The sequence below is a fragment of the Streptomyces sp. NPDC005533 genome (genome assembly GCF_042871845.1).
Taxonomy (GTDB): Bacteria; Actinomycetota; Actinomycetes; order Streptomycetales; family Streptomycetaceae; genus Streptomyces.
This window is the reverse complement of sequence record NZ_JBIAJH010000027.1, coordinates 1-57671: the sequence shown is the minus strand read 5'-3', so window position 1 is coordinate 57671 and position 57671 is coordinate 1. Positions and strand designations below refer to the sequence as shown.

The 57671-nt window shown below is 73.0% G+C and carries 42 protein-coding genes, 1 pseudogene and 1 riboswitch (1 of these 44 running past the window's edge); of the genes and pseudogenes, 15 read left to right on the top strand and 28 right to left on the bottom strand.

Going from position 1 to position 57671, the window contains the following annotated elements; genetic code table 11:
* The 15 genes in view from ACFYP3_RS25330 to pabB are tightly spaced (at most 57 nt apart) and all read right to left on the bottom strand, a layout consistent with a single transcriptional unit that may run on beyond the window.
* Positions 1-3023, bottom strand: the 5' portion of a protein-coding gene (locus ACFYP3_RS25330; protein WP_388836687.1) for an amino acid adenylation domain-containing protein. Its footprint begins 2077 nt before the window's first position; only the first 3023 of its 5100 coding nucleotides appear in the window; the start codon lies at positions 3021-3023; the stop codon falls past the left edge of the window.
* A 57-nt stretch (positions 3024-3080) separates the two neighbouring features.
* Positions 3081-4298 (bottom strand): 3-deoxy-7-phosphoheptulonate synthase, encoded by a 1218-nt coding sequence (locus ACFYP3_RS25325; protein WP_388836684.1) that lies wholly within the window; start codon positions 4296-4298, stop codon positions 3081-3083.
* A gap of 55 nt (positions 4299-4353) precedes the next feature.
* Positions 4354-5622: an MFS transporter gene (locus ACFYP3_RS25320; protein ID WP_388836680.1), complete on the bottom strand. Its 1269-nt coding sequence runs from the start codon at positions 5620-5622 to the stop codon at positions 4354-4356.
* Positions 5619-6980, bottom strand: a complete 1362-nt coding sequence (locus tag ACFYP3_RS25315; protein WP_388836677.1) for a hypothetical protein — start codon at positions 6978-6980, stop codon at positions 5619-5621. Before ACFYP3_RS25315 ends, ACFYP3_RS25320 begins: the two co-directional genes overlap by 4 nt.
* Positions 6980-7885, bottom strand: a complete 906-nt coding sequence (locus ACFYP3_RS25310) for an aminotransferase class IV (RefSeq protein WP_388836674.1) — start codon at positions 7883-7885, stop codon at positions 6980-6982. The genes ACFYP3_RS25315 and ACFYP3_RS25310 overlap by 1 nt, the downstream gene beginning before the upstream one ends.
* 3 nt (positions 7886-7888) lie before the next feature.
* Positions 7889-8956, bottom strand: coding sequence for an isocitrate/isopropylmalate dehydrogenase family protein (locus ACFYP3_RS25305; RefSeq protein ID WP_388836671.1), 1068 nt, complete (start codon positions 8954-8956; stop codon positions 7889-7891).
* A complete protein-coding gene (locus ACFYP3_RS25300) occupies positions 8953-10980 on the bottom strand; it encodes an aconitase family protein (RefSeq protein WP_388836668.1) in 2028 nt (675 codons plus the stop codon). Before ACFYP3_RS25300 ends, ACFYP3_RS25305 begins: the two co-directional genes overlap by 4 nt.
* The gene (locus ACFYP3_RS25295) at positions 10977-12224 is read right to left on the bottom strand and encodes a GNAT family N-acetyltransferase (RefSeq protein WP_388836666.1); all 1248 of its coding nucleotides are present in this window, start codon (positions 12222-12224) and stop codon (positions 10977-10979) included. The genes ACFYP3_RS25300 and ACFYP3_RS25295 overlap by 4 nt, the downstream gene beginning before the upstream one ends.
* Positions 12214-13020, bottom strand: a complete 807-nt coding sequence (locus ACFYP3_RS25290) for a class I SAM-dependent methyltransferase (RefSeq protein WP_388836663.1) — start codon at positions 13018-13020, stop codon at positions 12214-12216. The genes ACFYP3_RS25295 and ACFYP3_RS25290 overlap by 11 nt, the downstream gene beginning before the upstream one ends.
* Entirely contained in the window at positions 13017-14177 is a 1161-nt protein-coding gene (locus tag ACFYP3_RS25285) for a LeuA family protein (protein ID WP_388836660.1), read from the bottom strand. Before ACFYP3_RS25285 ends, ACFYP3_RS25290 begins: the two co-directional genes overlap by 4 nt.
* A complete protein-coding gene (locus ACFYP3_RS25280) occupies positions 14174-14761 on the bottom strand; it encodes a hypothetical protein (RefSeq protein ID WP_388836657.1) in 588 nt (195 codons plus the stop codon). Before ACFYP3_RS25280 ends, ACFYP3_RS25285 begins: the two co-directional genes overlap by 4 nt.
* A complete protein-coding gene (locus ACFYP3_RS25275) occupies positions 14758-15081 on the bottom strand; it encodes a chorismate mutase (RefSeq protein ID WP_388836655.1) in 324 nt (107 codons plus the stop codon). The genes ACFYP3_RS25280 and ACFYP3_RS25275 overlap by 4 nt, the downstream gene beginning before the upstream one ends.
* The gene (locus tag ACFYP3_RS25270) at positions 15078-16016 is read right to left on the bottom strand and encodes a hypothetical protein (RefSeq protein WP_388836652.1); all 939 of its coding nucleotides are present in this window, start codon (positions 16014-16016) and stop codon (positions 15078-15080) included. Before ACFYP3_RS25270 ends, ACFYP3_RS25275 begins: the two co-directional genes overlap by 4 nt.
* Positions 16013-16489: a GNAT family N-acetyltransferase gene (locus tag ACFYP3_RS25265; protein ID WP_388836649.1), complete on the bottom strand. Its 477-nt coding sequence runs from the start codon at positions 16487-16489 to the stop codon at positions 16013-16015. The genes ACFYP3_RS25270 and ACFYP3_RS25265 overlap by 4 nt, the downstream gene beginning before the upstream one ends.
* Positions 16486-18540 carry an aminodeoxychorismate synthase component I gene (gene pabB / locus ACFYP3_RS25260; RefSeq protein WP_388836646.1) on the bottom strand — a complete coding sequence of 685 codons (2055 nt, stop codon included), beginning with the start codon at positions 18538-18540 and terminating at the stop codon, positions 16486-16488. The genes ACFYP3_RS25265 and pabB overlap by 4 nt, the downstream gene beginning before the upstream one ends.
* Positions 18541-19446: 906 nt before the next feature.
* On the opposite strand from pabB, the gene ACFYP3_RS25255 reads away from it, so the two are divergent.
* The 6 genes from ACFYP3_RS25255 (at position 19447) to ACFYP3_RS25230 (ending at position 26193) form a co-directional block, all read left to right on the top strand.
* Entirely contained in the window at positions 19447-20673 is a 1227-nt protein-coding gene (locus ACFYP3_RS25255; RefSeq protein ID WP_388836643.1) for an MFS transporter, read from the top strand.
* Positions 20674-20775: 102 nt separating this feature from the next.
* Positions 20776-21018, top strand: a complete 243-nt coding sequence (acpP, locus tag ACFYP3_RS25250) for an acyl carrier protein (RefSeq protein WP_388836640.1) — start codon at positions 20776-20778, stop codon at positions 21016-21018.
* Positions 21018-22223, top strand: coding sequence for a beta-ketoacyl-[acyl-carrier-protein] synthase family protein (locus tag ACFYP3_RS25245; protein WP_388836770.1), 1206 nt, complete (start codon positions 21018-21020; stop codon positions 22221-22223). Before acpP ends, ACFYP3_RS25245 begins: the two co-directional genes overlap by 1 nt.
* 16 nt (positions 22224-22239) lie before the next feature.
* Positions 22240-23403, top strand: a complete 1164-nt coding sequence (locus ACFYP3_RS25240) for an 8-amino-7-oxononanoate synthase (RefSeq protein WP_388836637.1) — start codon at positions 22240-22242, stop codon at positions 23401-23403.
* A 49-nt stretch (positions 23404-23452) separates the two neighbouring features.
* Positions 23453-24994, top strand: a complete 1542-nt coding sequence (locus ACFYP3_RS25235; protein WP_388836633.1) for an AMP-binding protein — start codon at positions 23453-23455, stop codon at positions 24992-24994.
* On the top strand, positions 24991-26193 hold the full coding sequence (locus ACFYP3_RS25230; RefSeq protein WP_388836630.1) for a thiolase family protein: 1203 nt from the start codon (positions 24991-24993) through the stop codon (positions 26191-26193). Before ACFYP3_RS25235 ends, ACFYP3_RS25230 begins: the two co-directional genes overlap by 4 nt.
* Before the next feature lie 34 nt (positions 26194-26227).
* Here the strand turns inward: ACFYP3_RS25230 and ACFYP3_RS25225 are convergent, their stop codons facing one another.
* The 4 genes from ACFYP3_RS25225 to ACFYP3_RS25210 all read right to left on the bottom strand — a co-directional run bounded on the left by ACFYP3_RS25225 (position 26228) and on the right by ACFYP3_RS25210 (position 32892).
* On the bottom strand, positions 26228-27475 hold the full coding sequence (locus ACFYP3_RS25225) for a cytochrome P450 (RefSeq protein ID WP_388836627.1): 1248 nt from the start codon (positions 27473-27475) through the stop codon (positions 26228-26230).
* Positions 27476-27681: 206 nt separating this feature from the next.
* Positions 27682-28230, bottom strand: a complete 549-nt coding sequence (locus tag ACFYP3_RS25220; protein ID WP_030711706.1) for a streptavidin — start codon at positions 28228-28230, stop codon at positions 27682-27684.
* A gap of 303 nt (positions 28231-28533) precedes the next feature.
* Positions 28534-32382: a helix-turn-helix domain-containing protein gene (locus tag ACFYP3_RS25215; protein ID WP_388836622.1), complete on the bottom strand. Its 3849-nt coding sequence runs from the start codon at positions 32380-32382 to the stop codon at positions 28534-28536.
* Between the two features lie 147 nt (positions 32383-32529).
* Positions 32530-32892: a hypothetical protein gene (locus ACFYP3_RS25210; RefSeq protein WP_388836619.1), complete on the bottom strand. Its 363-nt coding sequence runs from the start codon at positions 32890-32892 to the stop codon at positions 32530-32532.
* Positions 32893-33216: 324 nt separating this feature from the next.
* On the opposite strand from ACFYP3_RS25210, the gene ACFYP3_RS25205 reads away from it, so the two are divergent.
* Together ACFYP3_RS25205 and ACFYP3_RS25200 are read left to right on the top strand one after the other, a co-directional pair.
* On the top strand, positions 33217-34419 hold the full coding sequence (locus ACFYP3_RS25205; protein WP_388836617.1) for a nitrous oxide reductase family maturation protein NosD: 1203 nt from the start codon (positions 33217-33219) through the stop codon (positions 34417-34419).
* Positions 34420-34453: 34 nt separating this feature from the next.
* A complete protein-coding gene (locus ACFYP3_RS25200; protein WP_388836614.1) occupies positions 34454-35518 on the top strand; it encodes a methyltransferase in 1065 nt (354 codons plus the stop codon).
* A 117-nt stretch (positions 35519-35635) separates the two neighbouring features.
* On the opposite strand, the gene ACFYP3_RS25195 is transcribed toward ACFYP3_RS25200, so the two are convergent.
* Both ACFYP3_RS25195 and ACFYP3_RS25190 read right to left on the bottom strand, forming a co-directional pair.
* Entirely contained in the window at positions 35636-35893 is a 258-nt protein-coding gene (locus ACFYP3_RS25195; RefSeq protein ID WP_388836611.1) for an acyl carrier protein, read from the bottom strand.
* 13 nt (positions 35894-35906) lie between these two features.
* Positions 35907-37097, bottom strand: coding sequence for a SchA/CurD-like domain-containing protein (locus ACFYP3_RS25190; protein WP_388836608.1), 1191 nt, complete (start codon positions 37095-37097; stop codon positions 35907-35909).
* Between the two features lie 102 nt (positions 37098-37199).
* Here ACFYP3_RS25190 and ACFYP3_RS25185 point away from each other — a divergent pair, with 102 nt between their 5' ends.
* On the top strand, positions 37200-38915 hold the full coding sequence (locus ACFYP3_RS25185; RefSeq protein ID WP_388836605.1) for an FAD-dependent oxidoreductase: 1716 nt from the start codon (positions 37200-37202) through the stop codon (positions 38913-38915).
* 91 nt (positions 38916-39006) lie between these two features.
* On the opposite strand, the gene ACFYP3_RS25180 is transcribed toward ACFYP3_RS25185, so the two are convergent.
* Positions 39007-39540 (bottom strand): hypothetical protein, encoded by a 534-nt coding sequence (locus ACFYP3_RS25180; RefSeq protein ID WP_388836602.1) that lies wholly within the window; start codon positions 39538-39540, stop codon positions 39007-39009.
* A 266-nt stretch (positions 39541-39806) separates the two neighbouring features.
* A riboswitch (cobalamin riboswitch) is annotated at positions 39807-39961 on the top strand.
* 192 nt (positions 39962-40153) lie between these two features.
* Here ACFYP3_RS25180 and metE point away from each other — a divergent pair.
* Positions 40154-42478 carry a 5-methyltetrahydropteroyltriglutamate--homocysteine S-methyltransferase gene (gene metE, locus ACFYP3_RS25175; RefSeq protein ID WP_388836599.1) on the top strand — a complete coding sequence of 775 codons (2325 nt, stop codon included), beginning with the start codon at positions 40154-40156 and terminating at the stop codon, positions 42476-42478.
* A gap of 18 nt (positions 42479-42496) precedes the next feature.
* Here metE and ACFYP3_RS25170 read toward each other — a convergent pair whose 3' ends face one another.
* Positions 42497-43177: a TetR/AcrR family transcriptional regulator gene (locus ACFYP3_RS25170; RefSeq protein ID WP_388836596.1), complete on the bottom strand. Its 681-nt coding sequence runs from the start codon at positions 43175-43177 to the stop codon at positions 42497-42499.
* A gap of 129 nt (positions 43178-43306) precedes the next feature.
* On the bottom strand, positions 43307-45373 hold the full coding sequence (locus ACFYP3_RS25165; RefSeq protein ID WP_388836594.1) for a discoidin domain-containing protein: 2067 nt from the start codon (positions 45371-45373) through the stop codon (positions 43307-43309).
* Positions 45374-45545: 172 nt separating this feature from the next.
* On the opposite strand from ACFYP3_RS25165, the gene ACFYP3_RS25160 reads away from it, so the two are divergent.
* A complete protein-coding gene (locus ACFYP3_RS25160; RefSeq protein WP_388836591.1) occupies positions 45546-50375 on the top strand; it encodes a hypothetical protein in 4830 nt (1609 codons plus the stop codon).
* Between the two features lie 496 nt (positions 50376-50871).
* On the opposite strand, the gene ACFYP3_RS25155 is transcribed toward ACFYP3_RS25160, so the two are convergent.
* Positions 50872-51084 carry a hypothetical protein gene (locus ACFYP3_RS25155; protein WP_388836589.1) on the bottom strand — a complete coding sequence of 71 codons (213 nt, stop codon included), beginning with the start codon at positions 51082-51084 and terminating at the stop codon, positions 50872-50874.
* A 165-nt stretch (positions 51085-51249) separates the two neighbouring features.
* Here ACFYP3_RS25155 and ACFYP3_RS25150 point away from each other — a divergent pair, with 165 nt between their 5' ends.
* Entirely contained in the window at positions 51250-51507 is a 258-nt protein-coding gene (locus ACFYP3_RS25150; RefSeq protein ID WP_388836586.1) for a hypothetical protein, read from the top strand.
* 6 nt (positions 51508-51513) lie between these two features.
* On the opposite strand, the gene ACFYP3_RS25145 is transcribed toward ACFYP3_RS25150, so the two are convergent.
* The 3 genes from ACFYP3_RS25145 to ACFYP3_RS25135 form a co-directional block, all read right to left on the bottom strand.
* A complete protein-coding gene (locus ACFYP3_RS25145; RefSeq protein ID WP_388836584.1) occupies positions 51514-52710 on the bottom strand; it encodes a serine hydrolase domain-containing protein in 1197 nt (398 codons plus the stop codon).
* A gap of 139 nt (positions 52711-52849) precedes the next feature.
* A complete protein-coding gene (locus tag ACFYP3_RS25140; RefSeq protein ID WP_388836581.1) occupies positions 52850-54478 on the bottom strand; it encodes an AMP-binding protein in 1629 nt (542 codons plus the stop codon).
* Positions 54479-54729: 251 nt separating this feature from the next.
* Positions 54730-55701 (bottom strand): ScbA/BarX family gamma-butyrolactone biosynthesis protein, encoded by a 972-nt coding sequence (locus tag ACFYP3_RS25135; protein WP_388836578.1) that lies wholly within the window; start codon positions 55699-55701, stop codon positions 54730-54732.
* A 102-nt stretch (positions 55702-55803) separates the two neighbouring features.
* On the opposite strand from ACFYP3_RS25135, the gene ACFYP3_RS25130 reads away from it, so the two are divergent.
* The 3 genes and pseudogenes from ACFYP3_RS25130 to manB all read left to right on the top strand — a co-directional run.
* Positions 55804-56475, top strand: a complete 672-nt coding sequence (locus tag ACFYP3_RS25130; RefSeq protein WP_388836575.1) for a ScbR family autoregulator-binding transcription factor — start codon at positions 55804-55806, stop codon at positions 56473-56475.
* Positions 56472-57419 carry an NAD-dependent epimerase/dehydratase family protein gene (locus tag ACFYP3_RS25125; protein ID WP_388836572.1) on the top strand — a complete coding sequence of 316 codons (948 nt, stop codon included), beginning with the start codon at positions 56472-56474 and terminating at the stop codon, positions 57417-57419. Before ACFYP3_RS25130 ends, ACFYP3_RS25125 begins: the two co-directional genes overlap by 4 nt.
* A 106-nt stretch (positions 57420-57525) precedes the next feature.
* Positions 57526-57671, top strand: a pseudogene (gene manB / locus ACFYP3_RS25120) (phosphomannomutase/phosphoglucomutase); the annotation flags it as partial.

Below are 57671 nucleotides of genomic sequence, written 5' to 3'. Positions count from 1 at the left end.
TCGCGGTGCAGGTACAGGCCGAGGTCGAACAGCGAACCGGTGGTGTCCGGTTCCACCCGGACGGCCGGCACCCCGTCGAAGGCGGGGGCGGGAGCGGCGTGCGTGAGGTCGTTGAACCAGATCTGGTAGAGCGGGTTGCGGCTCAGGTTGCGGGGGAGCCCCAGGGCCCGGACGATCTCCTCGAAGTCGGCGCCGGCGTGCCCGTGGGCGTCGATCATCGTGTCGGAGACCTGGCGGACCAGTGCGGAGAAGCTCTCCGCGGCGGCCACGCCGACCCGGACCGGCAGGGTGTCGATGAGGAACCCGATGACGTCCTCGCTGGCGCCTCCGTCGCGGGAGGACCACGGGACGCCGACGACGATCTCCTCCTGCCCGCTCCACGAGGTGAGCACGGTGGAGAAGGCGGCGAGCACCACGGCGACGGGCGTGACCCCGAGCCGCCGTGCCACCCCGTCCAGGGCCAGCGCGTCCGCACCGCTCAGGGCGGAGTCGACGGCGCCGCCCTCGAAGGTGGTGACGGCGGGACGGCGCGCCTGGAAGGGCAGCCCGTGCGTCCGCGGGGCGTCGCGCAGCCGGTCCACCCAGTACGCGAGGTGCGCCTCGCGCTCCGCCGGGTCCTCCCGGCCGGCCCGGTCGACCAGCAGGTCACCGAAGTGCGGCGGCTCGTCCGCGAGCGGGAACCCGCCGTAGGCGGCGGCCAGTTCGGCGAGGAAGACGTCCACCGACCGCTGGTCGGCGATCGCGTGGTGCAGGACGGCCACCAGGAGCCCGTCGCCGTCGCCGCCCCGCGCGTACAGGACCCGCAGCAGCGGTGCGCGGTCGACGGGCAGCGGCCGGGCAGCGGCCTCGGCCGCCAGCGCGCGGCAGCGCTCCCCGGTCAGTGCCCCGTCCACCACGAGGGTCTCCAGCGGCGGTTCCACGTGCTCGGCGACCGCCTGGTAGGGGCCCGATCCGTCGCTGACGAGGGAGGTGCGCAGCGCCTCGTGGCGCCGGACCACCAGGGCGAGGGCCTCGCGCAGCCGGGCCGCGTCCAGACCCCCTGGCACGCGGACGGCGGAGACGACGTTGTAGGCGCTGAGCCGCGGGTAGAGCTGCTCCATCAGCCACAGCCTGCGCTGCCCGCCGGAGACGGGCGCGCGGGCGGGGTCGGGCCGCCTGGGCAGGGAGTCGCCGGCGGGTCCGGCCGCGGTGGCCGTGCGGTGGCGCAGCCCGGCCAGGGTGATCCGCTCGCGCAGCAGTTCCGCGAGGGTGATCCGCAGCCCGTACGAGCGCAGCAGCTCGCCGCGCAGCCGTACGGCGGCGAGACTGTGACCGCCCAGCGAGAGGAAGTCGGCGTCCTCGTCCACGGCGTCGAGTCCGAGCACCTGCGCCCACAGCCGCGTCAGCGGGTCGCCGTCCACGGCCGGCCCGTCGGCGCGCGGCGCGAGGAGCTCGGCGGCCCGCTGCCGCAGCAGCACCCGGTCCTGCTTGCCGCTGCGGGTCAGCGGCATCGCGTCCAGGGCCACGAAGTGCGTGGGGACGTACGCGGAGGGCAGCCGGGCCGCGACATGGGCGCGGCACTCCTCCTGCCACTCCGCTTCCCTGCGGTCCGCTCCGCCGCGCTCCGCGCCGTCGCCGTGCGGGCGGACGAACGCGACGAGCCGGGGCGCCCGTTCACCGGCGACGACCACGGCGCACTCGTCGACCCCGGGGTGCTCGCGCAGGACGCTCTCGACCTCGCCGGGCTCCACGCGCACGCCCCGGATCTTGACCTGCTCGTCGATCCGGCCGTGGTAGCGGATCTGGCCGTCCACCACCCGTACGAGGTCGCCGGTCCGGTAGACGCGGTCCAGGCCGCTGCCCTCGGGGGCGGGGACGAACACCCGCTCCGTCAGATCGGGCCGGCCGAGGTAGCCGAGCGCCAACGGTGCTCCGCCGATGCACAGTTCGCCGGTCTCGCCCTCCGCGACGGGCCGCCCGCGCCGGTCCAGGACGAGCAGTTCGCAGTTGTCGACGGCCTGACCGATGGGCACGTCGTCGATCGGCGACGGGTCCTCGGGGGCGTCCCAGTACGTGACCTCGATCGAGGCCTCCGTGGGCCCGTAGAGGTTGTGCAGCCGGGCGGGCAGCGTCTTGACGAAGGTCCGCGCCAGCGTGGCCGGCAGGGCCTCGCCGCTGCAGAACACGTGCCGCAGGCCGGTGCAGTCGGAGGCGCCGGGCCAGCGCAGGAACTCGTCCAGCATCGAGGGCACGAAATGGCAGACGGTGACCTGGTGCTCGATCACCGTCTTCATGATCGCGGCCGGATCGGCGTGCTCACCGGGGGCGAGCAGGACCAGCCGCGCGCCCACGGTCAGCGGCCAGTAGATCTCCCAGCCGGACACGTCGAAGGTGTACGGGGTCTTCTGCAGGACGCGGTCCTCGGGCCTCAGCCCGTAGTGGCGCTGCCCCCACAGCAGCCGGTTGGTGACGCCCCCGCTGGGCACCACGACGCCCTTGGGCGTGCCGGTGGAACCCGACGTGAAGATGATGTTGACCGGCTGGTCCGCGGCGACCGGCCGCAGCGGGCCGGGCACGTACGCCCCGTCGGGATCGGCGGACAGCGGCTCCACGTCCAGCAGCGCGGGACCGTCCGGTCCCCGCCAGTCGGCCAGCGCCTCGGTGGTGCCCACCACCAGTTCGGGCCGGGCGGTGTCCAGGATCAGCGCGAGCCGCTCGGCCGACTCGTCGGTGGCCAGCGGCAGGTAGGGCAGCCCGGCCTTGAGCACGCCGAGCAGCGCGGCCACCATGTGCGGTCCGCGCCGCGCCAGCACCGCGACGGGCCGGTCCTCGGGCAGGCCGCGGCGCAGGAGTTCGGTGGCGAGGCGGTCGGAGACCTCCTCCAGTCGGCGGTAGGTCCAGGTCTCCCCGGCGCCCTCGCAGGCCACTGCGTCGGGTGTGCGCTCGCTCGCGGCCCGGATCAGGCCCGGGACGCCGTACGGCGCGGGATGGTCGACGGACGGGCCGCGCAGGGCGCGGACCGTCTGGTCGGAATGCGGTTTCATGACGGATGTTCCCCCGTTGCAGAAAAGTGGAAGGCCGGCTGATGGCGATGGCGGCGTTCAGACACCCCAGGCGGACACCGCGGTGAGGGCCTGGTCCAGGTTCAGCCGGGGGTCGCACAGCGGCTCGGGGCGGCCGGCGAGCCCGGTGACGCCGTCGGCCCCGGCCACGCACTCCACCACCTCGTCGGGCGTCGCCTCCAGGTGGAGGCCGCCGGCCGTCCCGTCGGCGGACTCCACGGCGTGCCGGAAGCCCACGATCTCGCGGACGATCTCCTCGACGAGGCGGGTCTTGCGGCCGCTCGCGGTGGTGACGGTGTTGCCGTGCATCGGATCGCACATCCAGACCACCGGATGCCCTGCCCGGCGTACGCACTCCACGAGGGCGGGCAGGTTCCGCCCGACCGTGCCGGCGCCCTGCCGGGCGATCAGGGTGAGCCGGCCCGGCCGGCGGTCGGGATCGAGCAGCCCGCACAGCTCCACCAGCTCCGCGGGGCTCATCGTCGGCCCGACCTTGCACGCCACCGGGTTGTCCACCGTCGAGAGCAGCCGCACGTGGGCCCCGCGCAGGGAGCGGGTGCGCTCGCCGATCCACGGCCAGTGCGTCGACGAGAGGAACGTGCGCCCCGCGCCGTCCCCGCGCACCAGCGGGAGCTCGTAGTCGAGGACGAGGGCCTCGTGGCTGGTCCAGGTGGTCGCGAAGGTCCACCCGGTGTCCGGCCGCACGGCCGCGTGCACGGAGAGGGCGGCCCGGTAGCAGCGGGTGAGCCCGCGCGGGTCGTGTGCGCGGGCCGCCGGCTCCGGCTCCGGCCGGTTGACCATGTGCCCCCGGAAGACCGGAAGTTCACGGCCGCGGTGCCGCTCCGTGGGCCGGGAGCGCGGCTTGGCGTACTGCCCGGCCATCCGGCCGACCCGTACGGTCGGCCTGCCGGTGATCTCCGAGAAGGCCGAGGCGAGGACGTCGAGCATGCGGACCTTGCCGCGCACGGCTTCGGGCGTGCAGTCCGCCGGGTCCTCCGCGCAGTCCCCCGCCTGCAGGATGCCTACGTTGCCGCGCGCGGCCTCGGCGACGAGCTGGTCGAACCGGTCGATGTCGTGGGGGCCGACGAGCCCCGGCGCCGCCCGCAGTCGGTCTACGGCGGAACCGAGGGCCTCGTGGGCCGCCCAGTCGGGTTGCTGTGACGCCGGCAGGGCACGGATGTGGTCCAGCGCTTCGGGCGGGTACGGTTCCCCTCCGTACCAGCCCGGTTTGTCGATGAGAGATATGCCGTGCGGCATGGTGGTCCCCCTAGGTGTGGTGCTTTTCGTGCCGATGCTGCTGTGGTGGTCTGCTTCACGCGGCCACTTCCCCGGGCGACGGGTGCGGCTCGGCCGGTTTGACGGTCAGGCGGCGCACGCTGGAGCTGCACAGGGCGAAACCGGTGGCGGCGACGACCAGTACGGCACCGGCCACCAGCGTGGTGTCGAGGCCCACGTGGAGGGCGATCGGGCCCGCGGCCACCTCCCCGAGCGGGATGGCGACGAACGAGCCGAGCGCGTCGTAGGAGTAGACCCGGGCGAGCCGCTCCGCAGGGATGTTCTCCTGCAGGGACACGTCCCAGGCGACGGCCAGTTGTTCCAGGGCCACACCGTTGACGAACATCGCGGTCAGCAGCAGGGCGATGTGCGAGGTCGTCCCGAGCGCCAGCAGCGGCACCGCCTCGAACGCCCCGACGGCCGCGCCGATCCGCAGGGCGTGCCGGGGCCGGGTACGGGCCGCGATGAAGCCGCCCGCGAAGGCGCCCGCCGTCTGCGCGGCCAGCAGCAGCCCCCAGGTCGTCCGGCCGAAGGACTGGTCGGCGATCGTGGGACCGAGCACCTGCAGCCCGCCCGCGACGACCGCGTTGATGACCAGGAACTGGAGCACCACCACCCACACCCAGGTGCGGGCGGTGAACTCCGACCATCCCTCGCGCAGTTCGGCGAGCGGACGGGACGGCCCCGCGGCCGGCGACGCGGTCTTCGCGGCCCGGATCCCGGCGAAGCACAGCCCCGCCAACAGGAACACGGCCGCGTTGACGGCGATGCCCCAGCCGGGACCCGCGAAGCCGACGACGAGCCCGCCGGTGGAGGCACCCAGGACCATCCCCGCGTTCACGGCCATCCGCACGACCGCGTTCGCCGGCCGGATCATCTCGTGCGGGACGGTCTGCGGTACGAGGGCGGCCGCCGCCGGCAGCGACACCGCGGCCACCATGCCGTTGATCACACTGATGACGACGAGCACCGGGATCGAGGCGAAGCCGAACAGCACGCTCGCCGCGATCACCGCCTGCGCCAGTCCGGCGGCCACGCTCGACCCCTGGAGCACCAGCCTGCGCGGCAGCCGGTCGGCGATCACACCGCCGAACAGCAGCAGCGCCACGTTGGCCACCGACCGCGCCCCGACGACGATCCCCAGGTCGATCAGCGAACCGGTCAGGTCGAGCACCGCGAACGAGAGCACGATCGGCGCCATGGCGTTGGCGAAGTAGGTCGCCATCCGGCCCCCCGCCAGGCCGCGGAAGTCCCGCTGCCGGAGGGGGTCCAGCAGGGTGGGGGCGCGGCCGCCGTCGACGCTCACCGCCCGACCGTCGGACTCTCCACGATCAGCACGCTGTTGGAGGCAGCGCCCTGGTGCGTGTTGATGAGTTCCCCGCGCCGGGGAGTGGCGTGCCGGACGTAGACGCCCGACAGCTCGCGGCCGTACATCATCGGCCCCAGTACGCAGGGCACGGCGGCGCTGCGGATCTCCCCGGTCGTGTCGTGCGCGAACTCGAAGGTGACGAGGTCGGCGTCCACCACCCGCTGGAGGATGTGGTCCCCCTGCGCGGCGGCCGCCAGGAGCAGCTCCCGCCACTCCTCCTCGGTCACCGAGCGGCCCAGGGTCACCCCGGCGCCGCCGTAGCCGTCGCCCGGCTTGAGCACCAGGGAGGTCCGGTCCTCGTCGACGGCGTCCGCCCGGGCCATGGTGGTGTGCGGAACGTGCCGGCGCACGAACTCCCGGTCCGCCGGGTCCAGCAGGGGCAGGTCCTCCCAGATCCAGGCCAGCACCCGCTTGTCGCTGACCGGGCTGGTCGCCTCCGGGGTGTACATGCCGACGGTGCCCGCCCGCAGCGCCCGCTCCAGCGCGTCGAGCCCGGCGCCCGCCTGCTCGACGGGCAGGAACAGCCGGAACACACCGTCGGCGATCCGCTCGCCGGCCCGCAGCCGCTGCCGGTCGTCGAGGGTCAGCTCGTCCAGCGGGTACCCGACGACGTCGACGCCGTGCGCCTTGCCCCGTTCCGCCATGGGGGCGAGGAAGCCGATGAAGTCGTCCAGGTCGGCGAGGGCGTCGAGGCCGTCCTCGCGGAAGACGGGCACGAGCAGGCAGCTGCCGTCGGTCAGGCCGAGGAAGGAGACCAGCTCGGCGAAGAACGCGTCGACCGCCGACGGCGGGGTGCGCAGCGGGCCCGCCGGGCCGTCCGGTCCGGCCGGGAGCAGGTCGGCGTAGACCTGGTGGAACTGGCGGGCGATGAGGTCGGCCTCGATGGCTCCGCCGATCGCCCCGTCGATGTTGAGCTCGACGACCTTGGGCACGCCGCGCTCGACCATCACGTCGGCGCGCAGGGAGGTCAGCAGCCGTTCGGTGAGCGGCTGTGCCGGATCGAGGAGCGGGAACTGCTCCCGGGGCATCGAGAGGGCGTCCAGCAGCTCGCCGGCCGTCCCCACCCGGCGCCGGCACGCGTCGAGCACCAGGCCCGCGGCGCGGTCGGCGACGGCGCCGACCAGCGCGTGGGCCTCGGGGCCCAGCATCAGGGGCCGGGTCGGGCACCAGGAGTCCGCGACGCGCGGCACTCCGGCGTTCGCCCGCCGCCAGTGGTCCCGGCCGAGCGCGTCGATCCGCCCGCGCAGCCCCTCGGGCAGGGTGTCGTACAGGTCCACCACGAGTGCGTCGGCCATCAGAGGGACACCCACTTCGCGTACCGGGGGAGCAGCCCCAGCTCGGCCTGCCGGTAGGTGTGCACGATCTCGGCGACCACGGCGTTCCCCGGGTCGAAGTCGGTCCCGTCCAGGCACCGGACCGGACGCACGCCGCCGGCGGTGCTCGCCACGCACAGGGCCTCGCAGGAGGCGAGGTCCGCGGCGGTGAGCGGGCTGCGGTCCACCTCGTACCCGAGGTCGTGGGCGATCTCGATGACGGAGGCCACGGTGATCCCGTCGAGCGCGGCCGGCGAGTCGGGCACCAGGAGGGTGCGTCCGCGCACCCCGAAGACGTTCTGCACGGTGCACTCGGCGACGAAGCCGGTGTCGTCGAGCAGCAGGGCGTCGTCGTAGCCGCGTCGCCGGGCGTCCATCCAGGCGATCCGGGAGTTGAGGTAGCCGGCGGAGACCTTCGCCTTCGTCGGGAAGGCGTGCGGGCTGAGCCGGGCGACGGACGACAGGGTCAGCCGGGGCTGCTGCCCGCGGATGACCTCGTCGAAGGAGGAGACGTCGAAGGCCAGGACGGCCACCTGGGCCTGCGCCCCGGGTGCGGCGAGGCCCAGCACCCCGTCGCCGAGGAACGCGACGGGACGCAGGTAGGCCCGGCGCAGGCCGTTGGCGGTCAGCGTCTCGTGGCAGGCGGCGGCCAGTTCGGCGGGCGACTGGGCGAGCGTGGTTCCCACCAGGCGGCACGACTCGGCGAACCGGGTCATGTGCTCCTCCAGCCGGAAGACGTGGTGGCCGTCGTCCCCGGAAGGGAAGGCGGAGACGCCCTCGAAGACGCAGAGTCCGTAGTGGAGGCTGTGGTTGGCGAGGGTCAGCGCGGTGTCCCCGGCGGGCACCACGCTGCCCTGCCACCACATGAGCTTCGCTGGTTCGTTCATTTCTCAGTCCTTGTCGTGCCGGGCGATCGCCCGGCCAATCAGGTCGCCCACCTCGGCGGTGCCCGCGGTGCCGCCCAGGTCGGGTGTCAGCAGGTCGCCGCACAGCACCTCGTCGACGGCGCGTTCCACGGCGGTGTGCGCCGCGGTCAGGCCCATCCGGTCCAGCATCAGCGAGTAACTCAGTACGGAAGCCAGCGGGTTGGCGCGTCCCGTGCCCACGAGGTCGGGCGCGCTGCCGTGCACTGCCTCGAACACGCCGAGGAACTCCGTGTCCTCGGGGTCGTAGCTCGCCGAGGGCGCCACCCCGAGCCCGCCGGCGAGCATGGCGGCCTCGTCGCTGAGGATGTCCCCGAAGAGGTTGCCGGCCACCACCACGTCGAAGCGGGCCGGGTCGCGGATCAGTTCCATGGCGGCGGCGTCCACGTACAGGTGGTCGCACTCCACGTCCGGGTAGGACGCGGCGATGGCCCGGAACCGGCTCTGCCACAGCGGGCCGGCGCTCGGCATCGCGTTGCTCTTGTCCACCAGGGTGAGCCTGCGGCGGCGGGAGCGGGCGAGCTCGAAGGCGGCCGTGACCGCCCGGTCCACGGCCCAGCGGGTGTGGACGCCGACCTCCATCGCGACGTGACCGGGGCGGCCGCCCCGGACCGTGCCGCCGACGCCGACGTACACGTCCTCGGTGTTCTCCCGCACGATGACGAGGTCCACGTCCTCGACCGAGCGGACGTGCTTGAGGGGGCAGTGCGCGAGCGCGCGCAGGCGCACCGGCCGCAGGTTGACGCTCAGTTCGAGCTGCTGGCGCAGCCCGCCGATGATGCGGATCGCGTGCCGGTTGTCGGGGATCCGGGCGTCGCCGAGCGCGCCGAGCAGCACCGCCCGGTAGGCGCCGCGGAGGGCCTGCATGTCGATGTCGACGTCCCCGTGCTCCAGGAACCAGTCGGCGCTGTAGGGCAGCACCTCGGTCTTCAGGCCGGTGCCGAAGACGTCCTCGACCACCGCGTGCACCTTCAGCACCTCGGCCATGACCTCGGGGCCGATGCCGTCTCCCGGGATGACCGCGAGGGTACTCACGAGGCCGACGCCTCCGCCCGGACCTGAGCGCCCGCGTAGGCGACGAGGCCGCCCGCGGTGAGCAGCTCCCGCTCGAAGGCGGAGGGCGGGGTGATCGGCGCGGAGGTGCCCCTGGTGACGTTGACCAGTTCGCCGCGCTCGTCGTCGACGACCAGCCGGTCGCCCTCCCGGATCTCGTAGGCGAACTCCCCGACCTCCACCAGCCGCAGGCCGATGTTGAGGGCGTTGCGGAAGAAGATCCGCGCGAAGCTGTGCGCGACGACGAAGGGCGCGCCGGACGCCTTGATGCCCATCGGGGCGTTCTCGCGGGAGGAGCCGCAGCCGAAGTTCATGCCGCCGACGATCACCGACCCGCTCAGGTCGTGCCCGGACGCCGCGTAGTGGTCCAGGAACGGCTGGTTGCCCGCGTGGGCCATGATGTGCTTCTTGTACTCGGCCGGATCGGGGATCTGGCAGAAGACGCCCGGCAGGATCACATCGGTGTTGACGTGGTCGCCGAAGACCCAGGCGAGGCTTCCGCCGCCCCCGGCGCCCCGCGCGTCCGGCGCCGTCGCGGGGAGCTCGTCCGCACCGCCCGTGAGCGGGGCCCGCCCCTCGCGCGCCGAGTGGAGCGCGAACAGCTCGTCGATGCCGCGCCGCAGCGCGTCCTCGTCGGCGTAGTAGTCGCTGCGGTCGCCGATGGGGGCGAGTACGCCCGTCAGCGCGGCCCGGGCGGCGATGGCGGGGCTGGCCAGGACGACGCTGGCGTCGACGTCCCCGCACCGGCCGCGGAAGTTCCGGTTGGAGGTGAAGATCGCGACCTCCCCCTTGCCGAGCACACCGGACTTGATGCCGATGCACGGGCCGCAGCTGGAGGACTCCACGTAGCAGCCCGCCTCGATCAGCACGTCGATCAGGCCCTCCTTCATCGCCGCCCGGTAGGCCTTCTGGGAGGCCGGGATGACGATGGTGCGCACCCCCTCGTGGACCCGCTTGCCCCGCAGGACGTCCGCGACGACCCGCAGGTCCTCCAGGTGCCCGTTGGTGCAGGAACCGATGAAGACCTGGTCGACCGGTATCTCGCCGTTCCCGTTGGCCCTGCGGGCCAGCGGCGCCACGCCCGTCATCAGGTCCTCGCGGCCCTCGTACGCCTCCCAGTTGCGCAGGACGTGCTGGAGCTGGTGCGTGCCGACTGCGTTGTCCGGGGAGAACGGCAGCGCGACGGTCGGCTCGATCAGGCCCAGGTCGACCTCGATCACGTCGACGTACTCGGCGTCGTCCTCGTCGATGGCGAAGCTCGGGTATTCCACTTCGTCGCCGAGGTAGTCGGCGAGCACCGCGTCCGTGGGGAACAGGCCGTACTTGGCGCCCATCTCCACCGCCATGTTGCTCAGCGACAGGCGGTCGGTGATCGCCAGGGAGGCGAGGCCGGGCCCGCCGAACTCCAGGCTGCGGTAGACCGCGCCGTGCACGCCGATCAGCCCGCACAGGTACAGCGCGACGTCCTTGCCCTGCACGTGCGGACGCAGGCTCCCGTGGAAGCGGACCAGCGTCGCCTCGGGCACCCGCATCCAGACGCTGCCCCGCACCAGGGCCATGGCCAGGTCGGTGGAGCCGATGCCGGTGGCGAGCGAGCCGATCGCGCCGGCGGTGCAGCTGTGCGAGTCGGCGCCGACCGCGACGTCGCCGGGGCGGATCAGCCCCTGCTCGATGAGGATCTTGTGCTGGATGCCGCCGTCGTAGCCCACGTCGAACACCTTGATGCCGTGCGCGCGGGCGAAGCGCCGCAGCTCGACGAGGATCGACGCCATCGAGGCGGTGTGCGTGGGGACGACGTGGTCGAAGACGAAAGCCGTCTTCTCCCGCTGCGCGGCGAGGCCGGCGGCTATGTAGTCGTCGTCGAAGCCGGAGTCCCGGAGGATGTCCAGGGCCCACTTGACGGTCATCTCACTGCCCCAGCACAGGTCGAACGGCAGGTCCACGACCTCGCCGGTGCTGACGGGACGGCCGAGTTTGTGCTCGAAGAGCTGTCGTACGAGAGTCATCGCAGAACGCGTCCATCCTGGTGGCCGAGAAGCTGTTTCTTGAGGCAGTCGAAGACGGTGACGTACGGCTCGATCCGCCGGTGCGCCGCGGGCGCGGAGAACCGGATCCAGCCGCGCACCGGGGCCGGGCGGCAGCCGCGCAACCGCTTCGCGTCCGCCGAACCCATGCCGTAGGCGATGCGCCGGGCGCCGCCCGCGACGGCCCGTTCGACGAGGTGGTAGAAGACGAGGTTGAAGTAGGAGTAGGAGGCGCCGACGGCGGTGGCGTCGAAGCCGAGGAACTTCGGGTGCAGGACGCCCCCGCCCTCCAGACACAGCAGGAAGCCCGCGATGTCGGGCCCCTCCGCCTCCCGGCCGCGCACCACGTACAGCGCGGGACCCAGCCGCCCGGCGCCGAGGAGCGTGGTGAACAGCCGCTCCATCGCGGCGCGGTCGACGGGCAGCCCGTACTTCTTCTGCTGTTCCTCCGACAGTTCGGCGCAGCGGGCGATCACCGCCGGGTCCGGCTCCGTGATCTGCTCGACCCGCATCCCGGCCTCCGCGAACTTGCGGATCTCGGACCGGACGACGGTACGGCGCTTGCGGTCCAGGGTGCCCAGGTACTCCTCCAGGCAGGTGTGCGACCCGGTGTCGAGGTCGAACTCCAGGTCGGAGAGGAAGCCCAGGTAGCCGTGGTCGGCCAGGGCGCGGTGCAGTTCCCCGTCCCCGCCGGACTCCCACAGGAAGGACTGCGAGGGCACCCCCGCCGCCGCGCAGAACTCGTCGACGCCCACGAGGAGTTCACCGATGGCACACCGGCGGTCGACGCCCGGCAGGGTGAGGACGTCACTGGCGTACCCGTACGGACTGGTCATCACCAGTGCCGGATAGCCGGCCGCCCGCGTGTGACCGGCCTCCGTGCGCACGACGGCGGCGAGCAGCGCCGCGGCCTCGGCGGACTCCTCCGGCGAGCGGTCCCGCGCCAGGGCCCGGCGCAGGTGGTCCATCTCGTAGTCGCCGAAGAGCGCCCCCGTCGGATCGTGGTAGGGGAACGCGTCCGGGTCCCGGACCAGCAGCCCCTGTACGCCGGCGACCGTGCGCGCCCCGTCCCGCAGCAGGAAGAGGACCAGCTCGAAGCCGAAGCACTCCTCGACCGCGCGCAGCCAGTCGTGGGAGAGGTACACCTGCGCGTCGGGGACGAGCGCGTCCCACTCCTCGCGGTCCACGCCGGATGCCGACCGTACGACGACGACCTCAGTGCCCACGGACGTCCACGCCCTTCGTGGCGACCGCGACGAGGCGCTCGGCCCGGTGGTCGTAGGGTCCGCCGGCGTAGTCCCCGTGGAAGCGGACGTCGGTGAAGCCGGCGGCGGCGAGCATCGCCCGCAGGTCGGTGGCGCCGTAGAGGTGGAGCGTCATCGAGTGCCGGGCCGCGTGCGAGCCGTCGACGGAGTACCAGTCGCTGCGCAGGCGGCTCCAGTCGTCGAGGACGGTGTCGCGCTGGAAGAGCAGCTTTCCGTCCTGCTCGGAGCAGGAGACCCGCTCGTCGCGCCGCGCGAGGATCTCCTTGCCGACGACGTCGACGAGCAGGGTCCCGCCCGGCGCCAGGCTGGTGTGCGCGTTGCGCAGCACCTGGACGTTGTCCTCGTGCCGGTCCAGGTAGCCGAAGGAGGTGAACATGTTGACGACGGCGTCGAAGGCCTCCGGCTCGGCGAAGCGGAGCATGTCCGCCTCGACGAACCGGGCCTTGACCCCCGCGTCCTGGCAGCGCGTCCGGGCCCGGCCGAGCAGGGGTGCGCTGAGGTCCACGCCGGTGACCGCGTGGCCGGCCCGCGCGAGCGGCACCGTGAACAGGCCCGGTCCGCAGCACAGGTCGAGGACGCGGGCACCGGAGGGGAAACGGAACAGCGGGGACCGCTCCACGATCCGTTCGGCTTCGGCGGCGCGCTCGGCGGAGAACAGGTGCGGAGAGAAGTCGTCCCAGAAGGTCTGGTCCGCGAACCAGCCGGAGGTGTCGGTCGCGTCGGCGGCGGCGCTGCCGGTGTCGTGCTCCGCGCTCATGCCCCGACGGCCGTTCGCGCGCGGTGGATCTCGATCACCTGGGCCTCGGTGACACTGGACTTCGTCAGCACGGACGCCGCCTTGACGTCGAGGAGCACCGCGCCGAGGACCTCGTCGTCGTAGGCGAGCCCGTGGGCGTCGAGGACGTGGGCGATGATGCCCTTGCCCGAGTGCTTGCCCATGACGATCCGCCGGGTGTGGCCGACCAGTTCGGGCCGCAGCGGCTCGTAGGCGGTGGAGTCCCGCATCACCGAGGACACGTGCAGGCCGGACTCGTGCGAGAAGGCGTTGCCGCCGACGATCGGCTTCATGGGGCTGACCTCGATGCCGGACAGGTCGGCGATCAGGTTCGACATGGGCTTGAGCCGGGACAGGTCCACGTTGGTCTCGAACCCGTACAGCTGGGTCAGGGCCACGGCCACCTCCTCCAGGGAGGCGTTGCCCGCCCGCTCGCCCAGACCGTTGATCGTGCACTGGACCTCGTCCGCCCCGCCGAGGATGCCCGCGACCGTGTTGGCCGTCGCGAGGCCGAAGTCGTTGTGGCAGTGGAGCGAGAGCGTCACGCCGATCTGCGACCGCAGCCGCGAGATGAGCGTGCGGAAGGCGTCGGGGGTGGTGGAGCCGACGGTGTCCGCGACGCCGACCAGGTCCGCGCCGCTCTCCTGGGCGAGGACGAGTACCTCCTCCAGATAGTCGTAGGAGGTCCTGGTGGCGTCCTCGGAGCCGCAGCCGACGTACATGCCGAGGCCCTTGGCGTACTTGATGCCGTCGGCCATCTCGGCCTTCAGCCGCTCGCGCACCGTGCTGTCCGTGCCGCCGAACTTCACCCGCATGTGCACGTCCGAGGTGGGCACGAAGGTGTAGATGGCGTTCGCCCCGCAGGCCTTGGCCAGGTCGATCTCGGTCCGGTTGGGCCGGCAGAAGGCCACCACCCGCGCGCGCAGCCCCAGGGCGGAGATACCGCGCACGGCGTCCTGGTCGGCCTGCGAGGAGGCCGGGAAGCCGGCGTCGATGACGTCGACGCCCATCTCGTCGAGGAGGCGGGCGATCTTCACCTTCTCCTCGACCTGGAAGGCCACCCCGCAGGTCTGCTCGCCGTCGCGGAGCGTGGTGTCACAGACGAGGATCTTCCTCGCCGCGGATGCGGTCCCGGTCATGCGTCCTCTCCCAACAGGTACTCGCGGCACTTGGTGCCGATGACTTCACCGGAGAACCGGGGCCGGCGCCCGTAGACGACCCAGGTGGTGGTCACCGCGCCGATGTAGCGGTCCAGGCGCAGCGTCCCCTTCGACTTCTCCAGGTACTCCAGGTGGGTGAGCCCCGAGTCGTACGCCCCCGCCAGCAGTTGGGCGCCCACCACGGGCTTGGACGCCACCGGGACGACCTCCTCCCACTGCGACACGTCGACGTAGCCGGCGGTCGCCGGGACCAGCCCGAGGGACCTGGGCCGCTCCACGTCGGTCCGGCTCAGCAGCACCAGTTCCTTGGTGGGGTACACGAAGGTGTCCACCACGTGGACCTCGCTGAAGTACCGCTCGGTGAGCAGGTGCACCTCGGGGTGCGCGCTGCACTGCACGAGGTAGTCGGACTCGCCGCGGCGCACCCGCTCCAGGCCCTCGTGCAGGTCGATGGTGAGGTCGATCTCGGCGTCGTCCTCGATGCCCTGGAACCCGAAGTAGTGCCGCAGGGCGTTCTCGTGGCAGCTTCCCTCGGGGCCGAGGGTGGTGAACGTCAGGGTCATCGCCGTGCCTCCACAGTCGTCGCGTCCGCCGGAGCGTCGATGATCTCGTCCTCCAGGCGGCACGCCTCGTCGATGAGCAGGGTCGCCAGGGACCGCATGAACTCGGGGGAGAGGTCGAGCCGTTCGCCGCGGGCCGCGTACGCCTCGCGCACCGCGGTGACCCGTTGCGGCTGCATCATCGGGATGCCGTGGGCCCGCTTGACCTCGGCCACTTCGCAGCAGATCGCCAGGCGCGCCGCCACGAGCTCCGCCAGCTGCTGGTCCAGTGCCTCCAACCGTTCCCGGAAGGGCCGCAGGACGTCTTCGGGGGTCGCCTTCATCGCGAGGCCTCCTGGGCGAGGGCGCGGGCGGCGCCGTGCAGGGACGGGAGGCCGTATCCGCCCTCCTGGACGAAGACGGTGGGCAGCCGCTGCTCGGCCAGCAGCGCGGCGACGGGCCCGAACACCTCCGGCGGGAGCGTCCAGGAGCCGTGCGGGTCGCCCGCGAGGACGTCGTAGCCGACCGAGACCACCAGGGCCTGCGCGTCCTCCCGCAGCAGGTGCGACAGGGCGCCCTCCACCAGCGCCAGGAACCCCTCCGTGCCGGGGTCGGACTCCACGCCGAAGAGCCCCGGTCCCGGCTTGAAGGAGTACGGGAAGTCCTTGGCGTTGCTGGAGTGCACCGAGGCGAACGGCAGTGTGGGATCGTCCTGGACGCAGGCGAGCGTGCCGTTGCCCAGGTGGTAGTCGACGTCGAGGATGCCGACGCGGGCCACGCCCTCCTCGCGCAGGGTCCGGGCGGCGACGACGGCGTTGTTGAGGAAGCAGTAGCCGCCGTACCAGCCGGGGCCCGCGTGGTGGCCCGGGGGCCGCACCAGGGCGTAGCTGTTCTCCCCGAGGCGGGCCGTCAGCTCGGCCGCCCGGACCGCGGCGGCCGCGGCGCCGAGGGCGGCCGGCCAGACCCCGCGGGTGACCGGGGTCTCCTGCTCCAGGCCGGGGGCCGCGAAGGCGCTGTCGAGCACCGCGTCCCGGCCCTCGGGCACCCCGTCGCGCAGGTGCTCCAGCAGGGCCGCCCCGTGCACCGCGGCGACCACCCGCTCCGCGCGGGCCGTCCCGTCCGCGCCGAGCGGGGCCGCCACCGCGCCGCCGTCGAGCAGACCGGCCAGGATCCGGTGGATCCGCTCGGGGATCTCCTTGCTGGCCACCTGGGCGCCGCCCGGCTCGACCGTGAACGGCAGCGCCTCGGACTCTTCCGGTACCACCACGTGCAACGTCATGACAGGTCCTTGATCACGCGCGGGCCGATGACGCGGAAACCGGAGCGCTCGTAGAACGCCAGGGTCCGCGGGTAGGAGGGGAACTGCTCGGCGGGCAGGCACACTTCGACCCGCCGGACGCCGTCCGCGGCGCACCGCGCGTCCAGCGCCTCCAGCAGCAGCGCCGCGACCCCGCGGGAGCGCAGCTCCGGTGCCACCCACAGCTCCTGGACGTGGCGGTACGGGGCGGCGAGCCGCAGCGCGGTCTGGGTGGTGTACCCGAGCACGCCGACCACGCGCCGCTCCCCGTCCCGCGCGACCAGCACGCCGGAGCCGTCCTTGCCGGCGATGGCCTCGTCCACGGCCGCGCCGAGGCCCGGGATCGTGTGGGAGGGGTCCCCGCGCAGCTCCCGCAGGAGGGCGGTGACCGCGTCGGCCACCGCCTGCGCCTCCGCGGGCTCGGCCGGACCCGTCTCGAACTCCACCGTGCTCATCCCTGATACCTCGCAGCCGTTCCCGATGTGATCTCGCGCAGCTCCTCGACGCCGAGGACCCGCAGCAGCGCACGGGCCTTCAGCCGCGTCTCCTGGAACTCCTCCTCGCCGTCGGAGAGGACGATGAGGGCCCCGCCCACGCCGATGCGCACGCGGTTGCCCTCCCAGACGATGGTGCGGATGACGATGGACTGGTCCGCCGCCCCGTCGAATCCGAAGTACCCGAGGCTGCCGGAGTACACCCCGCGCTCTTCCGGCTCCAGCGCGTCGAGGAGTTCCACGGTCCGCTTCTTCGGCGCGCCGGTCATCGACCCGCCGGGGAAGAGCGCCTCCACGCAGTCGACCGCGCCGCGGTCGGCGCGCAGCCGGCCCCGCACCGTGGTGACGAGCTGGTGCACGGTGGCGTACGACTCCGCGGCCATCAGCTTGGGCACGTGCACCGTGCCGGTGTCGCAGACCTGGCCGAGGTCGTTGCGGAGCAGGTCCGCGATCATCAGGTTCTCGCTGCGGATCTTGCGGTCCGTCTCCAGCGCCCTGCGGGCCGCCTCGTCGGCCACCGGGTCGGCGTGCCGGGGAGCGGTCCCCTTGATCGGCTTGGCCTCCACCTCGCCGTTGCCGGCCACCGTGACGAACCGCTCCGGCGAGGAGCTCAGGATCGAGCGCTCGCCGAGGCGGACGTACGCGGCGTAGGGCGCCGGGTTGGTCGCCCGCAGCCGGAGGTAGGTCTCCAGTGGGTCGGCCTCGCTGGTGCCGCTGATCTGGTACGTGTAGCAGGCCTCGTACGATTCTCCGTCGCGCAGCCACTGTTGGACGGTGTCGAAGTGCTCCAGGTACGTCTCCCGGTCGACGCCGGGTTCCAGTACGGCCGGGGCGGCCTCCCGCCGGGGCCGGGGCACCAGGGCGCGCCGTGCCAGCGTGCGCACCTCCTCGCACCAGGCGTCGTGCTCCTCGGCGGAGAGCCCCACCGTGATCAGGTAGCGCCGGTCGCTCTCGTGGTCGTAGGCGGCGTAGCGGTCGACGCGCAGGAGTTCCGCGTCCGGCCGCTCGCCGCTGCCCGCCCGGCCGATGCCGACGCTTCCCTTGATCCCGTAGCCGAGGTAGCCGAGGTAGCCGCCGGCGAACGGCACGGGCGAGGCGCCGGCCGGCACGGGGGTGGCCGCGAGACCGGACCTCAGGTGCTCGAAGACGGTGCCCTGGAGGCGCTCCACGCTCTCGTGGGTCTCGCGTTCGACGACGTTCGCCGCGGCGTACGCCCGGATCACCTCCAGGCCGTCGCCGGCGCACGAGCCGAGGTAGCTGTAGCGGCCCATCCCGTAGGCCGTGCGCGAGCTGTCGAGCCAGAAGGCGTACGGGCTGTCGGCGAAGGCGCGCAGGAACAGGTCCTCGGCGCTCAGGTCGACGTCCAGTTCGCTCCAGCGGAGCGTGGGCGTGATGCCCAGGAAGTTGGCGATGATCTCCTCGCCGTACTCGCTGTCCACCGACTCGGGGTGGAACTGCACGCCGTGCAGCGGGCGTTCGCGGTGCTGGAGGCCCATCAACAGGCCGCCCTCGGACCAGGCCGTGGCGACGAGGTCCGCCGGCAGCGGTTCGGTGACGGTGAGGGAGTGGTAGCGCACCGCGCGGAAGCCCTGCGGGATGCCGGCGAAGACACCGGTCCCGGTGTGGGTGATCGCGCTCGTCTGGCCGTGCACGACCTCTGGTGCGTGCCGGACCTCGCCGCCGAAGGCGAGGGCCAGGCCCTGGTGGCCGAGACACACGCCGAGGACGGGCACGGTGGCCTGTTCGAGCAGGGCCCGGCAGAGCCCGAAGTCCTCGTCCCTGGCCGCGGTGCCCGGACCGGGGGAGATCACGACGTGGGTGAAGCCCCGGCGCAGGAGGTCGTCCGCCGTCGCCTCGTCGTTGCGCACGACGACGGGAGGTACGCCTGCCACCTTCCAGATCAGCTGGAAGAGGTTCCACGTGTAGGAGTCGTAGTTGTCTACGAGAAGGATCCGCAGGTCTATCACGATGTGGTCGAGCTCCTTGACGGCCGGAACGGGCCTTTTGGGCACGCTGGTCCGGCTGACCGACTTTTCTGTGCGTGGTGATTCATGGGTGAATCGATCGCTCTGAATTGAGCGCACGTCGGCATGTTCAAGAGGAAGGTGCGCATGGCGAAGCCAATGAAAGTGACATGTGAAGCCCCCGTAATGTCTGTCACTGTTCGGATCTTCTCGGATGCGCAGAATGGTCGTGCGGTCGATGCGGCGGTCCGAGAAGGCCGTTCCACCGTTCGATGCTAGTCATGCCGGGCCGAATATGCACCCTCGTGTGATTCAACCCACTGCGACCTGCGGTAACGCCCGGAGTCGTGACTCGAGTCAGCTGCCCGCACGTCAGGTGTCGTGACAACAGGCCGTGCTGAGGAACCATCAGTCGGCCGCGGGCGGCCGCCAGGTCGCTCGCTGCGATCCTGGCCAGGGCCTCGTCACCGGTGGCGGGCGGGGTCGGGGAGTGGACCACATCAGCGTAGGAGCGCGCCACGCGGGGGCCTGGTGGAGGGCGACGGGCTGCCCGGGATCCGTCCGGGGGAACGGCCGGAGTCAGGGGATCCGAGCCCTCTTTGACGGTTCGTCCACGGACGGGGCAGTTCGTCGGAATCGCGCGTTGACAAACGGCCCGAAGGCGAGCGCCGAACCGCTGCATTTAAGCCACATCTACTTATGGGGGTCGCGGTGTGACTGGAAAGCAACCGTTGTTGCTGGTCAAGCCCCCGGCAGGCCGATGCTTTTCGGCCACGCGGGGGCGTGATCGCCCTCACGCCAAAGCCGTTTTTGCGGCGACATGCTTGCTGGTACGTTGATCGGAACAACCCCGTTCGTACAGCCGGTTCACGAGAGCGGCTCGACTTGAAAGGGGGGCTCGGAAATTCACGATCCTGACATGCGTGATCGCGCGCAGGGTCCCCGGGAGGCGTCATGCCCCACAAGGTGATTCTGGCGCTTCTCGCGATCGGCTCCTTTGCCGTCGGCACCGACGGATTCGTCATCAGCGGGATTCTTCCGCGTATCGCCGGTGAACTGGACGTGTCCGAACCGGTGGCCGGACAGCTCGTCACGGCCTTCGCGCTCAGCTACGCGATCAGCGCACCGGTCCTGATGACCCTGACCGCCGGCCTGTCCCGGCGCGTCATGCTCCGCGGCTCGATGCTGGCCTTCCTGCTCGCCAACGTGCTGGGTGCGCTCGCCCCCACGTACGGGGTGCTGATGACGGCCAGGATCCTGGCCGGGATCAGCGCCGCCCTCTACATGAACACCGCCGCGGCCACCGCGACGGCGCTCGCGGGGGAGCGGTACCGGGGCCGGGCGGTGTCCCTGATCATCGGCGGGCTCACGGTGGCCACGGCGCTCGGTGTACCCGGCGGCACCCTGGTCGGGCAACTCGGCAGCTGGCGGCTGACGTTGGCGCTGGTGGTGGTCCTGGCCCTGCCCGTGTTCATCGGGCTGTTCCTGGTCCTGCCCGCGGTGCCGCAGCCGCCGGTGATCAGCATGCGCGACCGGGTGCGGATCGGCGCGCAGCGCCCGGTCCTGCTGGCGGTGCTGGCCAACCTGTTCGCGGTGGCCGGCTGCTTCACCGTCTTCACCTACCTGGCGGCCTTCACCCGGGCCACCACGGGCATGGACGACGCCAGCGTGAGCATCGTCCTGCTGGTGTTCGGTGTCGCCCGCGCGGTCGGCAACGCCGTCGGCGGCCGACTGAGCGATCGTGTCGGGGCGGAACGCACCTTCACCGCCTCGGTGTCGGGCGTCACGGCGGCCATGGTGCTGCTGGCGGTACTGGCGAGCTGGTTCGCCGCCGACTCGACGGTCGTGGTGGCGGTCTTCCTCGCCGTCACGGTCGCCTGGGGAACGGTCTACTGGGCCGAACCGCCCACCGCCATCCACCGTGTGCTGGACCTGGCCCCCACCGCCCCGAGCGTGGCCATCTCCGTCAACAGCTCCGCCTCCTACCTCGGTGTCGCCCTGGGCGGCGCCGTCGGCGGGGCGGTGCTCGACAGGCTCTCACCGGCCGCCCTCGCCTGGGCGGGCGCCTGCCTGGAGCTGATCGCTCTGGCGCTGGTCGTCCTCCCGAGGGTTTCCGCAGGTCGCAGGGGTCGGGCCGGGGCGCCCGCCCGCGCGCTGCCGGAGCCCGTGCACGACGTGTGACCTTGATGACTTCCGGCCTGGCGGCGCTGACACGGCGACTCCGGAGCTGGAAGAGTATGAAACACCGACAATTCACTTTATTTTGGGGGAGGTTGGCCACCCGTGGCTAACGACGACGTTTTCGACCGGCTCACCACCTGCGCCGTGGACGTCTTGCAGGTCAAGCCGGAGTCCGTGACCCCGGACGCGAGTCTGACCGAGGACCTGGGCGCCAGCAGCCTCATCCAGGTGGAGCTGGTCATGGCCATCGAGGAGGAGTTCGGCATCTCGGTGCCCGACGAGGCCGTGGAGGACATCCACACCGTCGGCGACCTGCACCGGCTCGTCCTCTCGCTGGTCGCGTGATGGCAGGCGAGGCAGCAGGAAAGGCCCCGGGCAAGGCACCGGGGGGCCGCCGCGTCGCGGTCACCGGACTCGGTGTCGTGAGCGCCTGCGGCACGGGGGCCGAGGCCTTCTGGGAGGGCCTCTTCCGGACGCCGCCCGACGGCCACCGGGAACTGACGGACTGGGATCCGTCGCCCTGGATGGACGTCCGCGAAGCCCGGCACACCGACCGGTTCACCCAGTTCGCCGTGGCCGCCGCCGAGATGGCCCACCGCGACTCGGGCCTCACGGAGGTGGACGCCGAACGCAGCGGCGTCGTCGTCGCCACCGCGCTGGCCGGCGTCAGCACCTTCGAACGGCAGACCGTCATCCACCACGAGCGCGGCGGCCGCCGGGTCTCCCCGTTCCTCGTGCCGATGATGATGGCCAACGCCGCCGCCGCGACGGTGGCCATGCGGCAGGGCTGGCGCGGTCCGTGCGAGAGCCTGGAGACCGCCTGCGCCGCGGCCACCCACGCCATCGGGCACGCCGCACGGATGATCGCCGACGGCACCTGTGACCGGGTGCTCGCCGGCGGCACCGAGGCCGCGATCACGCCGACGATCGTCGCCGGGTTCACCAACATGCGGGCCCTGTCCGCCTCCGGCCGCACCCGGCCCTTCGACGCGGAACGCGACGGCTTCGCCATCGCCGAGGGCGCCGCCGTGCTCGTCCTGGAGGACTGGGACACGGCGGTGGCGCGCGGCGCCACCATCCACGGCGAGGTGCTCGGCTCCGCCAGCACGGCCGACGCGCACGACATCACCATGCCCGCCCCCGGTGGCGGCGACGCCGCCCGGTGCATCCGGCTCGCCCTGGAGGACGCCGGGGTGCGCCCCGAGGACGTACGGCAGATCAACGCGCACGGCACCGGCACGCTGCGCAACGACGAGGCGGAGACCAGGGCCATCCTGTCGGTGTTCGACGACTGCCCGCCGGTGACCTCCACCAAGGGGGCGACCGGGCACGCGTTCGGCGCCGGCGGTGCGCTGGAGGCCGTCGCGGTGCTCCTGTCGATGCGCCACGAACTGATCCCGCCGACCGTCGGCCTCACCACGGTCGACCCGGCGCTCGCCGTGGACGTGGTGACCGGCGAGGGCCGCAAGTGGCAGCCCGGCCCCTCCCTCACCCAGTCGTTCGGCTTCGGCGGCCACAACGGCGTCCTCGTCCTCGGCCCTGCCGGATAGCGTTCGGAGCGAAGCGATGGAAGCAGAGCGACACAGCGATCCGAGCGACGTGTTCGCGTGGATCGACGACAGCACGCGGCGCAGGGACCGGGCGGGCCTCACCCGCCGGGTCCAGGTCCGCGGAGCCCGGCCGAACGTGATCGACTTCGGCGGCAACGACTACCTCGGCCTCACCCGCCACCCCGACGTGGTCCAGGCGGTGGCCGACGCCTCCCTGACCTGGGGCGCCGGCTCGACCGGCTCCCGGCTGGCCACCGGAACGACGGAAGTCCACGTCGAACTGGAGCGGGAGCTGGCCGAGTTCAGCGGGGCGGAGGCCGCGCTGGTCTTCTCCTCCGGCTACCTGGCCAACCTCGGCGCGGTCACCGTACTGGCCCGCCCCGGCACCCTGATCGCCTCCGACGCCTTCAACCACGCCTCTCTGATCGACGGTTACCGACTGTCGGGCGCGGACGTGGTCGACACCGCGCACGCCGATCCGCAGGCGCTGGAGCGGGTGCTCGCCGAACGGGAGCAGCAGCGCGCGGTGGCGGTCACCGAGTCGGTCTTCTCGGTCGACGGCGACCTCGTCGACCTCCGGGCCGTCCTCGACGTCTGCCGCCGGCAGGGCGCGGGCCTGCTCGTCGACGACGCGCACGGATTCGGTGTCATCGGCGGGCGCGGAGAGGGCGCGGTGGCCGCCGCCGGGCTGGCCGGCAGCCCCGACGTGGTCACCACCATCACCCTGTCCAAGTCCCTCGGCGCCCAGGGCGGCGCCGTGATCGGCCCCCGCCGGGTGATCGACCACGTGATGAACATGGCCCGCAGTTTCCTGTTCGACACGGGCCTCGCCCCGGCCTCCGCCGCCGGCGCCCTGGCGGCGCTCCGGGTGCTGCGCGCCGAGCCGGACCGGCCGGCCCGCACCCGGGCCGTGGCGGTCACCCTCGCCGAGCGCCTCGCGGCCACCGGACTGCCGGTGACCGAGGCGCAGGCGGCCGTGGTCTCGGTCCGCGGGCCCTCCGCCGCCCAGACCGCGCAGTGGGCGGAGGACTGCCTGGCCGACGGCGTCAAGGTGGCGTGCTTCCGCCCGCCGTCGGTGCCCGACCGGTTCTCCCGGATCCGGCTCACCTCCCGCGCCGACCTGACCGAGGCCGAGATCGACCGCGCGATCGAGGTCGTGGTCAAGCACAGCCCCTGGTAAGCCCGTTGTCCCGGGGCGAGCCGGCCCGGGCCGAGTGAGGGAGACCGTCATGACGATCGCCGGTGGGTTCCTCTCGAACACCACGACAACACCCGGCCGGACCGCCCTCGCCATCGGCGGGGAACCCGGGCGACGGTGGAGCTACGACGCGCTGCGGCACGGCGCGCTCACCGTCGCCCGGGCCCTGCGCGCCGAGTTCGGCCCGCGTCCCGGCCCCGAGGTCCGGATCGCCGTACTCCTCGGCAACCGCGAGGAGTTCCCGCGCATATTCCTCGGCGCGGCCGTCGCCGGCATCCCGGTCATGGTCCTCGACCCGGCGTGGAGCGACGCCGAACTGGCCGCCGTCCTGCGCGCCACACCGCCCTCCCGGCTGTTCTGCGAGCACGCCGGCGAACCGCTCACGCGGTACGTACCCCCCGCCGGCCTGCTGGAGGTGCCCGGACCCCGCTTCGAGGCCTGGCTGCGCGATCACGGCGGCGGGCAGGACCCCGACGGCCCCGCGGAGTTCGCCGAGGTGCCCGACAGCGCCCCCTTCTACGTCGGCTACACCTCGGGGAGCACCGGCCGGCCCAAGGGCGTCGTCCGCTCGCACCGGTCCTGGCTGCGCACCTTCGACCGCTACACCGACGAGTTCGGCATCGACGCGAGCGACACCGTCCTGCTGCCGGGCTCCCTGGCCCACTCGCACTTCCTCTTCGGCCTGGTCCACGGACTGCACGTCGGGGCGAGCGTCTGCCTCATGCCCGCCTTCGACGCGGGCCGCGCGCTCGACGCCGTCGAGCGCCACTGCGTCACCCGGCTCTACCTGGTGCCCACCATGTTCCAGGCGCTGCTCGACCACGCGCGCCGCCACCCCGGCCGGCGCTTCCCCGGCGTGCGCTCGCTGCTCTCGGTGGGCGCGAAATGGTCCCCGGCCCGCCGCGCCCAGGCCGGGGAGCTCTTCCCGAACGCCGACGCCGTGGAGTTCTACGGGGCCACGGAACTCAGCCTGGTCTCCGTCCTCCACGGGGACGACGACGGCCCGCGGGAGTCGGTCGGCAGGCCCGCGTCCGGGGTCGAGCTGTCGCTGCGCTCGCCCTCGGGCGAGGAGGTCGGCGTGAACGAGCCGGGCCAGGTGCACGTGCGCAGCGACATGCTCTTCACCCGCTACCTGTCGGCCGAGGACGGCGAAGGCCCGGACCGGGACGGCTGGTTCACGGTCGGCGACATCGGCCGCGTCGACGAGCGAGGCTACCTCCACCTCGTCGGCAGGAAGAAGGGAATGCTGATCAGCGGCGGGCTCAACGTGCACCCGGAGGAGGTCACGGCGGCCCTCCTCCAGCTGGAGGAGATCGCCGAGGCCGCCGTGGTCGGACTGCCCGACGAGCACTGGGGCGACCTGGTGTGCGCGGTGGTCCGGTGGCACGGCGAGGCGCGCCTCGCGCTGACGGAGGTACGCGACCGGGCCGCGGCCCACGTGTCGCGGCAGAAGTGCCCCAGGCGGCTGTTCGAGACGGACGCGCTGCCCTACACGTCCAGCGGAAAGATCGACCACGGGCGGGTGCGGGACATCCTCCTCGACGGTCGCCACGGTATGCGGGAGGTCATGTGAACGGGCAGCTGCCCATCGTCGCGGCGGCGCGGCGGACCCCGATCGGCCGGATCGGCGGCGCCTTCGCCACCACACCGGTCCACGAGCTCCTCGGGCCCGTCCTCACGGCGGTGCTGGAGGACCTGGGGCTCACCGGAGCCGACGTCGACGACGTGATCGTCGGCAATGCCGGGGGCTCCGGCGGCAACCCCGCCCGGTACGCCGCGCTCACCGCGGGCCTGGGCATCGAGGTGCCGGCGATCACCGTCGACCGGCAGTGCGGCAGCGGTCTGGAGGCCGTCAACCTGGCGGCACGGCTGGTGGCGGCGGGCGCGGCGGACGTCGTCCTGGCCGGCGGCGCGGAGAGCGCCAGCACCGCACCCTGGCGGGTGGAGCGCCCGGCCGTCCCGCACGGGACACCGCGGTTCTACGCCCGCCCGCACTTCGTGCCCGCCGAGTTCGGGGACCCCGACATGGGGGTCGCCGGGGAGAACGTGGCCCGGCGGGGCGGGATCACCCGGGAACGCCAGGACCGGTTCGCGCTCGCCAGCCACCGCAAGGCGGTCGAGGCAGCCCGGGCGGGACGCCACGCGGCCGAGCTGGTGCCCGTGGACGTACGCGTCGGCAAGGCGGGCACCGTGACCGTGACGGCGGACGAGTGCCCGAGGCCGGACACCAGCCTGGAGAAGCTCGCCCGGCTGCGGCCCGCGTTCGTCGAGGGCGGCACCGTCACCGCCGGCAATTCCTGCCCGGTCAACGACGGCGCGGCCATGGTCGCCGTGGTCTCCGAGCGGAAGTTCCGCGAACTGGGCCTGACCAGGGGGCTGCGGGTCACCGACTCCACGGTGACCGGCGTCGACCCGGAGATCCTCGGCTGGGGTCCCGTCCCGGCGGTGCGCCGGCTGCTCGAGCGCAATCCCGGCCTCGACCTCGCCGACGTCGAACTGGTGGAGTTCACCGAGGCGTTCGCCGGTCAGGTACTGGCCTGCCTGGACGAACTGGGCATCCCCGAGGAGCGGGTCAACCGCGGAGGCGGCGCCATCGCGCTGGGCCATCCCTGGGGCGCCTCGGGGGCCGTCCTCGTGACCCGGCTCTTCTCGGACATGTTCGGGGACACGGACCCCGTGGCGGGCCGGGCCCGGTACGGCCTGGCCACGCTCGGGGCGGCGGGCGGCCTCGGCATCGCCACCCTCTTCGAACGCCATGCGCCGCGGCCCTGACCGCCGGCCGGACTCCCGGGCGGCGGGGCCCCGTTCAGCCCCGCTCCACCAGCACCTGGAGCGGGGCCCGGAACGAGAGCAGGGCCAGCATCTCGGGCGAGGACCGGTCCGAGAGCCTGAGGTCCGGGAGCCGCTCGGCCGTCATCCGCATCACCACGTCGGCCTCCATCCGGGCCAGCTCGGCGCCGGAGCAGCGGTGCCGCCCCACGCCGAAGGACAGGTGCTTGCGGACGTTGGGCCGGTGCGGACAGAGCTGCTCGGGGTTCTCGAAGACCTCGGTGTCCGAACCGGTGGACGAGAGCATCAGCAGCAGCGGCGCCCCGGCCGGCAGATCCACGCCGGACAGGGTCATCGGCCGGCCGGTGACCCTGCGCCAGGTGGTGATGGGCGGATCGCGCCGCAGCACCTCCTCGGTCCAGGGCTCGACGGCCGCCGGCGCCTCGGCGAACCGCCGCCACAGGCCGGGCTCCTGGAGGGCCCTTCGGTACATGGTGCTGAGCATCTGGGTGGTCGTCATCTGACCGGCGATGATCATGAAGTAGACCACCGCGGCCTTCTGGGTCACGCCCAGCGGCTCCCCGTCCGGCAGCCGGTGCGCGGCGAGCGCGCCGAGCAGCGTGGCCTCCTCGGGCGCGGGCTGCGAGACGAGCGCGGTGAGCCAGGCGTAGAACTCGGCGGCCTCGCGGGCCAGCGCCACCTCGCGCTCGCCCCGCGGCCGCCCCCAGAACAGCTCCAGGGAGGCGTCGCTCCACCGGGCCAGGGTGTCGATGTCCACGTCGATGGCCGATTCCAGACCGAGCAGCCGCAGCATCACCCGGAAGGGCACGTCCCGCGCGATGGTCGTCGCCAGGTCGCACGCGCCGTCGGTGGCCAGCCGCCGCTCGACGTCGTCGAGCGCCTCCGCCACGACCTTCTCGACCATCGGAACCGAGGCGTTGACGGCCTGGGCGTTGAACAGCTTCGTCATGATGCGCCGATAACCGGCGTGGCTGTCCGAGCTGTTGTTTGCAAGCGTTTGCGGAAGGTCGAACTTGACCCGTGCGAGGGCGCGCAGCGTCGGTACCGAGAAGCGCCCGACGGCGTCGATCGCATTATCCGGAAGGAAATTCTCCGGGTCGAGGAGAACGGAGCGCACGTCCTCGTACCGGCTTATCAGCCAAAGCCCCGTGTTCTCGTCGTACTTCACGGGTTCTTTCGCGCGGAGTGCCGCCATCGCCGGATAGGGGTCGAGTGCGTACCCCTGGTCGAAAAGATCCACACTGCCCACGGGCATTGCCACCATCACGTCAATTCCACCTTCCCCCGACCGACGGTATCAAGCCGTCATGATCACGCTGAACACCCGCCGGGGACGAACCTGTGTGAGACGCGTCTCGCGTGGACGGCGCCGGGGCGGGTCCGCGGACGGACGGGCCGTCCGGAGGATCCCTCCGGACGGCCCGCACGCGTTCGGTTCGGCGTCTCGGCACCTGGGTGCCCGGACGCGTCCTACTGCTGGACGGCGTCGAGCGGGTTGCCGTTGTTGACGCCGGCCTTCTTGGCCGCGTCGATGGCGGCGGCGGACGGCTTCACCTTGGTGAAGGTGTCGTGGCCGACCAGGGTGGACTTCCAGGCGTCGGCCGCGGTGGTGCCGGAGGTCAGCAGCCACTGGGTGTTGATCTTCGCCTCGGCGCCGCCGACGTACTGGCCGCTCCACGTCGTGGCGGAGTGGGCGTTGCGGTAGTTATTCTTCCAGGCCACCGTCCAGCCGAGGGCGGTGCCGGTGCCGTCGGCCGGGGCGGCGTCGTAACGGCCGGTCAGGACGTAACGGCTCTCGGCGTTGCCGACGGCCGACTCGTAGGTGCCGGTGAGGCCGCCGTCCGCGTTCGCGGTCACGATGAAGGTCGAGCCCAGCTGGTTGTACCAGGTGCCGGTGATGCCGGCCTCGGCGGCCGAGACCTGGGCCTTCGCGTCCTTCGTGGGGTCCGCCGAGGCGCTGGCCGTAATCCCGACGGTGGTGAGCGAAACGGCGATGGCTGCAACGACGATCTTGCGCATGTGAGACACGAAAAATACTCCCCTAGGTGTTGCCGACGGAGCGGCCGGCACGCGTGTTGCGCACACCGTCCGTATCCCGCCCGTCAAGGTTTGTGACCTCGGCCGTGCACCTGACGGTGCCGGTGGACAAGCAGCAATGCGGCATGCGCCCTTGGCGGCAGAACAGGATGGTCGAGGTCCGGGTCGATGGTTGCCAAGGGCACATGTTCGGTGGAAATCGTACTATTGATACGGGGGTTCGCAGCAACGTTTTCTGCAAAGGAATTTCAGCCAAACTGTGGCCGAGTATGGACGTCCGCCTCGTCAACTCCGGTTCGGATCAGCCAATCCCCGGCCGGTCGGGCCCTTCCGCAACCCGTCGATCGCCGTCAACCGCGCCCCCACGTCCAGGTTCCACAGCCGTACCATTCCGTCCGTGCTGCTGCTGGCCACCGTCCGCCCGTCGGGGGCGAACACCACCCCCCACACCGCGCTCGCGTGGCCGGACAGCGCCGCCACCGTCCGGCGCCCCGCCACGTCCCACAGCCGCACCGTACGGTCGTTGCCGCTGCTCGCCAGTGTCCGCCCGTCCGGGGAGAAGGCGATGCCCCGCGCGGAGCCGGTGTGGCCGGACAGCGCCGCCCGGAAGCGGTGGCGCACCGCGTCCCACAGCCGTACGGTCCCGTCGTTGCCGCTGCTGGCCAGGGTCCGCCCGTCCGGGCTGAAGGCCACCCCTCGCACCGCTCCCGTATGACCCGTCAGGGCGGCCAGCGGACGGCGCGCCGCCACCTCCCAGAGACGGACCGTCAGATCGTCGCCGCCGCTCGCCAGCGTGCGTCCGTCGGGGCTGAACGCCACGTCGTTGGCGAAATCCGTGTGCCCCGTGAGGACGGCGAGCGGGCGGCGCGCCGCGACGTCCCACAGCCGTACGGTGCCGTCGGAGCCGGCCGAGGCGAGCGTCCGCCCGTCCGGGGAGAACGCCACCGCGAACACGGTGCCGCCCAGCCCGGCGAGCGTGGCCGACGGACCGCCCGCCGCGACGTCCCACAGCCGTACGGTGCCGTCGGAGCCGGCCGAGGCGAGCGTCCGGCCGTCGGGGGAGAAGGCCACCGAGAACACCGTCTCGCTGTGCCCCTCGAAGGTGGCCAGCACCCTGCGCTCCGCCACGTCCCACAGCCGCACCCGGTGATCCGCCTCCGCGGTCGCCAGCAGTTTCCCGTCCGGACTGTACGAGGCGTGCCAGATCTCCGTGAACGGCCGCGCGGCCAGCGCCGCGCCCCGCAGGTCCCACAGCACCACCGACTGGTCGAACCCGGCGGTGGCCAGCACCGCCCCGCGCTGGTCCACGGCCACCCCGAGCACGTAGTCGGTGTGCCCCGCCAGGGTCGCCGTCAGCCGGCCCCCGGCCACGTCCCACAGCCGGGTCGTCCCGTCGCCGCCCGCGCTGACGACCGTCGTCCCGTCCGGCGTGTAGGCGACGCCGTTGACGTCGTCGCTGTGCCCGGTCAGCGTCGCGGCCGTCCGCCGCCCGGTCACGTCCCACAGCCGTACGGTCCGGTCCACGCCCCCCGTGGCGACCGTGCGGCCGTCCGGGGCGAACGCCGCCCCCAGCACCTCGCCGGTGTGCCCGGTGAGCACGGCCGGCGGTCGGACCTCCGCCGGATCCCACAGCCGTACGGTCCGGTCGGCGCCGGCCGAGACCAGCGTCCGGCCGTCCGGGGCGTACGCGAGGGCGTTGACCCGCCCGGTGTGACCCGTCAGGGAGGCGACGGCGCGGTGGTCACCGGCGGTCTCCCACAGCCGGACCGTCCCGTCGGCGCCGGCGACCGCCAACGTCCGCCCGTCCGGGGCGAAGGCCACGGCCCGGGCGCCCGCCGTGTTCGCGGGGAGCACTCCCGTCGGACGGCGGGTCACGGTGTCCCAGAGCCGCGACGGCCCGTCCGTGGAGGCGGCCGCGAGGGTCCGCCCGTCGGGACTGACGGCGACCGCCCGGACCCGCCCGGGCATGGTGAAGGTGGCGAGGGTGCGGTGGTCGGCCACCCGGCGCAGGGTCACCGTCCCGTCGGAACCGGCCGTCGCCAGCGCGCCGTTGCCCGGCGAGAAGGCCACCGCGTTGACCGGCCCGGCGTGGCCGCCCAGGCGGGCGATGAACGGCTGGGACTGGGTGCTCAGCAGGGCGCCCCGGGCCTCGCTCGTCGGCGCGGTCCGGTAGGCCTCCCCGGCGAGCCGCATCGACGCCTCCGGCTGGCCGGCGGCCAGCGCCGCCGACTGCAGGGCGAGCGCCCGCGAACGCGCGACCCGCTCCTGGCCGAGCGCCCCCGCGCGCTGCTGGTAGGCCAGGCCGCCGGCGCCCACCGCGAGCACCAGCAGCACGACGAGCGTGGCCAGCATCCGCTGGCGCAGCCGCACCTGGCGCGCGGCCTGCCGCGCGCGGCTGTCGTGCGCCTCCCGGCCGGCCCGGAGGAACGCGGCCTCCAGGGGGGCCAGCCGGCTCCTGCCGTCCAGCTCGTCGGCCCAGGAGAGGGCGGTGTCCAGCCGGGTCCCGCGGTAGAGCGCCGAGGGATCGCGGCCCTCGCGCTCCCACTCGGCGGCGGCGTGGGCCAGTTGCTGGTGGATCAGGAGCCCGGCCCGGTCGGCGTGGATCCAGCCGCGCAGCCGTGGCCAGGCGTGCAGCAGCGCCTCGTGGGTGATCTCCACGGTGTCGCTGTCCATCGTGATCAGGCGGGCCCGTACGAAGGCGTCGAGCGCGGCCGCGGCGGGGCCCGCGTCGGCCAGTTGTCCCATCAGGGCGGCCCGGCCCATCCGGCGCCGCGCCGCGCCCGTGCCGTCGGCCACGTGCACCAGCCGTACCAGGGCGCGGCGCAGCGTGTGCTGCTCCGCCGGGTACAGGCGGGTGAACACCTCCTCGGCCGTGCGGGCGATCGCCCCCTGGATGCCGCCGGTGCGCTCGTACCCGGCGACGGTCAGGGTGGCGCCCTCGCGCTGGCGCCAGGTGGCCATCAGCGCGTGGGAGAGCAGCGGCAGCGCGCCGGAGGGCGTCCGGTCCGGCGGATCGTCGCGCAGTCCGACGTCGCGCAGCAGCAGCGGGACCAGGCCCGGTTCGAGGGTGAGACCGGCGAGTTCGGCCGGCCGGGTGATCGCTTCCCGCAGCTCCGTCGGGGACATCGGGGGCGGCACGAACAGCCCGCCGGTGAAGACCGGGGCCAGCTCCGGAAGGTCCAGGCAGTTCCCGGAGAAGTCCGCCCGGACGCCGAGCACCACGACGGCGGGGTCGTGACCGACCGGCGTCGCCGGACCGGACGCGGCCAGCGCGCAGAGCACCCGGACGAACGCGCGCCGCTCGTCCTCGTCGGAGCAGAGCGTGAACAGCTCCTCGAACTGGTCGACGAGCAGCACCGGACGCGGGGGCGGCGGACGCCGGTCCCCGCAACCGCCCGGGGGACGGTCCGAGAGCCGGCGGACGGCTTCGAGCAGCGCGTGCGGACGGTCCCGCAACTCCCGTGCGGTGATGCCGAGATCACCGCCCAGCACCTTCGCGGCGCGGTCCAGCAGCTCCTCCAGCGGGTGCGCGGTGGGCGTGAACCGCACCACCGGCCACCTGTCGGCGCCCGGCATGGGGAAGCCCCCGCCGCGTCGCAGCGCCGGCACGAGACCGGCGTTGAGCAGCGAGGACTTGCCCGCGCCCGAGGGGGCGACCAGCATCAGGGGGCCCGCGCCGATCCGCTCGAAGACCCGTTCGACCAACTCGGCCGTGGCCCGCTCCCGGCCGAAGAACCACCCGGCGTCCCCCGCCGTGAAGGCCGGCAGCCCGCGGTACGGACACTCGCCGTCCGCCGCCGGCCCGGCGTCGGACGGACGCGCCGGGCCGGCGGCGACGTCGCCCCCGGCCCGGGGCGGACCCGTCTCCCGGACCATCCGCAGCAGTTCACCTCCCGCGCGCAGCACGTCGTCGCAGCGCCGCGCGACGTCGACGGTGACGCGCTTCGAGCCGGTCTCGATCTTGCTGAGGTAGCCCTTGCTGTAGTGCGTCTGCCGTGCGAGGTCCGCGAGGGACAGGCCGCGTTGCACCCGCAGACGTCTCAGCTGCGCGGGGAAGTGCACCGCGGCGGCTTCGGATTCGTACGGGTGGTCGGTGTTCCGCCGGCGGTCCGGATCCCCCAAAACATCCCCCATGGCAATGCGCGCCCAGGCAGCGAGATGGCGCTGCCCAGGCTACCGCGAGGGTGGGGCTAAAACCCGGATCTTCCAGCCGGTATGACGAGCACAGGAACCCCCGGAGCCGCCCGCCGGGCGGCTCCGGCAGTCCTCGCCGTCCGGGTGCTACCGGTTGAGCCGGACCGAGTTGATCGGCGTGAGGTCGGCGTAGACACCGGTCTTGGCGGCGATGGGGTTGCCGCAGCCCGCGCCGTTGTAGCCGGTGCACAGGTTTGCGGTCGCACCGCCGTACTGGTTGTTGAGCACCCAGTGGTTCCCGAACTGATCGCTCAGGTTGTGGGCCCCGTACGAGTAGAAGACGTGGGTCGGCTTGACGGCGGGGTTCTGGTTCTGAGGGTAGATGCAGACCGCCCCCTCCGGGCATCCGGCCCACGCGTCGACAGGCTTGGCCTCGACGGAGCCGCTGAGCGCGAGGACGGCGGTGGCGGCGGTCGCGAGAGCGGCGAGGCCGCGGAACGTCTTGTGCATGATTTCCCCTGGTGGTTCTTGCCTCCTGCGGACGACTTCAGCCTGCCCCCGCCGGGTGCCGGGGTCGACGGGTTGCCCGTTGCCCCTTGCCGCGGCGCCCGGGAAACCCCCTGCGACCAGCACGGGCGTGCGAGCGCGGGCAACGGCCCGTGGCGTGCTCCCGGGCTCCGGGTGACGAGGCGTCACGGCGCGGGGGCGCGAGCCCGTCGGTCCGGGGTGGGCCGCCACCCCTGAGGAGGTCAAATTGCGCCGTTTGCGCACGGCATGTGTCCTTCCGCTCACCCGGTGTGGCGAATTGCTCTAATCGCCCATAACTTCTGCATCGTGACGAACCGACAACTCAAGTCCCTCACGTGCATCGCAGTCGTCATGGCCGCAGGGCTCGGCGTGGCCGCGCCACCCGCCGCCGCAGCCGGACGCCGAGTGCACCCGGGCGACTCGATCCAGGACGCGGTGGACTCCGCACGACCGGGCGACATCATCACCGTGATGCCCGGCACCTACTACGAGAACGTGCTGATCACGAAGCGGCTGACCCTGCGGGGATACGGCAGCCGTACGGTGATCAGGCCACCGGCCGCGGAGGCCGGGGCGGCCTCACCCGCGGCAGCGGTCGCACCCGCGGCCCCCGCCGTCCCCGCGGCACCGGTCACACCCGCGGCCCCCGCCGTCCCCGAGGATCCGGCCGCAGCGGCCCAGGCCGCGCCGGGCGCGCCGGCGGCCCCCGAGCGCGCGGCCACCGCCTGCTCGCAGGCCGACACCGGCATCTGCGTCATGGGGACGCCCGAGCAGAGCGTGAACCGGGTGAAGATCCGCAGCCTGACCGTCTCGGGCTTCAAGCGGAACGGCATCTGGGCCTCCTACACCGACCGGCTGAGCGTCGAGCGGGTGATCTCCGAGAAGAACGGCACCTGGGGCATCGCCCAGGAGCGGTCCACCCGCGGGGTCTTCCGCGACAACGTCGCCCGCAACAACACCGAGTCGGGCATCTTCATCGCCAACACGGTCGACCGGGAGGGCGGCGCCACCGACACCCTGGGCGCGGTGGTCCGGCGCAACACCCTGACCGGCAACCGGATCGGCGTCACGGTCAGGCGGGTGCGGAACCTCTCCGTCAGCAGCAACACCCTCACCGGCAACTGCGGCGGCATCTTCGTCGTCGGCGACGAGGGCGATCCGGGGGCCGGAGACATGACCATCGACGGCAACGTGATCCACGAGAACAACAAGTTCTGCAAGGGCAACGCCCGTCTCCCCGACATCCAGGGCGTCGGCATCGTCCTCACCGGTGCCGAGGAGACGGTCGTCAGCTCGAACTCCATCCGCGGCAACGTCGGCGCCTCCCCCCTCTCGGGCGGGATCCTGCTGTTCAAGAGCTTCGTGGGCGCGACGAACACCGACAACGTCATCCAGGACAACGTGGTGCGGGACAACCAGCCGGCCGACCTGGCCAACCGGGGCACCGGAACGGGCAACCGGTTCGTCGACAACCGGTGCGGGACCTCCGTACCGGCCGGGATGTGCTGACCGTGCTCCACCTCACCGGAAGAAGCGAGGCCCTATGACCACGGTAAGTTCCACCTCCACCCCCGCCACCGTCCCCGTTCCTCCCCACACCCCCCAGCCCGCCATGCGGCTGCGGGAGCTCGTCTTCGGGGCGGCCGTCGCCGGAGCCGTACGGGCCGCCGCCCGCCTCGGCGTGGCCGACGCCCTCGGCGCGGAGCCCGCCACCGCCGCCGAGCTCGCCGCGGCGCTGAACTGCGAGCCCCGGCCCCTGGAACGGCTGCTCCGCGCGCTGACCTGCTACGGGATCTTCGAAGAGACCGAGGACGGGAAGTTCGTCCACACGGAGATGTCCCGGCTGCTGCGCGAGGACGACCCGCAGAGCCTGCGCTACATCTCCCTGTGGTGCACGGAACCCTGGACCTGGCAGGCCTGGCCGCGCCTCGACGACGCCGTGCGGTCCGGCGGGAGCGTCTTCCAGGACCTCTACGGCAAGGGCTTCTTCCAGTACCTGCACGAGGACGCCCACGAGTCGGCCCACGTGTTCAACCGGGCCATGACGACCTCCAGCATGCAGTCGGCGCTGGACGTCGCGGAGCTCCTCGACCTCACCGGGGTCTCCGTCGTCGCGGACATCGGCGGCGGCCAGGGGCACGTACTGGCGAGCCTGCTGGAGAAGCACCCGACGGTGCGCGGCGTCCTGCTCGACCTGCCGGGTGTCGTGGCGAAGGCGGATCCCCGCCTGCGCGACGGCGGCCCGCTCGCCGAGCGGGCCGGCATCGTCCCCGGGGACTGCCGCGAGGCCATCCCGGTCGAGGCCGACATGTACATCATCAAGAACATCCTCGAATGGGACGACGAGAGCACCCGCAGGACCCTGCACAACGTCGTCTCCGTGGCCCGCCCCGGTGCCAGGGTCGTCATCATCGAGAACCTGGTCGACGACACCCCGTCGATGAAGTTCACCACGGCCATGGACCTGCTGCTGCTCCTCAACGTGGGCGGGGCGAAGCACACCAAGGACAGCCTGTGCGCCCGGATGCGGGACGCGGGTCTGGTGATCGGCGAGATCCGTCCGGTCAACCCGTACCTGCACGCGTTCGAGTGCACCGTGCCCGCCTGAGCCTGACCCACCCGGCACCGGCGCGCCCGGGTGCCCACACGCCTCGAGACCGGCGGGACGAGCCGGTCTCGGGGGCGTCGGCACGACGGCCGGGCGGTGCCCGTCCGTCCGATCGCGTCAGGCCTTGGTCGCCAGGGCGTTGTTGACGAGGTCCAGGAACTCGCGCGGCGACTTGCACCGGTCCGCGTCGGGGGGCAGGGGCCGGCTGTGCCGGTTCTCCAGCTCGCCGACGATGCCGAGGAGGCCCAGGGAGTCGAGCCCCCACTCGTCGAAGCCCGAGTCGGGGCGGCTCGCCATGGCCGCGGGGTCGACGTTCACACCGGCCCCCTTCTTCATCAGGGCGGCCAGTTCTTCCATGGTCAGTCGAGCGGTCATGACGGCCATCTCCTCAGGCTTGGTCCGGCGTACGCCGGTCGGTGATCAGGCGCATTTCAGAGCGCGCGAGGAAGCGTGAGATCTCCTGGTCTGTGGTGGGGACGCCGTCCTTGGCGCTGTCGAGCAGCCGGGCCAGCACCGCCGCCCTGTGGCCGCCCTCGACGCCGAGCGTCAGCGCGGGCCGGGCGTCGAGCGGGCCGCGCATGTCGAGGAGCCGGACGACGATGTCGTCGCGCTGGAACAGGGTGCTGGCCTCGACGGGGTTGGCCGGGTCGTCCACGGCCGTCTCGTCCTGGCCGGCGAGCAGCCGGGCGAGTTCCATGCCGCACCCGTTCTTGGCGGGGTAGATCAGCGCGTGCCGCCGGACGTCCGCGTGCTCGCGGCCGGCGCCCGCCACGTGGTGCACCGCGGGGAGCGCCGCACGGGTGAAGAACAGCCGCGCGGATCCCGGGTCGCTCAGGTCCCGGTCCTGCTCCAGATACGGGTTGATGGCCTCCTCCAGAGCCCGGACCTCGGGTTGCAGGGCCACGTGGCGCAGCGCCGCGAGGAGGTCGCCCTCCACCTCAACCGCCCGCACGACCCGGTTCCCGTGCATGAAGAGCGAGGTGCGCCGCAGCCGGGTGTTCTCGTCGACCCGGGCCTGCGGGGAGGTGTAGCCGGCGAGCAGCTCCGCCACGACGGCTTCGCTGCCCGGCTTCACGGTGAAGGTGAGCGCGTGGCGGACCACGCCGTCCCCGCGCCGCGGAGCGACCTGGAGGCGGTCCCCGGACCGGTCCGCGAAGTGCGCGGTGGCGGCGTCGGGGCCGAAGCCGGGGTCGTCGCCGGGCGAGGCGGGGGAGAGGGGGGCCTCGGGCCCGGAGTCCTTGCCGGTCACCCGCAGCACGCTGAAGCGCAGCGAGCGCGTGTCCCGTACGCAGCCGTGGAGCGGGTGCACCGACGCGACGTGCTCCTCGCTGTTGACCCAGTCCAGGAACCGCGGCGCGCTCTCCCACTCACTGGTGATGAGCCACTGCGAGGGGTTCTCGATCGACTGGCACAGCTCGTCGCTGATGTGTCCGGGGACGGAGGACACCTGCTTGCGGAGATGCTCGTAGACCTCCAGGAACTGGTTCTGCGCACCGTCGTACAGATCCAGCAGCAGCACGACCCGAAGCCTCGAGCCGTCGAAGGCGGACTGGGATATCCGTTCCGACAAGGTTGTCATCGTTCACACTCCTTCGAGACCACACGGTCGCCACAGGGCGGCGCCACCCGAACCGATCGTTGTCCCGTAATCCCCTCGGCGCGAGAGGAGAGAACCAAGCGGGTGAACGAGCGAGGGAAGCGCCCTCGTACAGGGCATGGAAGAGCCATGAAGGAAAACGTCGACCACCGCGTCCCTGTCCTCATCGTGGGCGGCTCGCTGGTGGGCCTGTGCACCTCGCTCTTCCTCGGCCGGCACGGCATCGGCCACATGCTGGTCGAGAAGCACGCGGGTACCTCGATGCACCCGCGAGGACGCGGTATCAACGTACGGACCATGGAGTTGTTCCGCGTCGCCCGTGTCGAGGACCGCATCCGCGAGGCCGCCTCGGTCCTGGCGGACAACCACGGCATCCTGCAAGGCGGCTCCCTCACCGGTGAGGACCAGGAGTGGCTGTTCGAGCAGATCGACCCGGGGGGCGCGCTCGCCCGCTTCAGCCCGTCGGCATGGTGCCTGTGCAGCCAGAACGACATCGAGCCGGTCCTGATGTCCGTGACCCCCGGACTCGGGGCCGACCTGCGGTTCTCCACCGAGCTCCTCTCCTTCGAACAGGACCCGGGCGGTGTGACCGCCCTCGTGAAGGACCGCGAGAGCGGCGAGCACAGCACGGTCCGCGCGGACTACCTCGTCGCCGCCGACGGGCCGCGCAGCCCGGTGCGGGAGGCGCTCCGGATCGGCCAGACCGGTTCCGGGGACCTCTTCCACAACGTGAGCATCACCTTCCGGTCCCGCAGGCTCGCGGACGTGGTCGGCGACCGGCGTTTCATCGTGTGCTACCTGACCAAGCCCGACGCCGACGGGGCCCTGCTGCCGGTGGACAACAGGGAGCGGTGGGTCTTCCACGCGCCGTGGCACCCCGACCGCGGCGAGACCCTGGAGGACTTCACCGACGAGCGCTGCGTCGAGCACATCCGCCGGGCCGTCGGCGCGCCCGACCTGGACGTCGAGATCACCGGCAAGGCCCCGTGGCACGCGGCCGAGCGGGTCGCGCAGCGGTACGTGGCCGGGCGGGTCTTCCTGGCCGGTGACTCCGCCCACGAGATGTCCCCCACCGGGGCGTTCGGCTCCAACACCGGTATCCAGGACGCGCACAACCTGGCCTGGAAGCTCGCCGCGGTCCTGGACGGCGCGGCCGGCCCCGGGCTCCTGGAGACGTACGAGGCCGAGCGGCTCCCGGTGGCGCGGGCGACGAGCGAACGCGCCTCGGCCCGGTCCGCCGAGCACAGCCACCCGGGGTACGTACCCGACCCGGAGACCGTCCCCGAGGCCCAGCCCGAGACCGCCCCGGGCGGGGGCGGACGGCAGGGCGGTGTCCTGTCCGTGGCCATGGGCTACCGCTACAACCAGGGCGCGGTCCTGGGCACCGACCCCGACCAGCCGGTCGTTCCCGAACGGATGCGTCTGCGCGGCGAACCGGGCACGCGCGCACCGCACATGTGGCTCCACGTCCCCGGGGAGGAGCAGCCGAAGTCCACCGTGGACCTCTACGAGCGGTCCTTCGTCCTGCTCAGCTCGGAGGGCACGCCGTGGAGCGGGGCGGCGGGCTCCGTCGCCAAACGGATGAACGTCCGCCTGGACGCCTACGCCATCGGCACCGGACCGGAGGCCGACCTGATCCCCGCGAGCGGCGCCGACTGGGCCGAGGCGCACGGCACGACCGCGGCCGGGGCGGTCCTCGTCCGCCCGGACGGCTTCGTCGCCTGGCGCTCGGAGGAGGCCGTGGCGGACGAGGAATCGGTCCTCTACAAGGTCCTGACCACCCTGCTGGACCGCTACTGACGGCCGCGCCCCCGACGGAGAAGGGCGCCGCCCCCGCGTGGTCCGCGGGGACGGCGCCCTTCGCCTGCGGCCTGAAGCCGACCCGATCAGGTCACCTGACCGACTTCGAACCGAGCTCACCGGGCGTCTTCGGCACCCAGGGCTCCACGGCGGTGGCCTCAGCGGGGTCCGGCTCGGACATGCTCACCCGGTAGACGGTCCCGCGATCCCCGCTCACGGGCAGCACGTGGAGCTGTTTGACCTGGTGGGTGTCGTGCAGGTAGAGCACGACCGTCTGGTGGTACGAACCCTCGTCGTAGAACTCCGCGGTGACCCTGCCGGCCGCACCCGTGCGGAACGCGGTGATCCAGTTCTCGGCGGTCTTCCGGGTGGCGGCCTGGCCCTGCCGGTCGTCGCCCAGGGCCGCCAGCTCGCCGACCCCGCCGTCGGCGATCCGCCACACCACCTGCTGGGTGATCCCCAACGTGTCCCTGGACGGATACCCGACGACGGCGAGCGGCGGGTGGCTGCTGTAGTCCCCGGCGTACGCCACTTCGTCGGCGTCGTCACCCGCCGAGCACCCGGTCAGTACGCCGAGGGCCACGACGCAGACGAGGGCGGCCCGCTGGGCCGGTCCCGGCCTCATCGGGATACCGCGGAGGATCGAATGGCCATGCTTCCCCGGTCTTTCGGTGGGCACCCGGCGCTCCGGTGCTCCAGGCGTGAGAGGAGCAACGTAACGCCCTGACCAGGACGTTCGAGCGCGGAAACAGACAAGGGGGGAGCTAACCGGCGCCCGGGTGAGCCACTTCACGCCATGACCGGTTCCGGTCCTTGCCCGCGGCCGTCGGGAACGCCGTCTACTCTGGCCGGGCAGCTGGTTCGCGCCCGTCCGCCAGGCGGGACGCGTCGTAAGAGGGAACCCGGTGGGAATCCGGGACTGCCCCGCAGCGGTGAGCGGGAACGACCGCCGTCATACGCACTGGGACCGGAACCGGTCCTGGGAAGCGACGGCCAGTAGGGGCCCGCCGGGAGACCGGCAGGCGTGCCCGCGAGTCCGAAGACCTGCCCGTTGCCCGAGCGCGAAGGACCGCGCCCGGTTTCCCGGTGACCTCGTGGGCGGGTCGGCGTGCTCCAGGCGGATCGTCGCGGCGCGTACTTCAGACGTACGCGCAACGGACGGTCGGCCCGTCCGGCACCCCTTCGCAGCCCAGGCCCGTCACCGGGCCCATGGAGACACGCTCGCGAAGGAGAGTTCCGTGACCACAGAGTCTGCAGCCACGGCCGTACGGGCCACCGTGTACGGCTACCCCCGCCAGGGCGGCAGCCGCGAACTGAAGAAGGCCGTCGAGGGCTACTGGAAGGGCCGCGTCACCACCGAAGTCCTCCGCAAGACCGCCCGCGACCTGCGCCGGACCAACTGGCAGCAGCTGGCCGACGCCGGCATCACCGAGGTGCCGACCGGCGACTTCTCGTACTACGACCACGTGCTGGACACCAGCGTGATGGTCGGCGCCGTCCCCGAACGCCACCGCGCCGCCGTGCACACCGACGCCCTCGACGGCTACTTCGCCATGGCCCGCGGCACCCAGGACGTCGCGCCGCTCGAGATGACCAAGTGGTTCGACACCAACTACCACTACCTGGTACCGGAACTCGGCCCGGACACCGTCTTCACGGCGGACTCCTCGAAGCAGGTCAGCGAGCTCGAAGAGGCGCTGGCGCTCGGCCACGGCGCCCGCCCGGTGCTGGTCGGGCCGGTGACCTACCTCCTGCTCGCCAAGCCCGCCCCCGGCGCCGCCGCCGACTTCGCCCCCCTGACCCTGCTCGACCGCTTGCTGCCCGTGTACGCCCGCGTCCTGGCCGACCTGCGCGCGGCCGGCGCCGAGTGGGTGCAACTGGACGAGCCCGCCCTCGTGCAGGACCGCACCCCGGCCGAACTGAACGCCGCCGCCCGCGCGTACCGCGAGCTCGGCGCCCCGGGCGAGCGGCCGAAGCTGCTCGTGGCCTCGTACTTCGACCGGCTCGGCGAGGCCCTGCCGGTGCTGGCCAAGGCCCCCGTCGACGGACTCGCCCTGGACTTCACCGATGCCGCCGCCGCGAACCTCGCCGACCTCGCCGCCGTCGGCGGGCTGCCCGGCAAGCGGCTCGTCGCAGGCGTCGTCAACGGCCGCAACATCTGGATCAACGACCTGGAGAAGTCCCTCGCCACCCTCGGCACCCTCCTGGGCCTCGCCGGCCAGGTCGACGTGGCCGCCTCCTGCTCCCTGCTGCACGTCCCGCTGGACGCCACCGTCGAACGCGACGTCGACCCGCAGGTCAGGCGCTGGCTCGCCTTCGCCCGGCAGAAGACCGCCGAGATCGCCACGCTCGCCCGTGGCCTCGCCGGCGGCACCGGCGCGATCGCGGCCGAACTCGCCGCCAACCGGGCCGACCTGGCCTCCCGCTCCGGATCCGCCGTCACCCGCGACCCCGCCGTGCGCGCCCGGACCGCGGCGATCACCGACGCGGACGGCCGCCGCTCCCAGCCGTACGGGGAGCGCGCGAGCGCCCAGCACGCCCGCCTGGGCCTGCCGCCGCTGCCCACGACCACCATCGGATCGTTCCCGCAGACCACCGAACTGCGCACGGCCCGCGCCGACCTGCGGGCCGGCCGCATCGACACGGCCGGCTACGAGGACCGCATCGAGGCCGAGATCCGGGAGGTGCTGGCCTTCCAGGAGAAGGCCGGCATAGACGTCCTCGTGCACGGCGAGCCCGAACGCAACGACATGGTCCAGTACTTCGCCGAGCAGCTCACCGGCTACCTGGCCACCCGGCACGGCTGGGTCCAGTCCTACGGCACCCGCTACGTCCGCCCGCCCGTCCTGGCCGGCGACGTCTCCCGCCCCGACCCGATGACCGTGCGCTGGACCACGTACGCCCAGGCGCAGACCGGCCGGCCCGTCAAGGGCATGCTCACCGGCCCCGTCACCATGCTCGCCTGGTCCTTCGTCCGCGACGACCAGCCGCTCGGCGAGACCGCCCGGCAGGTCGCGCTGGCCCTGCGCGACGAGGTGCACGACCTGGAGGCGGCCGGCACCGCCGTCATCCAGGTCGACGAACCGGCGCTGCGGGAGACCCTCCCGCTGCGCGCCGCCGACCACGCCGCCTACCTGGCGTGGGCCACCGAGTCCTTCCGGCTCACCACCGCCGGGGTCCGGCCGGACACGCAGATCCACACGCACATGTGCTACGCCGAGTTCGGCGACATCGTGGACGCCATCGAGGACCTCGACGCCGACGTCATCAGCCTGGAGGCGGCCCGCTCGCACATGCAGGTCGCCGACGAGCTCGCGGGGGCCGACTACCCGCGCGAGGTCGGCCCCGGCGTCTGGGACATCCACTCGCCGCGGATCCCGTCGGTGGCCGAGGCCGCGGCGCTGCTCCGCAAGGGCCTGGCGGCCATCCCGGCGGAACGGCTGTGGGTCAATCCCGACTGCGGCCTGAAGACGCGGGCCTGGCCGGAGACCAGGGCCTCCTTGCGGCACCTGGTCGAGGCCGCCCGCCAGGTGCGCGCCGAGATCGCCGACGACGGCGCCTGACCGGGGGGTCCGGCCGCCTCAGGCGGAGCGCGGTGGCACGACGCGTTCCGGGGCGGGCGGCCGGATCCCGTCGCCGTGCCCGCCGCAGCCGCGGTCGCCGGCGCGGTCGTCCCCGACGAGGCCGGCGACGTGGTCGGTGACCGTGTCGAGGATCGCCGTGGAGATGGTCGCGTCGCCGAGCACGAGATGGTTGAGCGTCAGTCCGTCCGTCATGGCGGCCAGATAGCGGGCCAGCACGGTGACGGGGACGCGGAGTTCGAAGCCCATGTGGTGGCGGAGCTGCTCGATGAGCTCGGTGTAGGTGTCGGCGTACAGCTCGTACTGGCGTCGCGCCAGGTGCTCGAAGCCGGGCCGGCGCAGGGCGTACTGCGTCAGCTCGTACGTGAGCATGTGCTCGCCCGGGTGGGCGGACACGTGGTCCCAGTACGCCTGGAAGCCGGCCCGGACGGTCTCCCGGAGGGTGGCCTTCGGCTGGATCGCCTCCCTCACCACGGTGATGCTGTGCTCGGTGATCGCCGTCATGACGGATTCGAGCAGGGCCTGCTTGGAGTCGAAGCAGTAGTGGAAGACGCTCAGCGACACGCCCGCCTCGGCGGAGATCGACCGGGTCGTCGTGCGGGCGACCCCGTCGCGGGTCATCGCTCGGATGGCGGCCTCGGTCAGCTGCCGGCGCCGGTCGGCCGACGGCATCCGTGCCATGGGCGGTCCCTTTCGGTTCGTGCTGCGGTGCCGTGCCGTGCTGTTCGCGGGAGGGCGGCCGGGGCCGGCCGGATCGGTGAGGATCCGGCCGGCCCCGGCACCCGGACGCCGTCCGGGCGGCGTCACGCGTCAGCTGCTGTAGACGCCGACCTCGTGGAGCGAGTACCCCCACTGGGTGCCGCGCTGCAGCCCGTGGACCCGTACGTACCGGGCGGGGGTGGCGGCGAACTGCGCCGTGTCCAGCCCGCCGTCACCGGTGGTCGTGGCCCACGCGGACTGCCAGTTCGTGCCGTCGCCCGAGAGCTCGATGCGGTACGACTTCCCGTAGGCGCGTTCCCATTCGAGGGTGACGCGCTTGACCAGGCCCGGTGTCCCGAGGTCGATCTGCAGCCACTGGTCGTCGCTCCAGTCGCTCGCCCAGCGGGTGCTCGTGTTGCCGTCCACGGCGCGGGAGGGCGCGTAGCTGACGAACGGGTTCCACTCGGACGAGCCGGCCGAGGCGGCGGCGCCCACGGCGAGGTTCACCCCGGCCTTGTGCTTCTCGGACGAACCCCAGGTGGTCAGGTAGGACTCGGCACCCCGGAACAGGTCGTCCACCACGTCCTGGCCACCGGTGAGCCGGATGTCCTCGATCCAGTCCGGGACCAGGCCGTAGTGCGCGGCGCCGTCGGTGTTCAGGTCCCAGGTGCGCACGCCGGTGGTCTGCTTGTCGATCACCGAGCCGCCGTCGGTGCTGCGGTACGGGTAGCGGACCGGGTTCGGGGTGTCCGCGCCCCGGGGGCCGGGCCAGCCGCCGACGCCGTTCATGTCGGTGCCGTAGCCGTAGCCGACCTTGTACTTCTCGCGGAGCGCGTCCGTGCGCTTGGCCTCCGCGCTGAAGGCCTCGGAACCGCTCATGTACTGGGCGACGAAGCCGCCGAGCCGGTACACGCGCTCCGTCCAGTCGAGGTCCATCCAGCTGTGCGAGGAAATCACGCCGGGGTACGACTCGGATTCGAGGATGTCGAAGGCCCGGCCCGCGGCCTTGACCCCCATGTGGTCGATCTCCAGCATCATCTTGCGTTTCATCATGCCGCGCACCGCGTACTCGCCGAGCTCGGTGAGACCGCGGGTGTTGCACTGCGCGTCCGCCGCGTAGGAGGGGACCGCCACGCCCGCCGGGAGCTGCTTCTGCGCCTCGGGCGCCGCCGCGAGACCGATGGGGTTGTCGTGCTGCGGGCCCTTGCACTTCTCGGTCTGCCAGAACGTACCGGTGGACAGGAACTGGCCCACGTTGATCGCCGTGCCGAGGGCGCCCTGGTCGAAGCGGACCCCGCACAGCGCGTTGTCGAACTTGTGGCACAGGAACATGCTGCGCACGCCCAGCTTGTACAGCTCGTCCAGGCCGCGGTCGATGTCCTCCTTGCTGCACTGGGCGATGTCCAGGATCTGCTTGCAGCCGAACGGCTCGGAGGTCTCCACCCCCATGACGACGGCCAGCTTGCCCTGCTTGATGACGTCACGGGCCTGCGCGGAGTCGGTGACGATCCGGAACCATCCCTTGCCCGGACCGCCGTACATCTTGTCGACGTACGCCTGCATGTCGTACGTCTTCTGCGCCTCCAGGCGGATCGCGGTCATCTCGTCGCAGCCGCGGTCCTTGAAGAAGTAGACCGAGCAGATGACGCCGTTGGTGACGAGGTCGTTGACGAGCACCCGCTGACCGCCGCGCCAGGCGCGTTCCACCCAGGCGTAGTAGTTCTGCTGGTGGGTCAGCGAGTCGTGGGCGGGCCAGTCCTTGAAGGTCGGCCAGCCGTTCGGGTCGTGCTTGCCGTCGCCGCCCTTGGTGATGAAGTCGAAGACGGCGAGCGTGCCGTCGGGATAGTGCTCCGGGCAGTCCTTGAGCGCGTCGGCCACGCCCTGCTCGGAGAACGGCTTGCCGCAGATGAGGCGGCCGCCGAAGCCCTCGTTGGACATCAGGTGGTCGTGCGCGTCGACGAAGCCGCGCACGCGCCCCTGGGCGTCGGTCCCCTTGAAGGGTTCGCCGGTGACGTTGATCTCGGAGTCGGGCGCGGGCCGGGCGACGGGGTTCCACCAGCCGGGGTCGGCGGCGGAGGAACTGGGCACGGGGCCGAGCACCATGGCCACCACGGCGAGGAGCAATGACAGGACCGCCAGGGGCCTACGCCTGTGGTGCGTGTGTCGGGAAATGGTCATCACTCACGTCTTCGGTCAGTGGAGGGCGCGGTCGGGGAGCCGGATCCGTCCGGGGACACGACGGTCACGACCAGCAGCACGGCTGTGGCGTGATTGTCATGGACCGCACAAGCAGTGGGTCGAGAATCGCCACTGGCGGCAGCAGAGTCAAGAGTCCGGGACAGATGACCTGATGACTCGTCAGTCCGGCCGGAGCGGCTCCCTCCGAGCCGTGGTGCCCTCGGTGTCCTGGGTGCCGGCGCTGTCGGTGGGGCGTGCGACGATCCCGGACATGATCGCCTCGCTCGCCGCCCTGCTGCCCACCGCCGGTACGCACACCTCCACCACCTACGCCGACTGGGTCGCCGCCCACGACCCGGACGCGGCCGGGACCGCACGCGCCCTGATCGAGGACATGCGCTCCGAACTGGGCCGCTCCTACGGCAAACCCGGCCGCTTCCTCGACACGATGACGGCGCGCGCACGACGGCTGCCGCCGGCGCACCTGCCGTGGTTCTGGGACACCGTCGGCCACCGGCTGATCGGCTACGGGAGCCGACCCGGCGGGCGGGCCTACGCGGCGGCGCGGGCGGCCGAGGACCGGCACGGCCTGCCGGTGGACCCGGCCTACCGCCGGGCCAACGCCCTGCTGTTCGCCAGGGGCGGGGCCATGCCGGCCAAGGAGCTCGCGGCCCACCAGCGCTTCCTCGCCGAGACGCTGGACCCGGCCGCCGCGCACACCGCCCTGGACGCGTTCCTGACCGCGTGGGCGTCCTCGCCCGCCGACCTGCCCGCGGATCTCGTACGCCGCGTACGGGCCTCCGCGAAAGCGGCCGGGCACGGGGACGAGGAGGTCGCGCGCCTGGTGGGCGGCATCCTGTCCGTCACCCGGAAGAAGTCGGTGCCGGACGCCCTGCTGACCGCCGCGGAACAGGCCCTGACGGTCCGTCCGCCCACCGACACGATCGTCGCCGGGCTGGTGGAGGTCTTCCCGGACGGGGTCACCGACGGCGGGGCGTGGCTGCGGATGCTGATCGGCTGCGGCGCGACGGAGGCGATGGAGAGCGGGCGGCTGGTGCCCGAGGGCGGACTGCCCCACTGGGTCGGGAACTTCGTCCGCATGTACCAGTACGCGGCGCAGTCCGGCGGCGGCGTCGCGCGGCAGCCGCTCCCGGCGGAGTTCCTCGACCTGGTGGGCCGGCTGGGGCCGCGGCTGCGCGCGGCGGGCGACCCGGTGACGGTCCACACCACCCGGCACCACTACCAGGGCCTCGACGCGGACGTACTGGACGCCTGTCTCGCCGCCGGGGTCGCGGTCGTCGACCCCGGCCCGGAGACGCGGATGCACTTCTGGGGCGAGCGGTCCCGCCGGGACCTCGCCGCACTCGCGGCCGACCCGGTCTTCGGCCCCCGCCTGGAGGGGCGCGTCCACCAGGACCTGACACCCCGCTGGTCGGCGGCGGGGGGCCGCCGGCCCGGGTCCGCGGTGACGCTGCTGCCCGGCAACGACGGCATCGCCCACGAGGTGGCCGGGCGGGTCGGCAAGCTCGTCGACACCGTCGCGGGCGGCGGCATGGCCGGAGCCGAGGAGGCCGTCGCCGAGCTGGAGGCCCTGCTGGACCGGCCCACGGTGAGCGCGCTCGGCGGGATCGCCGACGCCCTCGCCGGAGCGGGAGCGGCCGGCGCGCTGCGGCGCTCGCTGGCGGCCGGCCTGCCGGAGGAACTGGCCTGGCCCGCACTGGAGTCGGTGTACGCGCGGTTCGCGGCGGACGCCGGGCCCGAGGCCGCGGACGAGCCGCTGCCCGGGGTGGCCGGGGTCACCTGCACCTGGCCGGTGCTGACGGTGTTCGGACGCGACCGGGCGGTCGCCGTGGCCCCGGACGGGGAGCGCGGCTCCTGCCGGTTCACCGTCCCGGACGGCGCCACCATGTACGCCGTCCACTACGTGGGCGGATCCTTCCTGGTGAGCTGGACCCTCAAGGCGAGCCCCTACTTCTGCGACACCGCCGTCTGGGCCGACCGTCCCGAGGAGCCCTTCACCCCCGACGAACGGCGCGGCCTGGTGCCGTTCGGCGGCAGCCTGGACGGGGCGTACGGCTTCCAGTTCGAGACCGCCGACGGGGGCGGCCGGCACGGCGGCCGGCGCGTGCTGCGCCCCGGCGGCACCGAGGGCATCGACGGGGACGAGCTGCAACTCGGCGACGGCACCCGGATCTGGACCAACGCCGTCTTCGGGCGGCGGCCCTGGGAGGTGGCCGACCCGGTCACCGGGGAGTGGCGGGGCGCGAGCCCCCTGCCGGACTTCCCCGGCCGGCCCGCGAACGCCGACCCGGCCGCGGACCCGTCCGAGGAAGGCATGAGCCTGGCCCTGGAGGCGCTGCAACTCGCGCCGCTGCCCGCGGGCGTGGACGGCTCCCCGCTCGGCAGCCGGGACGGCCTGGTCGGGACCCGGGTGCTGTTCCGCAACCGCCACCGCGACCACCCGCGCGACCACTACCTGCTGGAGAGCGTGGACGGGCGCACCGCCCGGTTCGACATCGACCGTCAGGGCCAGGAGCCCTGGGCCGTGTGGGCCCCGCCGGAGGGCGCCGTCGAGGACGTGGTCCTCGCCGAGGCGGAAACCCACACGGGCGTGCGCGCGTACACCGCCGGCGGCGTCCTGCTGTGGGAACTGGACGGACACCACTCACCCCGGCACCCGCGGGTCAGGCCGGTCCGGCGGGCCACCGCGTCGGGCGGCGTGGCCCTGCCGCCCGCCTTCTGGTACCTGCTGCGGACCCGGGACGCGGCCGGGTCCCGGGCACTGCGCGCCGTGGGAGCGCAGACGGCCGACACCCTGCTGACGGCCGCCCTCGACGGCCGGCCGGCGCTGCGCACGGCCGTGGCCCGGGAGTTGCCCGAGGTCACCGACCCGGTCCTGGCCGAAGCCGTCGTGGCGGTGGCCGCGCGGGCCGCCCGGGTGGAGGAGCGCCGGCGCGCCCTCCACCGGCGCGTCACCCTGCTCATCGAGGCCGCGCCGGCCCTGCCGCGCCGGTCCGCACCGGACACCGAACTGCTGCCCGCGCTGTTCGGGCTGGTCTCCAAGGGGGAGCGGCCGACCCGGGACGTGGCCCTGCCGGCGACGCTGAGCGCGCTGGCCTCCGACGGTGCCTGCCTGGCCGGGACGATCGTGGAGGAGGTGCGGCGGCTCTCGCCGCCGGCGCCGCCGCGCGACTGGTCCCAGCTGCTGGGCACCATCGACGCCGCGGCCTGGCGGGCCGCGGTGGCGCCGACCCCGGACACGGACCGGGCCGCGCTGCTCGCGCTCCTGGACACCTGGGCCGGCCTGCCGTTCGCCCGCGCGGACAGCCGGTGGTGGGTGGGCCGGGCCGACGCCGGCACCCTGGACGGCCTGCGCGCGGGCGGCACGGCCGTGGCCTCCGCCGCGGTGCGGGCCGGAGGATCCGCCTGCTGGTTCGTCGCCCCCGCGGCGCCGGACGCCGACGCCGACCCGGTACCGGCGGCCGTCGCCGAGGCCCGCCCCGTCCGGGTGGAGCGGGACGACGCCGCCCGGCTCCGGGCCCTGGTCGAGACGGTCGACGCGCACGGCCCGGTCCCGCTGCCCGAGCCGGCGGCCGAGCGCTTCGCCGAACTGACGGGCGTGCGCAGGGCCGTGGCCCGGCTCGTCGTGGCCGGCCTGGTCGGCCGGTCCGACCGGGACGAGGACCGCTCCCTGGCGCGCAAGGCCCCGTACAAGGCGACCCCGATGACGGCCGAGGCGTACGAGCGGCTGCGCACGCGGCTCGGAGGCGCGGGCCGGCGGGCCGTCCTGGCCGCCGCCCTGCCCGAGGACCCGGCCGAGCTGTGGCAGCCGGGTGGGGTCCTCGCCGCCGTGGAACGGATGGCTGGGGTGTGGCGGGAGCTGATGGGGACGCAGCCCGCCCTGCACGAGGAGGCGGCCGACGCCCTGGAAGCCGACCTCGACCTCTCCGAGGTGTGGGCCCGGCGGCTGGCGGGCGGTTACGAGGCCGCCGAGGACACCACCGTGGAAGCGGCCGGCTGGGAGCTGGCGGCGACCCGGTACGGCAACAAGGTGGAGGTCAGGGCCGTGCCGCCGGCCGGACCCGCACTGCCGTACGGCACCCCCGTGGGCCTCGACCTCGGGCGGATCGCGAGCGCGCTGGTGTGGGCCTGGACGGACCGGCCCGTCGGCGATCCGGCGGTGGCCGGGGCCATGGCCCTGTACGAGCGGCTGCGGGCCGAACTGGAACGCCCGGAGCTGCTGCTGGAGCTGCCCGGCGGGAAGGTCCACGACAGCTCGACGCCGATCGCCGAACAGTTCGGGCCGGCGCGGCTGCCCGTCGTGAAGGGCCGCTACGCGGAGGAGGGCCCGGTGACCGTGGCCGCCTACGACTCCGGGCCGCTCGTCGCCTGCGCGCCCGGCGGCGCCGCGTTCCTGCGGCCCGCGGCGGCCACCGGCCCCGAGGTGTGGACCCGGCTGCGCGCGATCAACGGCCTCGCCGAGGCGCTGGACCGGGTGGCGCCGCTGATGCCCGGCGGCGGGCTGGAGCGGATGATGCTCCGGGCCCGCTCCGGAGCCCTGCCGGCCGGCGCGTACGAGGCGGATCCGCGGCAGTCCTGCCCGGACCTGGTCGCGCGGGTGGGGGCCGAGCTCGGCGTGGGCGCCGACGCCGCGGCGCTGTACCTCCAGCTCGCCACCCTCGCCGCGCCGACCGACCGCAACGTCCGGCGCTGGAACGGCTGGTCGGCCAAGCAGCACACGCAGGCCCGCACGGAACTCCTCGCCACCGGCGCGGTGCTGGAGGCCAAGCGGGCGCGGGCGGGCCGGACCCTGTTCCTGCCCGGGGAGTGGACCGAACTGAAGGCACCGCACCTGCCGCTGGAGACCGCGAAGCTGGCGAGCCACCTGGTGCGACCGCTGTGGCGGGGCACGATCCTGGGCCCGTACGTCCGGATCCTCCCGACGGCGCCCCTGCACGAGATGTTCGCGGAGGCCTGGGAACGGCACTCGGGCGGGGTGTGAGGGACGGGTCGCCTGCCGGTCGGCTGCGCCGCTTGGGCGGGGTCGGGGGTGGGGGCCGGTTGGGGTGGGGGTGGGCGCGCTTTGGCTGCGCCGCTTGGGCCGGTTGTGGTGGGGGCGGGCGCGCTTTGGCTGCGCCGCTTGGGCCGGTTGTGGTGGGGGCGGGCGCGCGCCGGGGCGTCTCCTCGGGCGCCGAACGTGTCGAGTCGGTCGGATACCTCGGCGGCAGTGCGTTCGGCACCCTGCGGGGATCACCCCGACACACACCCACCCCCACCCCAACCGACCCGCCTGCTACCAGTGCCGACGCACCATCCAGCCCGGCCACACCCATCCAGCCTGGCCGCACCATTCAGCTACGCCGCACCAATTCAGCCCCGCCGGCGTTTGAGGCGCGGGGTGCGGGGCGGAGCCCCGGGCTTTGAGCCGCACCCTTCGGCTTCGCCGCGCAAAATTCAGCCTCGCCGGCGTTTGAGGCGCGGGGCCGAGGCCGTCGGGGTCAGGGTTCGCGGGCCAGGACGCGGCGGGCGGCCTCGGCTTCGGCCGCCGGAGGAGACAGCTCGTCGAGGGTGTCGAGCTCGTCGTCCGACTCCAGTTCCCGCTCCCAGGCGGCCGCAAGACGCTCCTGCTCCTCGCGCGGCCTGCCGCTGACGGCCTCCCGGTGGTCGGGGTCCAAAGCCGCGAGAAAACGTCCGATCGCGTCCGCGGGCATGCCGTGCTCCTTCTCGCCGTGGGGGAGGGCCCGCGGCCCCTGCGGGACCGCGCCCGGCCCAGGATGGCGAACCCCGGCCGACGTCGGCGGCCCGACACGCGGCTCACCCGTCCGGTTCCCGGTGTCGGTCCTGCGCGACGCCCGTGGGCGGCCTACCGTCGGGGTATGAGCGAATTCGTCGTCGTGTACGAGCTCGGCGCACCGGCAGAGGGCGGCGAGCCGTCCCCGCCTCGGGTGCACGCGGCGCCGGCCGCCCCCGGCATGACGGCGGTCCCCGGCCCGCGGACCTTCTGCGGCAGGGACACGTTCGCCATGCGGAGGGCCTCCCGGCAGCCGTCGGATCAGCCCGGCTCCGCGTGGTACGACCCGCAGGACGCGAGCCTGGTCTGTCCCGCCTGCGACGACGCGGCGGGCGACGGCTGAGGTGGGTCAGCGCACGTCGTGCTCGGGCAGGTCCACCTCGGCCGGGGCGAACCCGAAGCCGCGCTTGGTCGCCTTGGCGGTCTGCTTGCCGCAGAACGCCGCTTCGAGGGTCCCGCCGAGGGCCGTGTTCGCCTCGCCCTTGTTCGATGTGTTCGCCATGGCGGCGAGACTGCGGCGGCCGTCGCGGGTGGAGAAGGCGTAGGTGTAGAAGCCCTGCACGGTGCCGGTGTGCCCGTAGACGGACGTGCCGCAGGAGAGGTCGTAGCGCCGCAGGCCGAGGCCGTAGAACCGGGTGTTCGTGGCGTCGGTCGGGGTCACGGTGATCATGGCGTCCAGCAACCGCGCGGGCAGCAGCTTCCCGCTCAGCAGGGCCGAGGTGAAGGTGTTCAGATCGGCCGGGTCGGAGATCATCGCACCGGCGGACTGGGCCCACGACGCCGTCTGCTCGGTGGAGTCGACCAGCGGCCCGCCGGCCTCGTCCGGGTGGAGGTAGCCGCGCGCGTGCACCCCGCTGATCTGCGTGGCGGGGTGCACGTACGCGGTGTTGCGCAGCCGCAGCGGCTGGATGATGCGCCGCTCGTACTCCTTGGCCACCGGGTTGCCGGTGGCCTTCTCGATGAGCATGCCGACGACGACGAAGTTCGTGTTCGAGTACCCGTACGCGGCGCCGGGCTCGCCGGTCCGCGGCTTGGCCAGTGAGAGGTCCACCAGCTCCTGGTAACCGAAGACCTTGTTGCGCACGGCCTCGAAGCCGGGCACGGTGTGCTCGAACATGGCGTCGGTGTAGTCCGCCAGCCCGCTGCGGTGGCTGAGCAGATGACGCACCGTGATGCGGTCGTCGGGCAGCAGGCCGGGCAGGTAGCGGTTGACGGAGGTGTCCAGGTCGATCCGCCCCTCGCCCACCAGCTGCAGCAGGACCACGGAGGAGAACGTCTTGGTGACGCTGCCGATCCGGAAGCGGGCCTGGGGCTGCATGGGCGCCCCCGTGCCCCGGTCGCGTACGCCCACGGCGCGGGTGCGGGTCCCGTCGGGGCCGCTGAAACGGGCCAGGGCGCCCGGCGCTCCCGCGTCGGTCGTGTTCACCAGCGCCCGGGTCAGCGCCTCGAGGTCGGGGGTGGTCCCGGCGGCGTGGGCGGTGGTCGCCGGAGCCACCGCGGCCATCACGGCGAGCAGGGCTGTACTGAGGGCCAGACGGCGGTTCATGGGCAGGCGCACTGTGTTCCTCTGGTCAGAAGGTCGGCACGGGGCAAGTGAATGAGGTGTCGGGCCCGCTGGCGGTCCCTGACGTCCATTGAAGATCATCAGGCAGGTGGGGGTGTGGTCCGGTCCGCAACGCGCGGCGTCAGGAGGGCAGTTCCAGCAGTCGGAGCGCCGCCTCGCGCATCTCCACCTTGCGGATCTTCCCGGTGACGGTCATGGGGAACTCCTCCACGACGTGCACGTAGCGCGGGATCTTGAAGTGGGCCAGCCGGCCGTCGCAGTACGCCCGCACGGCGGCCGCGGTCAGCGGCTCGGCCCCCTCGCGCATCCGCACCCACGCCATCAGCTCCTCCCCGTACTTCGCGTCGGGCACGCCGATGACCTGGACGTCCAGGACGTCCGGATGGGTGTGGAGGAACTCCTCGATCTCGCGCGGGTAGAGGTTCTCCCCGCCGCGGATCACCATGTCCTTGATCCGGCCGGTGATGCTCACGTAGCCGTCGTCGTCCATGACGGCCAGGTCGCCGGTGTGCATCCAGCGGGCCGCGTCCACGGCCTCGGCGGTCCGCTCCGGCTCCTCCCAGTAGCCGAGCATGACCGAGTAGCCGCGGGTGCACAGTTCGCCCGGTTCCCCGCGGGGCACCGTCAGGCCGGACTGCGGATCGACCACCTTCACTTCGAGATGCGGCCCGACGCGGCCCACCGTGGACACGCGCCGCTCGACGGAGTCGTCGGCGCGGGTCTGCGTGGAGACCGGCGAGGTCTCCGTCATCCCGTAGCAGATGGACACCTCGGTCATGCCCATCCGGTCGATGACCTCCTTCATCACCTCCACCGGACAGGGCGATCCCGCCATGATCCCCGTCCGCAGGCCGGACAGGTCGTACGCGTCGAATTCCGGCTCCGCCAGCTCGGCGATGAACATGGTGGGAACCCCGTAGAGCGAGGTGCACGACTCCGATTCCACCGCGGCGAGGGTGGCCGCCGGCTCGAAGGACGGCGCCGGGATCACCATGGCGGCGCCGTGGCTGGTGCACGCGAGGTTGCCCATCACCATGCCGAAGCAGTGGTAGAAGGGCACCGGGATGCAGACCCGGTCCTGCTCGGTGTAGTGGCACAGCTCGCCCACGAAGAAGCCGTTGTTGAGGATGTTGTGGTGCGAGAGCGTCGCGCCCTTGGGGAAGCCCGTGGTCCCCGAGGTGTACTGGATGTTGATCGCGTCGTCCGGGCTCAGCGCGGCCTGCGCGCGGGCCAGCTCCGCCGGGTCGCCCTGCCGGCCGCGCTCCAGCAGGGAGGTCCACAGGGGCCCGCCCAGCAGCGCCACGAACTCCAGCAGCGGGCAGCGCGGCCGCACTTCCTCGATCATGGCCGCGTAGTCGGAGGTCTTGAACCGGTCGGCCGCGGCCAGCAGCCGGATCCCGGACTGCCGGAGCACGTACTCCAGTTCGTGGGAGCGATAGGCGGGGTTCACGGTGACGAGGATCGCCCCGATCTTGGCGGTGGCGTACTGCACCAGCGTCCACTCGGCGCGGTTGGGGGCCCAGATGCCGACGCGGTCGCCCTTGACGATGCCCAGGTCGAGCAGGCCGAGCGCGAGCGCGTCGACGTCGGCGGCCAGCTCCGCGTACGTCCACCTGCGCCCCGCGGCCACGTCGACGAGGGCGTCGCGCCCGGGGAACCTCCGCACGGTGCGGTCCAGGTTCTCGCCGATGGTGTCGCCCAGCAGCGGCACTTCGCAGACCCCGGACGCGTAGCTCGATGCGGCAGACACATGGACCTCCTGGACTGGGTGGCGAGAGCGGGGCCCGGCGGTCCGGTGTCCCCTCGTGAACCGCGCCGACGGGACTCTCGCACACGCCGGAGCGGACACGCGTGCGCCGACCTGCGAGGATGGCTTGAAATGGCGGTCGCGGTGGCTGAGACCCCTTCGAGAAAAGGCGCCTGCCGGGCGGTGACCCGGTCAGGCGCCTTCGTCGTTCACCCAGCCGGTTGCCTCCGGCCGGTCACTTCAGGGCGCAGGGATCAGGGCGCGGCGTAGACGCGGAGGGGGACGGGCGCCGCGGTGGTGATCGTCGCCGTGGCGGTGAAGACGTCCTCGCCGTTCTGGCGGGCCAGGACGCGCACGGGATGGCGGCCCGCCGGGGTCGTCCCGCCGGGGGCGGCGAGCGTCTCGATCCAGCAGGGCGAGTTCAGCTCCGCGTAGCGGAAGAACCGCATCTCGATGTCGGTGAGGACCCCCCGCCGGGGGAAGGCGGACCCGTACGCGGCCTGCCGCACGGCTTCCAGGAGCAGCATGCCCGGGGCGTGGTCGACGGGGTGGTCGAAGAGGATCGGGTGGTTGATGTCGGCCCGCAGCTGCGTGCGGTGCGCGGAACTGGTGGGGGACAGGACCACGTCGTGGAAGCGGTCGCGGCCCACGCGGCGGGGCGTCAGCGGCGGCGGCAGCGGGATGATGCGGGCGGCCACCTCGTCGAGGTCCGCGTTCGTACCGCGAAGGCGCTGGTAGACGGCCTGCGGCTGGTTGGTGAAGCCGGCTTCGGCGGTGCCGAGGAGCTCCCCGTCGCGCGTCGCGGTGACGTGCATGGTCAGGCCCGCCAGTCTTCGGCCGCGGCGGGTGACATCGGAGCACCTGATGCGGAGTTCGATGTCGGCCGGCGCCGGCCCGACGACGAGGGCCTCCGGATGCGCCGAGTAGCTGAAGGTGTCCCAGATCTGGCGGTGGCCGAAGGGGACCTCGTAGGCGACGTGGCTCAGGAGCGGAATGGCCTGGCGGACCGACTCGGCGAGGAGGAGGGGGTCGTGGTGGCCCCCGTCCGGCGAGTAGAAGCTGTGGGCCCGGGGCCACTGGGCCGTGACGACGTACTCGTCGGGCGCGACGGTGCGCCAACCGGTGAGCAGGACTTCGGAGTGTGCGCTCTTGTGGACGTACTCCCGCGGTAAGGCGCTGCTGAGTGCGGCGACGGACGAGACGGAGTGATCAGCTGACACAGTCATGGTTGAGCCCCCCTGGACATCGGACATGAGCTGGTGCTTGTGTGGCGCTGGGTCCTAAAATAAAGGATGTTCGTTTTTTTTGTCGAGAGAGATTAGGTGTCCATGTCAGAGCGAAAGCCGCAACGCGCGCCTCAACTCAGGGCAGTTCAGACCAAAGCGGCCATCCTGCGGGCCGCCGCGGAGGTCTTCGACGAGTTCGGCTTCAGCGGGGCCAGCATCAGCAAGATCATGAAGCGGGCGGACGTCACCCAGGGCGGGATGTACTTCCACTTCAGCTCCAAGGAGGAGCTCGCCTACGCCGTGATGGTCGGCCAGGGCGACGGCCTGGTCTTCCCCGAAGGGGAGGACGGGCTCCAGCACCTGGTGGACATCACGCTCTACCTCTCGGAGGAGCTGCAGCACAATCCGGTGCTCCGGGCCGGCGTCCGACTGGCCGTCGAACAGGGCGAGTTCGGCCTGCGTGACGACGTCGCCTACCAGGCCTGGGTGCTGGAGTTCCGCCAGCAGCTGCGCTTCGCCCGCGCCAAGGGCGAACTCCAGCCGGACGTCGACGACCACGAACTGGCGTGGGTGCTGGTCAGCTCCTTCACCGGCGCGCAGCTCTTCTCCCAGGCGTCCACCGGACGCGCCGACCTGCCGCAGCGGATCGCCTCGCTGTGGCGCTACCTGCTCCCCGCGGTCGCCACCGAGGAGACCCGCCGGACCATGCGCCTGACGCTGCCGCCGACGCAGCGGCCGAAGGAACCGGAACCCGGGCCGGAGCAGCGGGGGTGAGCGGCCGTCACATCGTCGTGACCGGGGCCACGGGATTCGTGGGGTCGGCGGTGCTGCGCCGGCTGGCCGAGCAGGACCCGCAGGCCGTGGTGGGCGCGGTGTCCCGTACGCGTCCCCCCAGCGCGTACGGAGGGCGCTGGGTGGGCGCGGACCTGACCGATCCGGAATCCCTGCGCGGGGTGTGCGACGGCGCGGACGTCCTGCTGTCGCTGGCCTCCTCCATCGGACCGGACGCCGAGCGCTGTACGGCGGTCAACTCCACCGGCACCGCGGCCCTGATGGCACAGGCGCGCCGGGCGGGCGTGCGGCGCATCGTCCACCTGTCGACCTGCGCCGTCTACGGGCCGGGCCCGCACACCGGCCAGGACGTCGGCGAGTTGACGCCCGCCCCGGTATCGGCGGCCAGCGGCAGCCGGCTGGCGGGGGAGCAGCCGGTGCTCGACGCCGGCGGGCTGGTCCTGCGCGCGGGGCTGGTGCTGGGCCCGGGCGACCGCTGGGTCGTACCGGCCCTCGCCGACGCCTTCCGCCGGGTACCAGCCGCGTGGGGAGGCGGCGCGGGACTGGCCTCCTTCGTCGACGTGGACGACCTGGCACGGCTGATCGCGGCGTTCGCGCTCGGGGACGGCGCCGCGCCCGCGGGCATCCTGCACGCCCACCACCCGGCGCCGGTGCGCAACCGCGACCTCATGGCCGCCCTCGCCGCCCACCGGGTGCTGCCGGCGGCTCCCGTCGGGGACCTGCCGTGGCCCAGGTGCCTGGAGGCGCTGGCCGCGACCCCGGGCTGGGTGAGCGAGCGGCAGTTCACCCTGCTGGCCGGGGACCACTGGTACCGCGCCGACGAGGCCTGGCGGATCGCCGGGATCGCGCCGGGTCCCGGCCCGCTGAGCCGGCTCGGCGCGGCGGCCCCGTGGTACCGGGAGAGGGGCGGGACCGCCCCGGGGTGAGGCGATCTGCCAAAGCCTCAGCGCGTTGGGGGGCGGCCGGGCTGTGCCGGCGAGGGCGGCGGGTAGCGTCCGGGACACAGCCGGTCACCCCCAGAAGGAGTGGAAAATGCCCGACCTTTCGAACATCGTCAAGGCGTACGACGTGCGTGGTGTCGTACCGGACGAGTGGGACGAGTCCTTGGCGGAGCTGTTCGGTGGTGCGTTCGTCGAGGTGACGGGTGCTTCGGCGATCGTGGTGGGGCATGACATGCG

Coding starts and splice junctions, on each gene's coding strand:
- ACFYP3_RS25290 (WP_388836663.1), bottom strand. CDS start 13,020: ATGAGCGCGGAGCACGACACCGGCAGCGCCGCCGCCGACGCGACCGAC.
- ACFYP3_RS25235 (WP_388836633.1), top strand. CDS start 23,453: ATGACGATCGCCGGTGGGTTCCTCTCGAACACCACGACAACACCCGGC.
- ACFYP3_RS25160 (WP_388836591.1), top strand. CDS start 45,546: ATGACTCGTCAGTCCGGCCGGAGCGGCTCCCTCCGAGCCGTGGTGCCC.
- ACFYP3_RS25225 (WP_388836627.1), bottom strand. CDS start 27,475: ATGGTGGCAATGCCCGTGGGCAGTGTGGATCTTTTCGACCAGGGGTAC.
- ACFYP3_RS25155 (WP_388836589.1), bottom strand. CDS start 51,084: ATGCCCGCGGACGCGATCGGACGTTTTCTCGCGGCTTTGGACCCCGAC.
- ACFYP3_RS25300 (WP_388836668.1), bottom strand. CDS start 10,980: ATGACTCTCGTACGACAGCTCTTCGAGCACAAACTCGGCCGTCCCGTC.
- ACFYP3_RS25310 (WP_388836674.1), bottom strand. CDS start 7,885: ATGAACGAACCAGCGAAGCTCATGTGGTGGCAGGGCAGCGTGGTGCCC.
- ACFYP3_RS25210 (WP_388836619.1), bottom strand. CDS start 32,892: ATGCACAAGACGTTCCGCGGCCTCGCCGCTCTCGCGACCGCCGCCACC.
- ACFYP3_RS25280 (WP_388836657.1), bottom strand. CDS start 14,761: ATGACCCTGACGTTCACCACCCTCGGCCCCGAGGGAAGCTGCCACGAG.
- ACFYP3_RS25130 (WP_388836575.1), top strand. CDS start 55,804: ATGTCAGAGCGAAAGCCGCAACGCGCGCCTCAACTCAGGGCAGTTCAG.
- ACFYP3_RS25265 (WP_388836649.1), bottom strand. CDS start 16,489: ATGAGCACGGTGGAGTTCGAGACGGGTCCGGCCGAGCCCGCGGAGGCG.
- ACFYP3_RS25165 (WP_388836594.1), bottom strand. CDS start 45,373: ATGACCATTTCCCGACACACGCACCACAGGCGTAGGCCCCTGGCGGTC.
- ACFYP3_RS25135 (WP_388836578.1), bottom strand. CDS start 55,701: ATGACTGTGTCAGCTGATCACTCCGTCTCGTCCGTCGCCGCACTCAGC.
- ACFYP3_RS25195 (WP_388836611.1), bottom strand. CDS start 35,893: ATGACCGCTCGACTGACCATGGAAGAACTGGCCGCCCTGATGAAGAAG.
- ACFYP3_RS25150 (WP_388836586.1), top strand. CDS start 51,250: ATGAGCGAATTCGTCGTCGTGTACGAGCTCGGCGCACCGGCAGAGGGC.
- ACFYP3_RS25245 (WP_388836770.1), top strand. CDS start 21,018: ATGGCAGGCGAGGCAGCAGGAAAGGCCCCGGGCAAGGCACCGGGGGGC.
- ACFYP3_RS25315 (WP_388836677.1), bottom strand. CDS start 6,980: ATGGCCGACGCACTCGTGGTGGACCTGTACGACACCCTGCCCGAGGGG.
- ACFYP3_RS25325 (WP_388836684.1), bottom strand. CDS start 4,298: ATGCCGCACGGCATATCTCTCATCGACAAACCGGGCTGGTACGGAGGG.
- ACFYP3_RS25240 (WP_388836637.1), top strand. CDS start 22,240: ATGGAAGCAGAGCGACACAGCGATCCGAGCGACGTGTTCGCGTGGATC.
- ACFYP3_RS25220 (WP_030711706.1), bottom strand. CDS start 28,230: ATGCGCAAGATCGTCGTTGCAGCCATCGCCGTTTCGCTCACCACCGTC.
- ACFYP3_RS25285 (WP_388836660.1), bottom strand. CDS start 14,177: ATGACCGGGACCGCATCCGCGGCGAGGAAGATCCTCGTCTGTGACACC.
- ACFYP3_RS25275 (WP_388836655.1), bottom strand. CDS start 15,081: ATGAAGGCGACCCCCGAAGACGTCCTGCGGCCCTTCCGGGAACGGTTG.
- ACFYP3_RS25270 (WP_388836652.1), bottom strand. CDS start 16,016: ATGACGTTGCACGTGGTGGTACCGGAAGAGTCCGAGGCGCTGCCGTTC.
- ACFYP3_RS25145 (WP_388836584.1), bottom strand. CDS start 52,710: ATGAACCGCCGTCTGGCCCTCAGTACAGCCCTGCTCGCCGTGATGGCC.
- ACFYP3_RS25170 (WP_388836596.1), bottom strand. CDS start 43,177: ATGGCACGGATGCCGTCGGCCGACCGGCGCCGGCAGCTGACCGAGGCC.
- ACFYP3_RS25200 (WP_388836614.1), top strand. CDS start 34,454: ATGACCACGGTAAGTTCCACCTCCACCCCCGCCACCGTCCCCGTTCCT.
- ACFYP3_RS25180 (WP_388836602.1), bottom strand. CDS start 39,540: ATGAGGCCGGGACCGGCCCAGCGGGCCGCCCTCGTCTGCGTCGTGGCC.
- ACFYP3_RS25255 (WP_388836643.1), top strand. CDS start 19,447: ATGCCCCACAAGGTGATTCTGGCGCTTCTCGCGATCGGCTCCTTTGCC.
- ACFYP3_RS25215 (WP_388836622.1), bottom strand. CDS start 32,382: ATGGGGGATGTTTTGGGGGATCCGGACCGCCGGCGGAACACCGACCAC.
- ACFYP3_RS25190 (WP_388836608.1), bottom strand. CDS start 37,097: ATGACAACCTTGTCGGAACGGATATCCCAGTCCGCCTTCGACGGCTCG.